Below are 46,617 nucleotides of genomic sequence, written 5' to 3' on the forward strand. Positions count from 1 at the left end.
GATTTGTGGTGCCAAGCCATGGACGCACTTGAAAACGTTTTGATTTCACGTGGCATCGTCAAACGCGGCCGTGATGAAAGCTTTCATCATGACGAGGGTGTTGTCGAACTGGGTGGGGATTTGTCGCCATGCGGGATGTAACAAACCTGATCACACCGGGCGAAACCGCCGGGGAAACCGTATCGGAGGCCGCCGATCCGTGGATGGACCACTGGACCAACCAGTCCTCAACGGGGCGCGAGGTTTCGGTGCTCGTAGTGTTTGCCGATGCACCGGAAAAGCGTCTGTTGCGGGTTCTCAAGCCAGGCTTTCGCCATTGCTTCGTGCTGGTGTCCGGGGTGCGGGCCGGGGAATGGATCTGCCTTGATCCGCAAAGCCATCGGGTGCGCTGTGAAAGCTGGTGCTATTCGCCGATCTTTGATCCGGCGGCCTATTATCGCGGCCTTGGATATCACTGTATCTGGGCGCGCTATCCGGCCTCAATTCCCCGCAAGGCCCGCTTTGGCCCGATGAGCTGTGTCGAGTTGGTAAAACGATTGCTGGGTATTTCGGTGATCTGGATCTTCACCCCCTGGCAGCTTTATCGCCATCTGCAGAAGGGATTGGAGCGTGATCAAATCGGGGATGTGTTTTTTTCTGAAAAATGTTCTTGATTTGTTCTTTTTAATGTGACATAAGAGACAAATCAACGCCACAGATGCGCCCGCAGGTTTTTACCCCTTGCGGGCGTTTTTGCGTTTGGGGTGGGCTTGGTTCAGGCCACAACATCCTCGCGGTCAAGATAGTCGCGCAAGGCGTCGGTTACGACGTTATTAAGCTTCACCCCGCGCCGTGTTGCCAAAAGGATAGCGCGCCGGTGTAGCTCATGACCGGGACGGATATTGAAGCTGCCTTTAAGTGGCGTGTCGGGGACGCGGCCTTCTTCGGTGCAAAGTTCAAGATAATCGTCAACCGCCTCGTTAAAGGCTGCTTTCAGGCTTTTGGCATCCGTACCCTCATAGGTCACAAGGTCGCGGATGAATTCCAATTTGCCATGGAACACTTCGTCCGCCTCGCTGAAATCGACCGAACCGAGGTATCCTTTGTATTCTAGCATCTTGCTCATATCAGTTTCTCTTCGATCAGCGTTTCAAGCACGTAATCAATCACGTAGGATTTCACGATGTTACCGGGATGGGGTTTGTGCAGGGCAATGGTCGGTGCGCTGTCATGGACGAACTTGCGTCGTGAGCCGCCGCTTTTTCCAGTCTTGATCTCGCGATATCCAAGCGCGGTCAAAAGTCGGACCAGCTCATCCCAGCTAAAATCCTTGGGCCTGCTTTTGAAGCGGGCAATCAGTTTGTCGACCCGTCCCATTTTCGCCCCGGCTTCTGATGCTGATCCCAGTATAGGCGCTGCGCTGAAATCTGCAACTGTTTTTAGTTGCTGTATGTCGGGATCGGCCCCCGCACCGCAAGCTCAAACCACACATTGATCGTCACAAACCGGAGGCCCCGATGGGAAGTCTGTTTTCCACGCCGAAACCGGCACGTGTTGCGCCGCCGGTCCAAACGACAACCACTACAAAAACCGAAGATGACACCAGTGCCGAAGATGCTGCACGCACGGCCCGGACCGAGGCGCTTGAACGCCGCCGCTATGGCCGCGCCAGCCTGATTGGCACCAGCCATCGCGGGCTTTTGAGTGATCGCATCGCCAGGGCGGGTGGCGGCAAGAACCTGTTGGGGGAATAGGCATGGCGAAATCGCAAAAGGCAGTACCTGAGGACACGGCAACAGATGGGGCAGATATCGCTCATCTGCGCGCCCGCTTTCAAAAGGCGATGGAACGTCGGCGCAATTGGCTTTCGCATTGGCAGGATTGCTATGAATTTGCCCTGCCACAGCGCAATGCGGCAGCAAGTCACCAGACAAACGGGGGCAAGCGGCTGGATCGGGTGTTTGATGCGACTGCATCCGATGCGGTCGAACAGCTTGCCGCCAGCCTGATGGCCGAAATCACCCCGCCCGGTGGCGGCTGGTTTGAGTTGGAGTCGGGTGGCAATGTCGCCAATGCGGATCGGCAGGTTTTGACCGAGCAACTTGGCCGGGCCGTTCGGATTTTGCAGGGGCATTTTGATCGCTCCAACTTTGCGGTCGAAATGCATCAGGCGTTTCTGGATCTGGTGACGGCCGGGACTGCGTGCTTGCGCCTTGAAAAGGCCGATCTGCACAGCCCGTCTGCTTTGCGCTTTACCGCCGTGCCCTTGCGCGATCTGGCGTTTGAAGAACGGTCCGATGGCAAGATGGATGCAGTGTTTCGCAAGCTTGCCCTTACCCGTGATGAAATCACGCAAACCTGGCCGGGTGCCAAGGGCGTTCGCGATGATCAGGATGACAAGGACGCGCCCAAACGCATCACGGTGATTGAGGCCGTCCTGCCCGCAACCGATGGCAAAACCGGCTATGAGCTGTGTGTTTTTCGCGAAGACGGCGAAGCCAATACGGGTGATCTGATCTATCGCGACCGCTTTGATGTGTCGCCCTATATCGCCTTTCGCTGGATGAAGGCCCCGGGCGAGATTTATGGCCGGTCGCCGGTGATGAAGGCGCTGCCCGATATCAAGACCGCCAACAAGGTGGTTGAGTTGGTTTTGAAAAATGCCTCCATCGCCGTCACCGGTATCTGGCAGGCCGATGATGACGGGGTGCTGAACCCTGCCACCATCCGGCTGGTACCGGGCAGTATCATCCCCAAGGCAGTGGGATCAGCCGGGCTGAAACCGCTTGAGGCACCGGGGCGCTTTGATGTGTCGGATCTTGTGCTGTCTGATTTGCGCGATCGCATCCGGCGCTGCTTGCTGGCCGATCGGTTGGGCCAGACCGATCAACCGGGCATGACTGCGACCGAGGTGCTGGAACGCGCGTCCGAAAACGCAAGGCTTTTGGGTGCAACCTATGGCCGGTTGCAGGCGGAATTGCTGTATCCGCTGATCCGGCGTGCACTTTATATCCTGACCCAAACGGGCGAGCTTCCCGACATCCCGCTTGATGGCGATGTTGTCGTGCTGCGTCATGCGGCGCCCTTGGCGCAATTGCCAAAACGGGTACAGGCAGGCCAGGCGCTTGATTGGCTGTCGCGCATTGCCGCGCTTGGGCCGGAGGCATTGGTCGAGGTCGATCTGCCCGTCATGGTTCGCTGGCTTGCCGATCAGTTTGGCGTGCCCGACCATCTGTTGCGGCCAAGCCTACCGCCTGAAATCGCGGAGGCGGTGTGATGAGCGATAACGGATGGGACTGGTTTGAAGCCGAGAACGAGACGCTATCAGAAAACGGCAGCGATCACTGGCAAACCTGTTTTAACAGTGATGCCGGATCACAGGTTCTGGCCGATCTCGAGCGCCATTTCCTGCACACCGCCCTTGGCCAGGAGGCCAGCAATGCGGCGCTCTGGATGCGCGAAGGGCAACGGGCGCTGGTGCTTCAGATCAAGCGGTTGGCGCAGGGCTTAAAAGAGGTGTGAGCTTGCTGCTCGAGGTCCCCGCTTTCGCGGGGATGACGTTTGTTCTTTGCACCTGTTCTGTCTACCGTCATCCCCGCGAAGGCGGGGATCCCGAGCCACATGTCCCAAACAAAGCTTGATCCACTTAGCGGAGTGTTCGCATGACCACCGAACCCGACCTTCTTTCGCCGGAAGTCGCGGCATCTGATGTGCCGGAAACACCGGAAACATCCGAAACGCAAGAGGCAGACGATACCGGCAACGAGACGCCTGAAACCATGCTTGATCCGACAGCCCTGGCTGAGCTGGTGCCCGAAACGCCGGATGCCTACGCAATCACCTTGGCAGATGGCATGGGGGAGATTGACGCCGATCTGAACGAGCGCCTGCATGATGCTGGGTTCAGCAACGCCCAGGCGCAGCTGGTCTATGATCTGGCGGGAGAGGTACTGTCACCGATTCTGGGTGATCTCGATCAGGCGGCCCGGCGCGCAACGGACCGGGCTGCTCTGGCGGCCGAGTTTGGCGGGGCGGAAAGCTGGAAGAAGCTCGCGCCGAAAATTGAAAGCTGGGGCAAGGCCAATCTGCCGGAAGCCGCCTTTGAAACGCTGTGTCAAAGTGCCGATGGCGTGCGGGCCATGCATCGCATGATGGCGCAAAACAATGAGGCCGTGCTTGGCAAAACTGACGGCGGGGCGGGGGAGACAAATCTGCGTGCGGAAATCCGGCGCAAGATGAATGATCCGCGCTATTGGCGTGATCGGTATCCGACACTGGTAGCCGAGGTGCAGGCGGATTTTGCCCGCCTGTCCGGGGAATAGCCTGACCTAAAACAGCTGATCCGCACGGTCCATGACCGCGTGGACATAATCGGGGATCGGGGTCATCGGCAAAAGGAAATACCCCGCAACTCCCAGCCCGATCAGGCTGACAACAAGCAAAACCGACTTCTTCACGGCAGACACTCTTTTTCTTATTTGTAACGCACAGGCAAGCCCTTCGGGTGCAACAGGTCGGGGCAAATCCGGTGCGTGTCCCAACGTGAGACGGCTTCCTTAAAACATCAAACCATGACCGGAAAATGACCGGGTTTGGGGCAATTGTGGCAAATGCTGCAATTGAACCTCGGCGGCTGCCTGTATGCAGGAAAATTCATATCTGAAACAAGGGGATAAAAGGCGATGACAACCACGATTGATCAAAGCTTCATCGACCATTTTCAGGCCGATGTGCATCAGGCCTATCAACGCATGGGATCAAAACTGCGCAACACGGTGCGGGTGAAAAATGCGATCAAGGGCGCGACCACGGTGTTCCAGAAGGTCGGCAAGGGCACAGCGACCACCAAGGCCCGCCACGGCAAGGTGCCGGTGATGAATGTCGATCACGAGGCGGTGCGTTGTGACTTGCGCGATTACTATGCCGGCGACTGGGTAGATGCGCTTGATGAGCTCAAGATCAACCATGATGAAAAGATGGTTCTGGCCAATGCCGGGGCCTATGCGCTCGGCCGCAAGACTGACGAGCTGATTATTAATGCCCTGGTCGGCGCCGATGATGTCGTGCCCGATAATACCGAGGGCATGACCCTTGATAAGGTCATGATGGCGTTCGAAAGCCTTGGCGACCGCGATGTACCCGATGACGGTCAGCGTTATGCGATTGTCGGCTGGAAACAATGGTCGGAGCTGCTTCTGATCGATGAATTTTCACGATCTGATTATATCGGTGACGAGGATCTGCCGTGGAAGGGCACACAGGCCAAACGCTGGCTCGGTACCCTTTGGATGCCCCATTCGGGCCTGCCGGTGGCAAGCGGCATTCGGTCTTGCTTCTGGTATCACCGCACCGCAATTGGCCATGCCATCGGTTCCGAGGTGCAGTCCGACATTACCTGGCACGGCGATCACGCGGCACACTTTGTCAATAATTCCATGAGCCAGGGCGCAACGCTGATTGATGGCGATGGTGTGGTGTGTTTGCAAGCGCAGGAATAACCCGCTGATCCGACTTTTCCCGAACCAAGGAGACCCAAATGGCAGAAGGTTTCAAAGCCAGAAACCTCAGTGTTCTGGCCTACGCCAACGGCTTCACGCTGTGGCACTACATCACCCCGGACGTCGCCGCCGACGTCGATACCGCCGACTATTTTGCTGATGCGCGTGACATGCTGCGCGTCGGCGATTTCATCGTCGCCAACACCAACCGCGATGCGACCCTGTCCGGCGGCCTGTTCGTCGTCGCAAGCTCCGGTTCAAATGGCGTCGATGTGCGCGACATGACGGCGGTCGGCACCTCAAACACCGACTGATCGGGGCCGATCCGATCCAACCCTTTTTATCCTCCCTCAACCTCGCCCCGGTGACAGATGTTGCCGGGGTTTCTTTTCTCCGAAACAAGGAACGCTTTATGGATCAAACGGTTAAATTTTGTTCGGACGTCAATATTGCCCAGTTCGCAGCTTTCGCGGGTTACTTTGCAATCAACGGACAAATTTCGGCAGCGAGCGCCAACACGCTGAACATTCCCGAATGTCTGGTCAATATTGGTGGGAATGGTCACGGTTATTTTCTGGATACCCAGTCCGATTGGTCGATTGTTGATCCGTCCCATCATGATGGTTCGCTCAACACCTTGGCGCTCGGCGATGATATCAATCTGTTTGCGGTTGATGCAGATGACGGAACGTCAGAAGCCAAATTGATTGCCAGTAAGAATGTCGCTTTCCCTGATGGGTATGACGCCACCAACAGCCGCAAAATCGGCGGGTTCCACTACGGCCGCGTGCGCCCGGTCGCCAATCGATATGATTTGTCATACATGCCGACGGTGCAGATCGTCCCCAACAGTGTCTGGGATTTGAAACATCGCCCAACTTGTGATCCGACAGGCATGGTCGAAATCGTCCCCGGCGGGTTCTGGGCCGATATCTACCTGAACTCCGAGGGCACCGGCACTTGGCCGGAAAATGTACCCGTCAGTCGCTATGGTGTAACCCCGATCAAGGATGATGTGTACGCCCGTACCGACTTCCACCTGCTTGTGCGCAATGCGGGCAAGCGCCTTCCGACAGTTGAAGAATTCCTCACTTATGCAGAGGGTGCGCCAGCTGGCCAGGATGGCAACAATACCTATGCTTGGTCGGCGACCTCCAATACCGGGCCGACAACCACTGGTGATGTCGAGAAATCGGTATCCATGTTCAATGTCGTTGATCCGGTAGGTAATCTTTGGGAATGGCTGGATAATCATCTCGACCTTGGTGGTAATTTTAGCCATGGCACCTCTGTTGTAAATGTGGGCAAGGACTCCAGTACGCCGCGTGGTCTTGGTTATCTTGGTGATTGGCGCTGCTTCTTCGGTGGTTGGACGTATGACAGTGGTGCAAGCTGCGGTTCTCGTGGCATCAGCTCTGCCGCAGTTCCGCCCCTTGCGGAGGGCGTTGTCGGACTACGCGGCATCTGCGACGCCCTTTAGAAATCAAAACATCTGATAAAGACCTGAAAGGTTTTTCTCCCCGGTGACATTCGCTGCCGGGGTTTCTTTTACTAAACAATGGAGAGTGCTTATGCAGGGTTCTACACCAGTGGAATGTGAAGTTCTGAACGTTATCCAGAGTGCGGGCATCTGGCCCGACTGCGATGACAAGACCCAGTTGCTTCAAGCCATCGAGACGCTGATTGCTGGCGGTGGCTCTGGCGGCGGTGGTGTTATCGCTGGCAGTGAAATCGGTTCGGTTTCGGCGTTCGCCATGCCAACCCCGCCGACCGGCTGGCTGGTTTGTGATGGTTCGGCTATCTCGCGCACCGAGTATGCCGATCTGTTTGCCGCCATCGGGACGCTTTGGGGGCATGGTGATCAAGTATCCACCTTCAACCTTCCGGACCTTCGCGGCGAGTTCGTGCGTGGTTTTGATGATGGGCGTGGTGTGGATACCGGTCGTTTGTTTGCATCTGCACAGATGGGAAATGTCGGGGAACACAAACACCAAACAAATATCCAATGGACCGGTGGTTACCCGAATTATCTCTATTGGGATCACCCAAACACAGAATTTGGCTTAGGTGATTCCCATATCGGTTCGATTGACAACTGGGTGGCAAGTGATACCCAATCGACGGTCTCTACCCAGTACACTTTGACTGATAACCCATACAGTGGGACAGAAAATGGTAACACCCGTCCACGCAACGTCGCGATGACCTACGCAATTAAGGCGTTCTATCCGACGTCTGCATAAGTCGTTCTATCAAATCCGCTACCCCCGGCAGGGCTTCCTTGCCGGGGTTCATTTTTACCCGAATTGGAGAATTCATATGCAGTGTTTGAACCCGGTTGAAAGTGAAGTTCTCAATGTCGTTCTCGCAGCCGACATCGCCCCGGATCGCATGGATGACACCCAGCTGTTGCAGGCGCTTGAAACCCTGTTTGGCGGTGGCAGTTCTGCGGGTGGCTCAGTTCCGGTTGCGACCATCCTGCCGTTTGCCGGTTCGGTGGCACCGGAAGGCTTTATGATCTGTGATGGTGCGGAGCTTCTGGCGGCGGACTATGCTGACCTGTTTACCGCGATTGGCACGATCTATGGTGTCGGGCAGGCTGCGGGCAGTTTCAAGCTGCCGGACCTGCGGGGTCGGGCACCGATTGGTGCCGGGCAGGGTGATGGCCTTTCGGATCGTGTGATTGGTGCGGCTGATGGTGAAGAAACCCATCAGCTTACGATTGATGAGATGCCGTCTCATGATCACAAATATGGATCAATGCATCAGAATTACTATGGCATGAATGCTTACACTTACGTTGGGGTTAAGCCCAACGCACAGGTTCAATACAGCGTTTCGCCAACCGGCGGCGATCAGCCGCACAACAATATGCAGCCGTATCTGGTGGTGAATTACATCATCAAGGTCTGATTAGCTGCGAGCGACAACCTTGCGGAGCCCGGTTTTCCGGGCTCCGTTTTTGTTGGGGGGAATGATGGCGTTAAGTGATGTGGCGCTGTGTGCACGCGCATTGGTGATGGTTGGGGCGGCGCCGATTTCGTCTTTTGAGGAAGACGTCGCCGAGGCCGAGATTGCCCGCATGCTGTATCCGAGCGTGCGGGACGGGGTGCTGGCGGGCTATCCGTGGCGGTTTGCCGGGCGGGGGGCCTGGTTGTCACGTCTGGCGGACGGGGATGAGGCAAGTTCCCCGAAGGATGGCAGCAAGCTGTTTGCCTTGCCGCGCGACTTTATCCGATTGCTGTCGCTGGAAAATGAGGGGGGCAAGATCGCGTCTTTCGAGCTGCGCGATCAGGCGATCAAGGTTGCGGGCGATAGTGCCTATCTTGCCTATGTCGCGCGCTTGCCCGAGGGCAGTTTTCCGGCCTGGTTTGATCTGGCGCTGATGGCGCGGCTGGCGGCCGAGTTCTGCCTGCCGCTGACCGAAAGCAGCACGCGGGCGGAGTATTTGTTCAAGCGGGCCGAGGATCAGTTGCGCGAAGCACGGCTTGCCGATGCGCAGCAATCCACCCCGCAGGCGATTGATGATTTTTCCCTGATTTCTGCAAGGAACTGAGCCCATGGCACGCCGTGTTCTGGAGAAAAATACCTTTTCGACCGGCGAACTGGCGCCTGAATTGTGGGGGCGGTCGGATCTGAGCGCCTATGCCAACGGGGCGGCCCGCCTGCGCAATGTGTTTATCGAGCCTTCGGGCGGGGTGCGCCGGCGTCCCGGTATTCGATTGATCGATGAATTGCCGGGTGCTGCCCGCCTGATCCAGTTCGAATTCAATACCGAGCAGACCTATTTGCTGGCCTTTGGCGATAACCGGGCACTGGTGTTTGAAGACGGGGTTGAGACGATCTGGTTTGAAACCACGTTTGGCGCTGAACAGCTTGATCTTCTGAACTGGACGCAAAGTGCCGATACGCTTCTGGTCGTGCATCCTGATGCCCAGCCGGTCAGGATTACGCGCACAAGCGATGGCACCTGGCAAACTACCCTTTGGGTCTGGCGCGAAACCAATTTCAAAACCAGTCAGCCCTATTACAAATTCGTCGATCCGGCAGCAACCCTGACCCCGTCGGGCACCAGCGGGACGGTCCAGCTCAGTGCCAGTATGGATGTGTTTGTGCCGGGCCATGTCGGGACGCTTTGGCGGATTCAGGGGATTGAGGGCGAGATCTCCACCGTGACCGATGCCCGTACCGCGACCATCGCGCTCAAACAGAGCTTGCCCAATGCCAATGCGACGGTTGATTTTGTCGAGCAGGCCTTTTCCGATGTGCGCGGCTGGCCGCGCAGCGTGACCTTTCATCAGGACCGGCTGATCATTGGCGGATCGCGGGATTTGCCCAACCGTTTGTGGATGTCAAAATCCGGTGACCTGTTCAATTTCGAACTGGGCGAGGGGCTGGATGACGAGGCGATTGAATTTGCCCTGCTGGCCGATCAGGTCAATGCGATCACGGGTATTTTCGCCGGGCGTCATTTGCAGGTCTTTACCAGCGGGTCGGAATGGATGGTCACGGGCGATCCTTTGACACCGGCCAATGTGCAGGTCACGCGCCAGACCCGGATTGGCAGTCAGAGCGATCGCACGGTGCCACTGGTCAATGTCGACGGCGCAACGCTTTTTGCCGGGCGGAGCGGGCGCGAAATTCGTGAATTCCTGTTTACCGATGTCGAGCAGGCCTATGGCTCGGCCGATCTGGCCTTGCTGTCACGCCATTTGATCCGTGATCCGATTGATCAGGCCTTTGATCCTGATCGGCGCCTGTTGCATGTGGTGATGAAGGACGGCTCGCTTGCGACCCTGACACTGTATCGCAGTGAAGCGATCACCGCCTGGTCGGCGCAATCGGTTAAGGGATGTGCTTTTAGATCCGTTTCGGTATCCGGCGGGGATGTCTATGTCGTGCTGGAACGTGACGGGCGTTATTTCCTCGGCGTGTTTGACGCGACATGTGGCTTTGATTTGTACCGTCGTCAGACGGTGGCCGAGGGCGATCCGCCGCGCCGACAATGGGGCAATCTTGATCCGCTGGATGGGCTTGATGTCAGTGTCTGGGGCGATGGCGTTCTTGCCGAAGACGTGCCGGTTGCCGGGGGCACCATAACGGTGCCCGATCACATCGGGGCGGTGTCTGAGGTCGAGGTCGGCTTGCCCTTTACGCATGAAATTTATGCCCTGCCGCCGGCCGCATCGGATGGCAGTCGCCCGCATGGCGGCAATGCTGTGCGGCTGGTCTCGGTCACCTTGCGCTTGCAGGAAACCGGGCAGCTGCGCGTTGATACCGGACGGGGATTGCGCGATGTCGCGTTGCCGGTATCGGCGGCGCCCGGCGAAGAAGATGCGCACTATAGCGGGGAAATCACGCTGCGTGCGCTTGGCTGGCGGCGGGGCAGTGGCGGGACAGTCAAAAGCGGATTATGGCGCATCGCCGGGGCATTGCCCCGGCCTTTTTTATTGCTCGGTGCGGCCAGTGAAATGGGGGTGAATGACTGATGGGTGGATTTACATCAATCGTGCCGATGGCGGCATCGGTGCTGCAAACCGGACAACGGATCGCGGCCAATCAAAGCAACGCACAAAGCCGGATTGATCAGGGCGAAGCCGCCCGCCAGGCCGAACTGGCAGAACTTGAAGCACGCCAGCGCGAGGATGCGGCCAAACGCGAAGAAGACCTTCGGCGGCGTCAGGCAACCGCCCGTGCCCGGCAAGGCGCATCGGGCCTGATGGCCGGTGGGTCGGGGTCGGCCAGTGCGGTGCTGGCCGGGTTTGAAAAGGCGGCGCGTCAGGATGCCGATCTGGACGCGGATGCGGCCAATCGCAGACGAAGCCGCATCAATCAACAGGCCGCCTGGCGCGAAAAGTCGCTGTTGCGATCCGCCGAGGATGACACGGTCGCGCGGCTGAATGCGTGGTTTTCCAAACGCGATGGCTGGGGCTGAGGTTCCGGGGTTGAAGTTTTTAGGGGGGAGAAGCTATGGGCGCTGTTTTTGCCAATCAGATCCCGGCTGCCATCGCTTTTGTCGGCGACGGTGCGCGCGCGAGTTTTCCGTTTGATTTTGATGTGTTTGACGTGGGTGATGTCCGGGTTGCCATTGATGGCAGTGAAACCGAAACCGGCTTTCACATCGCCCTGACGCCGGCCGATCAGGGCGGGGGTGGCGTGGTGCAATTTGAAACCCCGCCGGCAAATGGCAGCACCATTACCCTTGCCCGGCAATTGCATTTGCGCCGGCTGAGTGCCTTTGACGCCATGTCGATCCCGCGTGGTGATACGCTGGAGCGTGATCTTGATTTCATGACGGCCGCCCTTGGTGATGTGGATCGTACCCTTTCCGGTACGCTGCGTTTTGGCCCGGATCAGGACACACCCGTGTCGGCGGAATTGCCGGGGGTTGAACCCGGTCGGGCCCTGATCTGGAACAGTGATGGCAGCGGGATTTCCAATGGTCCAACCGGCGATGAAATCGCGCAAGCCGGCACCAAGGCAAGTCAGGCACAGGATGCGGCCAACCGGGCGGAGGCCGCCGAAAGCCGGTCTGAAACCGCCGCAGCGTCGTTCGAACGATCAAACGCCTCGGCGATGCTCAATCTTGATTTTCGCAGTGGCGATCTGCTGGCGTGGGAGGATGAGCGCCGCATGCCGGTGATTGATGCCCCGGTTAGCCGGATCATGGATATCCGCGAAACCGGATCGCTGGTTCGGTTATCCAGCGGGGCGCAATTGACCCTGCCGGTGGCGTCACTCGCGCGCAACGGCGTGCGCTATCGTGTGTTTAACGGCGACGGCACGATGGTTGATATCACAACAGCCGCAGGGAATGTCATCCGCCCGACCCATGGCGGGGCGGAAGTCACAGTCTATGGGCTTCCGACACGCGGCGACATGGTCGATCTGATCTGTGATGGCACGCGCTGGTTCGCGGCCCCTATCCATGAGAGCGGCCCGGTGATCAAGCTTTCGCGCGTGGCCAGCCAATCCATCCCGGCCGGCGGCGCGTTTCTGATCGAATGGGATCAGGTAATCGAAGATAGCCACGGTCATTATGATAGCGGCGTGCACGGTGTGACGGGGCTTCCACCCGGTTTTTATCATGTTGATATAGCCGTACGTTTTCCCATTACCGACCAGTCGGTCTCTACGACATTGTCACTCGAACGCTTTGATGGCACGGATTGGTCCAGCCATTTGCAAAGCAATGACATCACGGCGATGGGCAGTGGCGCGTCGCACAGTTTGCGGCTGAATGGTATCGCCCGGATCGGCACCACGCCGGGGACGGGATTGCGCCTGCGCCTTTGGCATAGCGACAGCGAAACGCGCGAAATCGGCGACCATGATCTTTCGACCTGGTGTCACATCCATCGCATTGGCGGCTAGCGCGCCACCACCCACCAACAGCCAATTAAATGGAGATGCATCCAATGGGATTGCGTTATCAGCCGCTTGCGGCCGGCATGAGCTTTGCACGCGCCAGTACCAAACTCGTGCGTGGCCCAAACGGCCTGCTTGAAACCCGTACGATGGATGAGCCGGCCTATGATCATGACAGGCTTGGTCGGCGCCTGGGCCTTCTGATCGAAGGGGCGGCGACCAATTTGCTGCGCTACTCCAACGCCTTTGACAATGCGCTTTGGGAAAAGAACAGCGGGGTAACGGTCGCCAGCAGCGCCATTGCCGCCCCGGATGGCAGCCTGAGCGCAATGCAGCTTGACCTGCCTGGCAGTGCCGCCGGTGCAGACGGGCTTTATCAGAATGTCGGCGGGCTTGTCGCAAGCGAAACCTATAGCTTCGCCATCTGGATGCGGGCGGTTTCCGGCACGGTCGATATCACGCTGGGCGGCATTGACGGGCCGTCCGCACATGGCTTCACGGTGGATGAAACCTGGCAGCGGGTCTGGATCGCGGAACCGGCATCAGGCAGCACGCGCTACCCGAAAATCAGCACGGCCATCAGCGCCCTTCCGGCCTCCGTCCTGATCTGGAATGCGCAGCTTGAAGCGGGCCCTGCTCCGACGAGCGATATCATCAGCAACGGCATCCCGGCTGCACGCGCCTGTGATGATGTAAGGCTTGATGCTGGCGACTGGTTTGCCCAAGGGCGCGGCACATTGGTGTTTGATCTGCACACCGCGCGCGATTGGGCGGGCATCTGGCGGATCGTGCAGCTTTACGCGTTAAGCCTCAATGACGATCATCTTGATCTTGGCTATGACAGTGCTGCCGATCAGCTGCGCATTTCACTGCGCAAGGATGGCGTGCCGATCGTCACCCAGTCGCTTTATGGCACCCTTGCCAAGGATACCCGCCATCGCATTGCGCTGGCGTGGGATGATGATGTGATTTCGTTGGGGCTCGATGGTGTGGTGCTGTCCTCGCCCGATGGCTTTGCCATACCGCGCAATTTTTCCAACATTGTGCTGGGATCATTTGGGGGGGCGGAAAAGGCGATGAATGGGCATTTGCGCAATCTTTCTTATTGGCCGGAAAAGCTTTCCAATGCGCGGCTGTCTGAACTTTCAACGGTTTGATCCCATGAGCGCGCAGAAATCAACAGACCCGATCACGGCGCTGCAAACCCGGCTTCTGGGTGAGCTGCCCGACGACATCGCCATGGCGCGCGATGCCTATCACCGCTTGGCCCGCGAGGCCGCCGGGATCATGGATGCCAAGGAATTCTCCGCCCATCAGGCGGCCTGCAAGGCGGCCCTTGGTCATCTTGAAAGCCTGATCAAGCTGCTGCGCTGGGCGTGTGAGGGGGCAGTGGACGCGGGCGGCGACGGACGTGACAAAAACAACGTCGAGCAGCTCATCGCCGAGGCGAGAAGTACATTGAAACGGTAGGGATCGTGTTCGAGGTTCCTACCTTCGCGGGAACGACGGGGCATATTTCGTCATCCCCGCGTAGGCGGGGATCTATCTTGCCGCTATGTGCAAGCGTGTGCGGATGCCCGCCCGTGCGGGCATGACGAAAAGGGGGCTGCTGGGAAAAGGACTGCTCAGCTATTCAGTTGATCGAAAAGATCGCGCCAATCTGGGTTGTGTTCTTCAATAAGATGGATTTTCCACGCGCGCCGCCATTTCTTCATGCGTTTTTCGCGCAGAATGGCATCCGGCATGGTGCTATGCGGCTCAAAGTGAACGAGACGTTTGATGTCGTATCGCTTGGTGAAGCCGGGAACATCGCCCATTCGATGCTGGTGGATGCGTTGACGCAAATCGCTGGTAACGCCGATATAAAGCGTGCCATTCGGGCGACTTGCAAGGATGTAAACGAAGGGCTGTTTCATAGGGAGAGCTTAGCACAGCTTTTGGTTGTGCGGGATGTTGGTTGTGGAGTGTGTTGCACGAGATCCCAGCCTTCGCGGGGATGACGGTTGGGGAAAAGTTCCTTTAGTCGTTTCGTCATGCCCGCGCAGGCGGGCATCCATGGCGCGGCTGGTTCTGTGGAACTTGCTGTTCGGGGTTCCCGTACCTGCCGTCGCGGGCACAGGCTCCGCGCGGGAATGAAGGTGGTGACATGTTGGAGTGGGGAATTCCGATGTCTCAATTTGCCCGCTTCGCCGAATTCGTCTGGATCTGGGATCAGATGTTGGGGCTTTCGCTGCCTATCCATCATCGCAAGATGGCCGATTGGCTGGAGGAGTGCTGGGAAAACGGCAAGCGGGAAATGCTTTTGATGGCGTTTCGCAATTCCGGCAAATCAACTCTGGTCGGGCTGTTTTGTGCCTGGTTGCTCTATCGAAATGCCGATTTGCGCATTCTCGTTCTGGCCGCCGATCTGGATCTGGCGAAAAAGATGGTGCGTAACGTCAAGCGTGTGATTGAGCGTCATCCGTTGATGAGTTCGCTCTTGCCCGAAAAGCTTATCGATTGGGGGAGCGAGCGGTTTACGGTCACGCGGACGGCGGTATTGCGTGATCCGTCGATGCAGGCGGTGGGGATTGGCGGCAATATTACCGGATCGCGGGCCGATATCGTGATTTGCGATGATGTCGAGGTGCCCAAAAACAGCGACACCGCCCGTAAAAGATCCGAGCTGAGCGAAAAGCTCTCCGAGATCGCCTATGTGCTGGGGCCGACAGGGGCACAGCTTTATGTTGGCACGCCGCACAGCTATTACTCGATCTATGCCAAGGAGGCCCGGGCCGAGGTCGGCGAGGCAGCACCCTTCCTGGCCGGTTCTTCACGCTTTGAGCTGCCCATCGTCAATAAGGACGGGACATCAAACTGGCCAGAACGGTTTGACGCCGCCGCGATCAAGGCCATGCGCGCCCGCACGCCGGAGCGCAAGTTTCAAAGCCAGATGATGCTTGAAATGATGGCCCCGGTGGCAGGCATCCTCGACCCCGCCAAACTGCGGTTCTATGACGGCGCGGCCGAGATCACCCATGGCAATGGCCGCATGACGCTTCGCATTGGCGGGCGCACCATGGTCGCAAGCGCCTGTCATTTCGATCCGAGTTTCGGGTCGCTCCGCGGTGACGGGGCGGTGGTGGCGTGTGTTTATATCTGTGATCAGGGCGAATACTGGCTGCAGGATATGGCCTGGCTGCGGGCATCTGATCCGAGTGTCCAGACTGATCCGGCGACAAACGGCGATATGCCATGGCGCGATGAGGCCAGCCAGCTTTGCGCGCAGGTCGCAGACTTCATGGCGCGCCATCACCTGCCATCCGTCCGGGTTGAGACCAATGGCATTGGCCGGTTCCTGCCTAATATCTTGCGTCGGGAACTGAAATCAATCGGATGGGCGGCCAGCGTCGTAGAACATTATGAGAGCACCAATAAAGCCACCCGGATCGAGGATGCCTTTGGCGCGGTGATGGGGGCGGGGTTGTTGCATGTGCATGAAGGTGTTCGCCAGACACCGTTTCTGCGCCAGATGCGTGATTGGCATCCCGATGGCAATGGCCCGGATGACGGGCTGGATGCGGTGGCGGGCTGCATTTTGCATGATCCGGTGCGCTTGCCACGGGTCGATATGCCGATCAGACGGACCGACTGGCGGGGCAAAAGCGGGATGTTCCGGGCCGAGAGCCACTTCAACCCGTGAGAACGGGCTTTCAATCTGCAGAGCCTGAATGGAAGCTCCGGCACGGTTTGATTTGAATAATTTTGCTCAATATCAAGGCTTTACTCGCGGGAAATGCCGGTGGCCTTTTCGAGAGGAAAGTCGAAGCATAGTGGGGAAAATTATTCAAACCCTTTGGGCGTCTTGATTTTGAGCGATTTTGTCGTTGAAAACGTCACACAGGGAGCGGCCCTTGTGAGACGTATTCGCCTAAAAATCACTACAAAATCAAGACGTCAAAACATGCCGGAGCTTCTATTCAGGCTCTTGGGGAAGAAAAAACTTTCCCACAATGCCAAATGGTTAGCAGGGCCCTGTATCACATTTGTGAAATGTTCATGGAAAATTCAGCTTTGGTCCCTACGTTTATTATATGAAAGAATAGTAAGGAATTTTTCTTCCTATACCAAAGTGAGTATTTAAGCCAGATATGCAAGGTCGCCGGCGTATCGAAACCGGCACAAGGAAACGGCCAAAGATCATTTGTTGATCCATTTCGCAGTACAGGAAAACAAGACGTCCATGTGGGCGCACCTGACTGTCAGGAGGCCTGACCATGTTGAAAACACTGAGCTTGATTGCTGTGGTGGCAGGTGCCGTTGCAGTTACCATTCCCCAAGCCTCGGCATCCCCGGTCTGCGGGGATCGATCCAAGGTGATCGATAGCCTGAGCGCGAAATATTCCGAAGAACCGGTCGCAGTTGGCGTCACGTCCAATGGTGGCGTGATTGAGGTGCTCAAAGCGCCCGATGGCCAGACCTGGACCATCCTGTTTACATATCCGTCCGGCCCAAGCTGCCTTGTCGCCTCTGGCGAGGCCTGGCAGGACCTTGAAGAAAAGCTGAAAGGCCCGGCAGCCTAGATTTGATGCCGGTCGCCTCCTGAATGCTTTGACCGCTTCTCCAGCCCGTGGGGTGTCGCCCCGGGTGGAGGTGCGGTCGACCTGACCCGCAAGCCATCGGTTTGCGGGTTTTTCTTTGTCCGAAAATCGAGGCCCCCATGACCCTGCCTGCGACCCAGACGGTCGATGTGATCTGGTGGATCACGGCTGTTGAAATCCCTGCTGTTGCGAGCCTGTTCTGGCTCCATTGGCGCATGCGATCCGAACTTCTCGGTCGTGTCGAACAACTGCGCACGCGCGCGGAAACCGATGCCAGCGATCTGCGCGATGCCTTGGCGGCCTTCAAGCTTGATGTCGCGCGCAACTATGTCTCCATCCCCTATCTCAAGGATGTCGAAAAACGTCTGACCGGCCATTTGCTCCGGATCGAGGCCAAGCTCGACATGCCCCCAATCCCCGGCAAAAAGGATCTGAGCCTATGACCGAACCCCAAACCCTGACAGCACAGCCACTCACCGATCCCGATGCGCTGCCCGAGGTCGAGGTGCTTGCCCGAACGCTTTATGGCGAAGCCCGCGGCGAAGAACTCGCCGGGATCGAGGCGGTGGCCGCCGTCATCCTCAACCGGGTGGCGTTTGCCAAACGACGCGGGCGTTATTGGTGGGGCAATGACGTGAAGTCGGTGTGCCTGAAACCGGCACAGTTTTCCTGCTGGAACGAAGCCGATCCCAACCGCAAAAAACTTCTCGCACTCAGCCCGCGCGACCCGGCCTACCGGTTGTGCAAACGCATCGCCAAGCGCGCGGTGGCGGGAGAGCATCCCGATCCGACCGATGGTGCCACCCACTATCACACCCGCGCGGTCGACCCGTTCTGGGCGCGCGGCCATGTGCCGGTGGCCGAGATTGGGGGGCACCTGTTTTACAAAAACATAGGTTAGGGAGGTTCACATGATCCCGGCATTGCTCGCCCAGATCGGCCTGCCGCTTTTGATGAAGGCGGTGGGTGCAGGGCTTGATCATATCGACAACCCGATTGCCAAGACGGCGGTCGAGGGCCTCAAGCAGGTCGAAAAAGCGGTCACCAAGGGCGACGTTATGCCCGAACAAATCCATGCTGCCAACCGTCACACCGAACGCATGGCCGAAATCGAACTGGCCCGCGATACCGAGACGCTCAAATCGGTCAACCGCACCATCCGCGCCGAGGTCGCCAGCGAAGACGCCTTTGTCCGCCGTTGGCGCCCCAGCTTCGGCTATGCCGTCGCGCTGACCTGGATCATGACCATGGGCGCAATTGCCGCCGCCATCATCCTGACACCACTCCAAGCACCCGCCATCATCGCAGCGCTCGTCAATACCAGCCCAATCTGGGGCATTGCGCTGGGCGTTTTGGGCGTGAGTGTGGTGAAACGGAGTGCGGATAAGCGTTTAGGGGGCTCTAATACGCCGAATTAGGGCGTATTGAAGTTCCTGATTAATTTGAAAGTGATGTTGCGGTTTGTTGCATCAAGTATCTCAAGCTCCGAGCCTTTGTAGCCAATGATTTGTGACTCACTTAGGTCATACTCGACATCATTGTTAAATGCAGGTCTTGCGTAGCTGTTTGAAAATTCGCGGTAACCAATGTTGATCTTGGTGCCAACTTTGCCGCTATAGATCAAAGTTTGCTGGAAACCATCGGCTTCCAAACTTGGGCGCTTTGTGCGTGTAAAGGGCTGGTTGCTGTCGCAAACCTTTCCGCCATAGATGGAGACCCCGCAAATGATGTTGTCGTTTTTCATCACTTGAATTGCTTCGAATGGGTCGGTTAGAGCTCCGCTAGTAACTCTACCGCCTTCCGGAGTTTGCTCGGGAAGAAAAAACTCGCTCGTTTTGTCTTCGCCCACTTTCACGTAATACCCAGGAGCGAGCGTGTAGCTGCCCAATCCGCCGACTGTGATGCTCTGGGAAACCTGAATAGCATCGCGTTCTACATATTTACCTTGGCGCAGCATCGTGTCACCTACACCAACCGTCGTAGTGCTGCCAACTTCAGGTAAAGATATCTCTGTGGAGACCGGGACATAATTGTACTGAGGTGAAGCACATGCTGCCAAAATAAGTGGTAGCAAAGCGGCTAGAAGGTGTATTTTAGAACGCATGTTAGGCACCGTTGAAGGTCAGAGAGTATCAGGTCTGTCTAATTTTTATTTTCAAAGTAAACCGTAAACTTCATAAATGCTCAAGGTTGTCATTAGTTGATCTCTCAACTTTTGCTGGCGCTTGCGGCTCGCATGCCAATTGTGTGTCGGATGAAAGCCTCAATTTCCTCATTGGAATATCCAAGTAGCGCTCCCATCCGCGCGGAATCCGCGTCGTGATCCTTAACGGTTCCGGCACACAGGTTGCGGCATAGGGGCAACGCTTCATCAACCCGCCATTCCTCGCCGGGTAGAGCGTAGAACAGGTAACGCATTGGGTAAGGGTCTTTGGGGATGATTTCTTCAACCCGGATGATCCGGCCCGCTTTGACATGCGGGGCGAAATCGGCGTCGGGGAAATAGTCGCTGACATGGACGGCGTCCGAGAACATTGCCATCGGTTTTGTTCCGGCCAGCATCAATTCCAGTTCACGGTCATTATGCGGGCCGATGCCCGGCGGGAGTTCAAAATCATCATCCATGCTTCAAGTTTGCCACGAAAGTCATCTGAAGCACAGGGACGACGTTTCTGCGGGCGTCAGGTTTGGCTTGCCTGCAGAAACGTTTGTTTTGGGTGCTGATTACAGCGCAATCTCAAGGTTCTTCATCACCTTGCCCTGACCACCTGCGAGAAGGCCGGTGATGCGGTCGTTTTTGAGGTCCAGCGTCACCTTGATCTGGCTCGGCGATGGTTCGGCCATGAATTCGCCCTGGGCGATCAGGAACGTGTCCTTTTTCATGTCCAGCAGGTCATGGAGCACGCAGGCCAGTGGGCCGGCGGCCATGCCGGTGGCGGCTTCCTCGGCAATGCCGTAGCGCGGGGCGAACATGCGGGTGGTGGCGTCGATGTTTGCGTCGTCAGCGCCACCGGTTTCGGTGGTGAAAATGTAATAGCCGATAAGATCAAGCTTCTCGCTAATCGCGTTGATGGCGTCCTGATCGGGCGTGATGTTGGCCAGCGTCTTCTGATCTTTGACCGCGATGACGATGAAGTTGTTGCCCGTGTTGACCAGCACCGGGCGGGCGCGGTCATCGAGATCATCGGATGTGATCGCGAGCGATTTCAGGACATCACAGAGCGTGACGCCGTGATCAGGCCAGCTGCTGGCCGGAGTGTAGGTCGGGGCGAGTTGCTCCATATAGGCCATGCCGTGATCAAGGATGATCTTGCGCGGGCCATCGACGGTTTCCTTGGATGTTTCGCCATCGCCAAAGCGTGCCAGTTCGGCGAGGTAGGAGAAGGTCGCGATGGTCGCATGGCCGCAATGGGCGATGCGTTTGGTCGGGGTAAAGAAATCAAGCTTGATGCCGCAACTCTCGGATTTCGAGACAAAGGCGGTTTCCGACAGGCCGACTTTCTGCGCGATCAAAAGCTTTTGCGCGTCGCTATATTGATCGGCATTGAGCACGACACCGGCCGGGTTGCCGCCCGTTCCGTTTTTCACAAAGGCATTGACGATTTGGACCGGGACGGTGTGGGTGTTTTCTTGAGATGTACTCATGGCTCTATTCCTGCTAAAATCTGTGTTGAAGCTGTTTTAATTGTTTTGGCAGGGATTCTGGACTCATATATAGATGAAGAAATCTCATGAAAGTTCTCGCGAGTATCTGATTGCGCGGGCGAGCCATCTGGCCCCGGTGTTGGCCGCCATCGCCAGCGAAAACAGTTTCAGCAAGGCAGCCGAAAAGCTTGGCGTGCATCAATCCGCCGTCAGTCACCGGATTACCCAGCTGGAAGAGGCGCTTGGCTTTGCGCTGTTTGAGCGCACCACGCGCCAGATCACGCCGACCGAATATGGCCGGGTGCTGTGTGCGGCCGCCCTTGAGTCCGTCGATGTCTGGGATCAGGCGTTTGAGCGGCTGGAGAAATTCAGAACGGCGGGCACAGTGCGCCTGTCGGTTGCATCGGCCCTTGCGATGAAATGGGTGCTGCCCAATCTGGCGAGCGCACAGGACGCCGGGCTTGAGATTGCTTTGGATGTCAATGACAGGCCGGTGGATTTCAGCAATGGCACGATTGATGCCGCCATCCGCTTTGGCGCCGGGCCGTATCCGGGTCTGCATTCGACATTGTTGAAAAAAGCCGAGATCGTGCCGGTCGCAAGTCCTGGCTATTGCGCCGGGGATCGGACGTTTGCGGATGTGGTTGGCGCGCCCGAGATCACTTTGCTCAAGGATGCGGTGGGTGAGCGCGATGGCACGGATTTCAGTTGGGGTTATTATGCCGGGCAGGCGGGGTTGGGCATCAACGAGGATGCCAACGCACTGGCCTTTGATCGCGCCGATCTGGTGTTGCAGGCCGCAATTAACGGCATGGGCATCGGGCTTGGTCGCACGCTTCTGATTGAAGGCGATATTGACCAAGGGTTTCTTAAGCCCGTCGGCAAGCCGGTACCGATGAAATCGGCCTATTGGCTGGTTTGCAGTCCAGAATTTGCCAAGACGGAGCGCCATGCGAAGCTTTTGGCGTGGCTGAAGGGTCAGATGAAATTGCTTGTTTGAGTTTAGCCTGAACGCAGTGGCTTCATATAGCTGATTTTAATGGATATCTTCGATTCGAGGTGTTGGCGATCTCGAAAGAGGCCCTTGAATGCTTGTTGTTGGTGCGCGTGTCGATCTGGTGTATGTGCAAGAAAATCTTATGTAGTTATTCTTAGTTGTTGAAAAAACTACCTAAGATTGTTTGAATTGAACAATCCAAGATTAGACAGTTCATGCTTGAGCAAGAAATCTATCCTCTAGCCTACACACGGCTCTTGCATTCGTGACACCTAGCAACTAAGTTGCGGGGTGAGTTAACTTAAAGGTTAATTTTGCAACACAAAAAAGGAAGCCAGTCGTCGTTACCTGTGGGACTAGGCCTGATTAAAGCTAAAGATGGCCGACAGATAGTGGGGATGGACAGGGTAGTGAAGATTTATGAGGATTGGCGGGCTAAAAAGCCTGCTGATTTTGCAAAGTTGGACACAGCCTTTGATCGCTGGCTGAATTTCTATGACCTGACCAAGAGCCAGTTTAATGAAGAAGGTCGCCATCATGTGGGTGACAAAGGCATTAGGCTTGCAGCTTTCAAAGGGGGTGGGCTCCGCTTTTATGGTGTGACAACCAATATAAACGGAACCGAAACTTTTTTGGTCTCTCTAGTTGATAAAAACAAGCAGTCGAAGAAGGCTAGGATGCCAAGCCTTCAGCTGGCTGCAGAGAGAGCGTCAAAGTTTCTATAATTATCGTTGGTGTGAGGAATGAAATGAAAAATTATGATCCTATGGGCGATATTCTTGCTGAACTCGATGCGCTTGAGGAGGTGGATTCCAAAAAAGCAGCATTCATCATTGCTGAAGAGAAGTTCCAAGAAAACGTGCGTGCGGATATCGATTGGCTGCTTAAAGTGAAAGGAGTAAGCCGAAAAGCGCTGGCCGAAGAGCTCGGGGTCTCTGCTGCCGCCGTCTCTAAGATGCTTGGAAAACCCAATCTTACTCTGAAAACGATTGCTAGGATTTTCAAGGCAGTTGGGGAAGAGTGTGAGTTAAGTTCCCCGACGCTCAAGGATTTGAAGGTGAAGGCATCTTTCAAGCATTGGTTTCCGCTCACTGCTAGAGATGAAGGTGAGATGAGAAGCGTTTCCGAGAGTAAGCCTGGGTGTGGGAAAACTGTTGTTCCTGCATTCCATCTGAATCTTGATTCGGAGAAACGTGAAGGTTCAGCATGGAAGGTAAAGACTACTAATGACAATGTAAGGCTTGCTGAGCTTGCCGAGGCAATTGTAAATGGCTGAAAAAACAAAAAAAACAAAAAGAAATAGATCTAAAGAAAAATCTCCGCTTTCACTGAAAGACCTTAATGGCGATCAGGTAAAGGTTTTTCAGGAGATATCAAAGAGTGCCGACTTGCTTCAGGTTTTGCTTCTTGAAAGTCATTTCCAGTGCAATCATGCGGAATTTAGGTCTGGTCAACAAAACAGCAATCTAAATTTTACGTATGGCTATACTGTGAAGGAGAAGCGGTACATCTCAGAAAGTGGTGATGGTTGGATTATTTTTGACTGGGAAGTTGTTGCCACCAGGGTGGATGAAGATGAAGAGTGTAAGGCGGCTGAAATGACCAGTTCGTATGCTGTTCATTACACGGTTCCTGTTGATAGTGACGATGAGATTGTGGACCTCTTTTTAGTTCATGTGGGCAAGGTGGCTTGCTATCCATATTTCAGGAACCAAGTGTCGCAGAAATCTTGGGAGTCAGGTTTGGAACTCCCAATTCTGCCTGTTATTAGTGCATGACAAATATAACAGATAACATCATCTACCGCGTTCTTGGCGCGGATGAATGGGCGGAAGCGTTAAGTACGGGTCAGTATGACGGTGCGCCGCATGATATTGCCGATGGCTTTATCCATTTCTCAACCCGCGATACGGTGGCCGCGACCCTTGCCCTGCATTATGCCGGGCGGGATCATTTGAAATTGCTGCATGTCCCGGTTGATCCGATCAAGGCCAAGCTGAAATGGGAGCCCGCGCGCGGTGGCACGCTGTTTCCGCATTTGTATGATGTGCTGTCGGTTGAGCATGTCACGCGCGTTGATGACGTCCGCCTTGATGAAGACGGTGTTCACATCCTGCCCGAAGATTTGCGTTAAACATCCGTGCGCGCGGTTTACATGCCGCGCGGCTTCCAAAGATATAACCGCCCGCCGCTTTTCTTGGAGCCGGTATCAATCACGCCGGGGATCTTCCCGGCGCGCACGGCATTGAGGAACGCGTGGCCGAGTTTGACCTTGTCACCAATATAAAGCCCGTCCCAGTCGTCCCAAAAGATTTCATGGAAATGAAAAGGGCCGGGGCTTTTCGCGGCAAGGGTTTCTTTCAGTTTATCGATATCAAGTTGTGTCACGATGAGTACGCTTATCGAGACTTATTCTCTCTGCCCGGAAACCCACCAGTCATGCATGGCGAGAAACATGACTTTGAGTTCACAGGCTCGTTTCGTGGCGCTGTATTCAACCTTTGGCGGGATTTCGGCATAAACCTTTCGTTTGACCAGCCCATCCTTTTCCAAAGCACGCAATTGGTTGGTCAGCATGGTTTGTGTGATGCCATCTATCATTTTGCGAAGCTCATTGAACCGTTTCGTTCCTTTGAAAATCAGAATTTGCAAAATAATCAGCTTCCACTTTCCGCCGATCAATTTTGCAATATCGGGCATGGGGCATAGATCAAGATCTTGATTTTCATATTTTTTTGGTGGCATTTGTCGGCCTGATATTCAGTCTAAAAAAGATACTAACTGTTTTATATCATACAATATCAGAAAATTCTGCCTACTTGTGAAATCAGATATGAGTTCACAAGCTGTCAATGTTCCATATTTTTGAAAAGGGTTGAGATATGACAGAGCAGAATTACCAGCGTGACATTACGGTCAGAGCCTCTGCGTCGGAAGTGTATCGGGCTCTTACCAGCGGATATGACAAATGGTGGACATCTCCCGATCATAATTTTGTCAAGCCGGGTGATCAGGCAACATTCACTTTCCCACCGGGCAAAACGTTCTGGACTTTCGAGGCGGAGGAGCTTGACCCTTATCGCAAGGTCGTCTTGCGTTGTGTAGATGCATGCCATCTTCACGAGGGAATGCCATCAGCAATCGAAAAAGAATGGATCGGGTCCAGCCTGCAGTTCCGGATTGATGAAGCTGACGGGGAATGCATCATTCATTTTACGCATTTCGGTCTTGTTCCCGGCCTTCATTGCTATGACGTTTGCGAGGAAGGATGGGATCATTTCTTTGTTGGCAGTTTGCAGGCATACCTGAATTCAGGACAGGGATACGCCCACGGTGCCGCAGAGTAACGCGTCTGTAAGATATCGGGAAAATGGCTCAGGAAATGATGGCTCCGGCCCCCAAATTCAAACAGCCCGCCGGGGAAAGGGCGGGCTGTTTTTGCGTGGCACAACAGGGGGGGGGGGGATGGTGCAGCGGACCTACACCAGTTCTGCCAACGCAGAGGCGTTGAAATCTTCAAGCTGATCAAAGGCGCCGTTTTTGACCTTGCTCGGCCACTGGGCATCGGTGATCAGCGCACGGCCAACCGCGATCAGATCAAACTCGTTCTTTTCCATGCGCGCGATCAAATCATCGAGGCTAGATTTCTCGGAGGCTTCGCCGGAAAACGCACCGATGAAGTCCGATGACAGACCGACAGAGCCGACCGAAATCGTCGGTGCCCCGGTCAGTTTCTTCGCCCAACCAGCAAAGTTCAGGCCCTTTTCGCCGTCAATCTCGGGGAATTCCGGTTCCCAGAAACGGCGTTGCGACGCGTGGATGATATCAACACCAGCTTCGACCAACGGGGCCAGCCAATCGGTCATTTCATCGGGGGTGTAGGCAAGGCGGGCGGTGAAGTCCTGCTGCTTCCATTGGCTGACGCGCAGGATGATCGGGAAGTCCGGGCCGACGGCCGCGCGCATGGCCGCAACCACTTCGCGGGCAAAGGTTGAACGTTCCTTGATCGTCTTTCCGCCAAAGCGATCGGTGCGCAGATTTGTGCCGGACCAGAAGAACTGGTCAATCAGATAGCCGTGCGCCCCATGAATTTCAAAGGTATCGAAGCCAGCATTCTTGGCATCCAGGGCGGCCTTGGCGAAGGCTGCGATGGTATCCGCAATATCGGCATCACTCATGGTGTTGCCGCGCGGATCATCCGGGCCGACCAGCCCCGACGGGCTTTCAACCGGCGCATCCGGTTCCCACTCATCCGGGGTCCGGGTGGAGCCGGTATGCCAGATCTGCGGGCCCATTTTACCACCGGCCGCATGCACGGCATCGGCAACCGATTTCCATCCGGCCATGGCGGCATCCCCATGGAACAGCGGAATGTGCGGCGGGTTGCGCGATGCCGGGCGATCAACCACAGTGCCCTCGGACAGGATCAGGCCAGCACCGCCTTCGGCGCGTTTGCGATAATATTCCGCATTGGCCGGGCCCGGAATGCCGTCCGGCGCCTTGTTACGGGTCATGGGCGCCATCACGATGCGGTTGGGCAGTTCCAGTGTTTTCAGCTTGAAAGGCTGAAACAGAATATCTGTTTTCGTCATCACGGAATTCTCCGGTTCATGAAAGTCTATGATGGCAACTAGATATATGTTATATACTTGGTGTCAATCAGGCACCTTGAGGTAACCAGGTATACTCGAGGAAACTGCACATCTCTGGTTGAGGCTGTCGGAAGGCGATTGGAAAGTGATTGGAAGACGCGCTGATGAAAGAATGTTCGATCGAAAAATTTCATGCCACATGCCCGTCGCGTGAACTGTTTGATCAGATCGCCGACAAATGGTCGATGATGATTTTGGCGGTTCTGGCCGACGGGCCGCTGCGCTTTAACGCGATCAAGCGCGGGCTTGAGGGCATCACGCAAAAGGCCCTGACACAGACGCTGCGCAAGCTGGAGCGCAATGGCATTGTCGCGCGTAATGTGATTGCGACATCCCCCGTGGCCGTCGAATATGAAATCACCCCGCTTGGCCGCAGCCTGATCGAGCCGTTCAAGGCGCTCTATTACTGGACGCGTGAAAAAATGCCCGAAGTCGAAGCCGCACGCGAAGCATTTGACAAGCGCATGGAAGAGAAAGTCTGAGCCACCTTTGCCTGCATTGATCCTTGCTCAAAACCCGCCAGCCGCGTAAGACAAGGACATGTCTTTACAAGCACGGAGTGTGACGCGTGGGGTGGTATAAGTCACTGGTTTTGCCGATTGTCCGCTGGATCGATGCCGAGACCGCCCATGGTCTGGCCATCTGGGCGTTGAAAAACAATCTGGTGCCGCGCGATGATGACGCGACGGACGCGACCCCGATCCTCGAGACCGAGGTTTTCGGCCGCAAATTCGCCAATCCCGTCGGGCTTGCTGCCGGGTTTGATAAAAACGGCGAAGTGCCCAACCAGATGCTGTCGCACGGCTTTGGTTTTGTTGAAATCGGCTCTGTGACGCCATTGCCGCAACCGGGCAACCCGAAACCCCGTCTTTTCCGGCTGTATTCCGACCGGGCGGTGATCAACCGCATGGGGTTCAATAATGAGGGTGCTGAGGCCGTTGCCAATCGCCTGCGCAAACGTGCACGCCGCGGCATCCTTGGTGCGAACCTTGGCAAAAACAAATATTCCGAAGATGCCGCTGATGATTACGCCAAGGGGGTCGAGGCGCTTGGTCCCTATGCCGATTATCTGGTGGTCAATGTTTCCTCGCCCAATACACCGGGCCTGCGCGCTTTGCAGGGCCGTGCCCCGCTTGAAAAGCTGCTTAAGGCCGTGATCAAGGCGCGCAATAGCTTTGCCAAGGGTGTGCCGGTGTTGCTCAAGGTCGCACCGGACCTGACCGAAGAAGACAAATCCGACATTGCCGCCGTGGTGACCAAGGTCAAGCTTGATGGCATGATCGTTTCCAACACCACGATTGATCGGCCCGTCGGGCTTAATTCCTATGATCAGGATGAAAAGGGCGGTCTGTCCGGCCCGCCTTTGATGGCACCTTCGACCAAGGTTCTGGCCGATTTCTATCGCCTGACAGAGGGCAAGGTACCGCTGATCGGTGTTGGCGGCATTGCATCGGGCAAGGATGCCTATGAAAAGATCCTCAATGGCGCATCGCTGGTGCAGCTTTATTCCTCGCTGGTCTATCACGGAGTTGAGCTGGTCGCGGACATCAAGGAAGACCTGTCACGGCGTCTGCGCAAGGATGGCTTTGCCAATGTCGCGGATGCGGTGGGGGCGGCCTTCCCGGAAATTTCGGGCAAGAATATTCCGGTCGATGAAGCCCGTGCCGCGCGTGAGGCCGAGGCCGCCAAGAAAAATTGAGCCTGTGGTTCGTGGTTTCGCCCATGCCGATATCCCCCAAGGCAATTTTTATCTTTAAACAGGAACACCCGAATGCAAACCGCCTCCTATGAAATGATCAATGGTCTGTCCGAGGTGATTGGCAAATATGATGCCGTGATCCTTGATCTGTGGGGCGTGGTGCATGACGGGGTGACACCCTATCCAAGCTCGATCGCCGCGATGACGGCGCTTAAGGAAGCCGGCATTCCGGTTGCCCTTCTCTCCAACGCCCCACGCCGGTCCTCGGTCGTGATCAAGCGTATGGAAGATATGGGCATTTCGCGTGATCTGTATGGTCCGGCAGTCGCATCGGGCGAGGTCGCCTATGCCCAGCTGGTCGCGCGCTCTGATCCCTGGTACGCCAAACTGGGGCGCAAGGTGCTGATGGTCGGGCCGGTACGTGACATGTCGATGTTTGAAAAGCAGGATGTCGAAATCGTCACCGAGGTCGCAGATGCGGACTGGGTTCTGGTCACCGGTCCGAACGAGGATCATGATCCGGTTTCGAAATACGAGGACCTTCTGCATGCGCTTAAGGCCCGTGACCTGCCGGTGCTGTGTCCGAACCCGGACCGCGAAGTGATCCGCGGTGGCAACCGTATCATCTGTGCCGGAGCCATTGCCGGGCGCTATGAAGAACTGGGCGGTAATGTCCGCTGGGAAGGCAAGCCATTGGCAAGTGCCTATGATTTCTGCCTGCAGGCGTTTGACAAGGGCCCGGATGCCAAATTGTTGGTCGTGGGTGACAGCATTTCGACCGATATTGCCGGCTCCAACAATGCCGGTCTTGACGTTGCCCTCGTCACCGGCGGTATCCATGCCGATGAGCTCGACGCCCCGCGCGGCACCCTGCCGGAACGCGAAAAGCTTGATGCGCTTCTGGCCGCCACGGGTCGTCACATCACCTATGCGATGGGGGATTTCTGCTGGTGAGCGCACTACCTTCGGTTTAACTATCGAGGGTAGGGGGCTTGGTTTGACTTTGTAATCTTTATTTCAAGGGTATCTAATTTCCTCCTGTCTAATGAAATATGGAGGAAGCAATGCCGTATTATCTTGTTAATAAAAACGCGCAGGCAGGCGGGGAGCATGAAGTTCACGAAAGTAATTGCTCGTTTGTTCCTGATTTCTTGAACCGGCAAGATATTGGACTTCATGCAACGTGTAAGGGAGCTTTGCAGGCTGCCAGGAAGTACTATGATAATGTTGATGGATGTTATTACTGTTGCAATGATTGTCATACTCGCTAACAGGCAAAGATCCCCGCTTTCGCGGGCATGACTGCGTTGCCTTTCCGGCATGCACACGCAGAATCTAGACCCGCAACGGCATTACAGGCTTCTCGATTGCCAGGTAATCAGTTCTTCGCTGCCACTTTGCTTTCACGGAAGATGACGAACAGGCCACTGGCGGTAATGATTGCGGCGCCGACAAAGGTCAGCATATCGGGCGTTTCGCCCCAGAACAGCCAGCCAAGCGCGGTGGCCCAGATCAGCGCTGTGTAGTCAAACGGTGCCACCGTGGGCGCCTCGGCAAACCGAAACGCCTGGGTGATCATGGTGATCCCGACCGAACCAAAAGCAGCAATCGCGAGGAACAGCCAAATGTCCTCGGCCCGGATGGCCGTCCAGACAAACATCACCGGAATGCTGGTCAGGATCGCGCTGGTCAGGCTGAGATACAGCAACAGCGTCCACATGGTTTCGCGCGTATCGACAAAACGTGCGCTCAACATCAACAGCGCATAGGCGAGTGCGGTGGCGATGGGCAGCAGCGACATGACTTCAAACGTTGCCGCCCCCGGCCGGACAATTACCAAAACACCCAGAAAACCGACACTGACGGCAAGCCAGCGCCGCCAGCCAACCCGGGCAATGAAAATTGCCGAAAGGGCAGTGATGAAAAGCGGGGCGACAAAGGCCAATGCCGTTGCCTCGGCGAGCCCTAGGTGATGGATGCTCGTAAAGAACATCACCGTGGCGGCAATCCAGATGACGCCACGCATGAAATGCACACCTACCCGGGTCGAACGCAACCCGCGATAGCCGCCCATCTTAAGGGCGAGCAGGAAGGCAAAGGGCAGGGCGATCATGTTGCGCAGGAAGATGATCTGGAACGGGGAATAATGATCCATCAGGCTTTTGGCCAGCGCATCATTGATACAAAGCGCTGCGACCCCGCCACACATCGTCATGATGCCGGCAAGGTTGTTCTGGCGTGAAGGCGTCTGGCTGGCCAATGGGGATTCCTGCTTTGTGGTGGTGCGCATTTCCACCTTTAGGGCAATTGCGATGATGTGACCAGAAAAGAAGCTGGGCGGTATCGGTTTAACGGCATCTGCCCACGATTTCACGCCGATGACAAACTTAATTGAGAGTACTTCGCAAAACCGATTGACATTGAAGGCGGGATCGGATTTGTAACGTTACGTTATAACATTACATTTGTGATTGAGGAGTTCACAATGACCCAATCGGTTTTGCGTAACCTGTATGTATCCGCCGGAATTCTCGTTCTGGCGATGACGACAGGATTTTCTGCGCCTGTAATGGCTGCGGCTGATGATGAAATCCTTGATATTGCCAGCCCGCTTGAAATTTCCGGGCTTGATCCGGCCAAGTCGGGATACGTTTTTAGCCGCATGCAGGCAGCTGAAACTCTGTTCACCGTTAACCGTCAGGGTCAACTGGTGCCGATGCTGGCAAGCGACACCCATGTCAGTAAAGACGGGCTGGTCTGGCATATTGAGCTGCGTGATGGTGTTGAGTTCCATGACGGTAGTGCCATGACGGCGGAGGTCGTGGCAGGTGACCTCAAGCGTGCGTTTGATCGCCCGGGTGTTCTGGGTCGTGCACCGATTACGGGGATTTCGGCGGAAGGTAATGAAGTCGTCATTACCCTGTCAGAGCCGTTTTCCATGTTGCCGGCCTTTCTGGCCCATTACAGCACCATCATTCTGGCACCGAAATCCTTTGATGAAGCTGGCGATGTTACTGCGATCATTGGGACTGGTGCCTATCGCGTGGATGACGTGATCCCGCCGTTGCGTGTCGAGATGAGTGCCTTTGAAAACTGGTGGAATGGCAAGGCAGAGATTGAAAAGGTCAGCTACCTCGCTGTTTCGCGTGGGGAAACCCGTGCGATGATGGCGCAAAGCGGAGATGCAGATCTGGTTTTGTCTTTGCTGCCGGTTGCGGTCAATCAGTTGAATAATGATCCATCGGTCAATGTCGAGATCGCGACCATTCCGCGCACCCGTCTTTTGAAATTCGATGTGTCAAAGCCGTTCTTTGATGACGTGATCGAACGTCAGGCTCTGAGCCTTGCGATCGACCGTAAGGCGATTGCTGCTGTGGTCATGCGCAATGTTGATCTTGCGGCAACCCAGATGTTCCCGCCATCGATTGTCGGCTGGAACAATCAACAGATCCCGGCTTTTGAATTTGATCCGCAAAAGGCGCGCGATCTTCTGGCCGAGGCAGGCTGGGTCGAAGGATCGGACGGTGTTCTTGAAAAGGATGGCACGCGTTTCTCAATCACGCTGCGTACCTATGCCAGCTGGCCGGACCTTCCGTTGATCGCGACCGCGCTTCAAAGCCAGTTGAAGGCGGTGGGTATCAATCTGGAAATCTCCGTTGGAAGCTATACCGAAATTCCGTCGGGTCATGCAGATGGCAGCCTTGAGATCGCGCTGATCACACGCAGTTTCTCGATGGTGCCTGATCCCTTGGCAACCGTGATGGCCGATTACGGTCCCGGTGGCGCAGATTGGGGGGCGATGAACTGGAACAATGACGAGGCCGCCGATCTTCTTGCCGCACTTGGTCGCACGACCGACAGTGCTGTCCGCGCTGATATGCAAAACCAGCTAACATCGATCCTGCAATATGAGTTGCCGACCATTCCAGTGGTCTGGAGCGAACTGGCTGTGGCGACAACGGACAAGCTTGAAAACCTGTTTGTCGACCCGTTTGAGCAGAACTACTACCTGTCTGACCTGCGGTGGGTAAAATGAAGCAACTGATAGCAACCCGTTTGTTGCAGCTGGTTGCCGTTGTCCTGATTGTCGGATCGATCAGCTTTGCGCTGATGTATTTCCTGCCGGGTGATCCGGCCTTGCGCATTGCCGCAGGTCGCTATGGTCCCGACATGATGGATAATGCGATATCGGATATGGTCCGGCTTGAGCTCGGCCTGGATCAGCCGGTGATCGTAAGGTTCCTGAGCTGGATGGGCGACCTTGTGCGTCTTGATCTTGGCCATTCGCTGGTGTCTGGTGCACCGGTTACCCATGAAATTGCCTTGCAACTTGGCTATACCCTTTGGCTGGCGGCGCTTGCCTTTGTGCTGGCGCTTGTGATCGGCCCGCTTGTCGGGGCGATTGCCGGGTTGTTCCCGGCATCAATCTTTGATCGGGTCAGTCTTCTGGTTGCGGTTGCCTTGCGCGCCGTGCCGCCCTTTGTACTGGCGATTGTTTTCATGATGGTGTTTGGCGTGACATTGCGCTGGTTCCCGACCGCCGGATTTGGCGGCTGGAGCAACATGGTCCTGCCATCCCTGACACTGGCACTTGGTCTGGCGGCGATGTCATCAAGGGTGATGCGCGACGCTATGAGCGAAGTGGCGGCAAGTCCGTATTTTGCCCATGGCCGCTATAAGGGGCTGTCAGACCGCACTGTCGTGATGCGCCACGGCATACGAAACGCGTCGTTACCAGTGGTGACCTATCTTGGTTTGCAGATGGTTTATCTGGTCGAAGGCGTGGTGGTGGTTGAATCCATCTTTGCCTTTCCGGGCATTGGTCATGCGCTGGTCCATGCCATCATTGCGCGTGATGTGCCGATGGTGCAGGGAACTGCGCTGGCGATGGGGGGCTTGTTTGTGCTCCTGAACATCATTGTCGATCTGATGTGTTTGCGTCTTGATCCCCGTCTGGGTCGGAGGGCCGCATGAAAACAGCATCTTTAACCCACTTGCCGGTCGAACTGCGCGATGGTGCCAAGCCGGCCTTCTGGCAGCCGGTGCGTATTGTCGGTGCGGCGATCCTTCTGGCCCTTTTGGCGTTTGCCTTTGTCGGGCCCTTGGTGATCGGGGCCGATCCGCTTTATCAGGATTATCTTGCCGTGCTTGTGGCGCCGGGTGATCCGGCTCACTGGTTGGGTACGGACCATTTCGGGCGATCCATGGCCGCACGCCTGGTGCACGGGGCGCAGCTTTCCTTTGTCATGGCCTTTGTTACAGCACTGAGTGCCGCTGTGCCGGGCATTGCTCTTGGCATTCTTGCTGCCAGCCGGGGTGGTTGGGTTGAGCGCGGGCTTGTTGCCCTGTCTGACATTATTCTGGCTTTGCCAGGATTGTTGTTGGTGCTTTTGTTGATGGCGTTTGCACCGGGCAAGTTCGGACCACTTTATCTTGGTCTTGCGCTTTATCTGTGGGTGGAGTTTTTCCGCGTGGCACGGATTGAAACGGCGCGTGTTCTGGCCTTGCCATGTTGCGAAGCCACCCGGTTGCTGGGCTTTGGGGCGTTTTATGTGTTTGGCCGGATCGTTTTGCCGGCACTTGCGGGGCCGATGATGACGCTGTTTGCCTTTGCCATGGGCTCGGCGATCATTGCGGTTAGTACATTAAGCGCCATTCATGTCGGGCTTCGTCCGCCGACCCCGGAACTTGGCGCGATGATTGTCGAACTGATGCCTTATTACAGCGAAGCCCCGCTTCAGGTTCTGATGCCTGCAGGCGTGATTTTCCTGCTTGTGCTATCGCTTCAGTTGCTTGCCGGGAGGAAAAGCTGATGAGTTCTGAAATCAGACTGGAAAACCTCAGCATCAAGACCCGCGATGGTACGGTTCTGGTGCGTGATGTGTCTTTTGCGTTTGGTTCGGGCAATCCAATCTGTCTGATTGGGGAAACCGGATCAGGCAAAAGCCTTGTCATGCATGCGGTGATGGGAAGCCTGCCGGATGAATTGATCTGCGAAGGGGCTATCTTGCTGGATGGTGAAAACCTGCTGGCATTGTCAGCCGCAGAACGCCGGGCATTGTGGGGGCGGAAATTCTCGCTGCTGCCGCAGGAACCGTCGCGATCGCTTGATCCGACGATGAATATCCGATCGCAAGTCGCCGAGATTTATCCGGCCTTGCATCGGGTGTCATGGAATGACGCCAAGACCCGTGCGATGAAGGATTTGCAATCGGTGGGGCTTGATCACGCGGCCAGATCATTTCCGTTCGAGCTGTCTGGCGGCATGGCGCAGCGTGCGTCAATTGCCATGGCGCATGCGGCGGGAAGCATGGTGCTTCTGGCGGATGAACCGACCAAGGGGCTTGACCGTGCCCTTTGTGACGTTGTCGCCGGGATGATCAATCATGAAGTATCGCTTGGCCGTACGGTGATGGTGATTACCCATGACCTTGAACTTGCCATGCAGACCACGGGCATGATCGGCGTCATGCGCAATGGTGTGCTCGTGGAATTGGGCAAGGCCGATAGCGTGCTTCATGCACCAAGTGACCCATACACCAAGTCGCTTGTCGCGGCCCTGCCCAGTCAGTGGGATGCGTCTTCGCAAAACACGCATGAGCCCGGAAAGCCGGTGATTGCAGCCCGCAGGCTTGGCAAGTCCTTTGGCGAGAAGGCGCTTTTCAAAGAGCTTGACCTGACATTGCGATCTGGCGAGATCACGGTTGCGCTGGGGCCAAGTGGCTGTGGGAAAAGTACGCTCGGCAATATCCTGCTAGGATTGATCAAGGCCGATTTCGGTACGGTCGAAAGACCGGGAAATCTGCCTTCCTTCAAATACCAGAAAATCTATCAGGATCCGCCAGCTGCCTTCATTCCCCATCAAACGCTTGGCGATGCCTTTGCCGACTTGCGTAAATGTCATGGCATTGATGGTGCGTCGATCAACCGGATGCTTGAGGGGCTGGGGCTTGAGCCCGGATTGCTGGCCCGTCGTCCCGATGCGATTTCCGGCGGGGAGCTGCAACGCTTTGCCATTGCGCGGGCCTTGTTGCTTGAACCTGCAATGCTATTTGCCGATGAAGCAACATCGCGCCTTGATCCGGTCAGTCAGAAACGGGTGATCGACCTTCTGGTCGCACAGGTGCGCGACCGCAATCTGGCCTTGATGCTGGTGACCCACGATCATGTCCTGGCAAACAAGATTGCCGATCACGTGATTGATCTGGGCTCTTTGCCTGTCAACGGGGATCAAAGGACTGCTGCCTAAAATAGCCCAACTTGTTAATGCATGACCAAATGCAAAAACGCCGCCCGAAAACGGGCGGCGTTTCGCAGTTTGATCGACATTGAGGAGACGATCATACGGATCATTTAACGGCAGATCAGAGCGCCATCTTGCGGTTGGCTTCGATATAGATCTCGCGCAGGCGTTTGGCGACCGGGCCCGGTACGCCTTCGCCAATCGGCTTGTCGTCGATTTCGACCACCGGGCAGACAAAGGCGGATGCCGAGGTCGAGAAGGCTTCAGCCGCGTTCTGGGCTTCCTCCACGGTGAAGTGGCGTTCTTCGACCTTGAGCTGCAGTTCTTCGGCGCATTTCAGAACCGATGCGCGGGTAATGCCATGCAGGATGTCGGTCGACAGTTCGCGGGTGACAATCGTGCCGTCCTTGGTGACGATATAGGCGTTGTTGCTCGACCCTTCGGTGATGAACCCATCCAGCACCATCCAGGCATCATCCTTGCCCTGTGCAGCGACGTCGGTTTTCAGAAGCGACGCATAAAGCAGCTGCACGGTTTTGATGTCCGAGCGGCGCCAGCGGATATCGGGGAAGGTCATGATCTTCTGACCGCGTTCAGCCAGGGGCGAGTTGATCAGGGATTTGCTTTGGGTGAACATCACGATGGTCGGCGGGGTGGTTTTCGAAATCGCGAAATCACGATCACCGGCCGAACCACGCGAAACCTGCAGATAAATCAGGCCTTCGGTGATGTCATTGACCTTCACCAGTTCGCGGTGCGCTTCAAGAAGCTGGTCGATATCGGGTTTGAAATCGAATTTCAGTTCCTTGAGCGAGCGTTCCAGGCGCTTCATATGACCCATAAAGTCAATCAGCTTGCCATCAAGGACCGAGGTCACCTCATACACGCCGTCGGCGAACAGGAAGGATCGGTCAAAAATCGAAATCTTTGCTTCGGTTTCCGGCAAAAACTCGCCGTTCACATAAACAGTGCGCATGGTAACTTTCCTGTCTGACAAGCGGATCTTTTGCGATCCGTTCTGTGTGGATAAAGCGACGTTCCCAAAGGTCAGCCTTGCGAGGGGACCCTATTTAGATCCATGGCGACCATCTGTTTTAACGTTTCAAGAGTCTCAAATATCACAGTGCGGAGCAACCTGTCGTGCAAAAGCTCTATATCGTGCGTGTAAAAGGTGAATTGTTGCTTCTATGGGTGGGGAACAAGGTAATTCGAGTATTATATGGTCCGCATTTTGCGGATTTATTCGCAGATTATTCGATTTCATCTTTGTGGTGATTTTCTTTTTGACCTTAACATAGGTTGAGGTTCTATCGTCGCGCTTCAGAGGAACAAAAACGTCTTTGAAACGGATGGAGCCCTGTGATGAACAGCCCGCAACCAATCGCCGACGAAGTGCTGGTCGCCAATGACCGCCATGGTCTTCAGGGCCGCATCAATGCCAGTTGGGCAAAGCCGATCCGCGCGCCGGAGCCCGAAGTCGATCTTGATGCCTATTTCGACCGGATCGGCTATGAGGGCCCGCGCACGGCCACCCTTGATGTGCTTCAGGCGCTGCATGCCCTGCATCCGGCCAGCATCCCGTTTGAGGCGATTGACGTGTTGCTGGGCAAACCCATCAGCCTTGCGCCAGCCGATATTGACCGCAAACTCATTCATGAAGACCGCGGCGGATACTGCTTTGAGCATAATTCCCTGTTTGGCCGGGTTCTGCGCAGTCTGGGGTTTGAGGTCGAAGCCCTGGCCGGTCGGGTTTTGTGGGGTTATGGCGCCGATGAATTGCCACGTCCGCGCTGTCATATGGTCAACCGGGTGACAATTGATGGCGAGGCCTGGCTGGCTGATGTCGGGCTGGGAGGGTGTGTGCCAACAGCGCCGCTTTTACTCGGCACCACTACGCCACAGGTCACAGCCCATGATAGCTATCGCGTGATCACGCTCGCGCATGGCTACCGCCTTGAGCTTGAACGCGATGGTGTCTGGAAACCGGTGCAGGAGATCGATTTCGCGCCGGTGGCGGATATCGATTTTGATGTCATGAACTGGTATGCCGCGCACCATCCCGAAGGCGGCTTTAAAACCGCCCTGATCGCTGCCAGATCCGCCGTATTTGCCCGCTTTACACTGCGCAACAACCATCTGTCCATTCGTCTGGTCAGTGGCGAGGAAGAACGACACACCCTGTCGGTCGACGATATTACCCAGACACTTGACGATATATTTGGCATCACGCCCAAGCCGGAATGGCAAAAGGTTTTCGCCAAATTGACATAACAGCATAGCGAAATAGCACCGGAGCCTGCGGACGATTGTGCGGTGTTCGCGGGACTGGTGTTATAAAGGCCATGACAGGGCTGCACCCCTGTCATGGCCTTTTTTTGTTGGGGTATCATAGATGACGGTCATATTTTGCAATTGATAATGACTATCGGTATTAATATAACGCGGAGTTGATGCCATCGATATCGTTCAGGACACGTATGCTGACCCAGGCCGAATTATTGACAATCTATGATGAGAACAAGGAGGACCTGACACGGTTTTCCCGTTCTATTGTCGGTGATTGGCCACTTGCCGAGGATGTCTTGCAGGAAGCGTGGATGAAGTTTTTGCGCGCAGCAAACTCCCACCATCTTGACGAGCCGGTCGCTTACCTCAGAACGATTGTGCGGAGCTTGTCACTGGATGCGTTGCGCCGTATCAAGCGCGACAACCTGGTTATGGTCGGAACCGATGCCGAGGCGTTTGATCCCGAAGACGATAAGACACCAGGGCCGGAACAAACCGCCATTGCGCGACTTGAATTTGAACGCTTGCAAACCATTATCGACGAACTTCCCATCAAAACGCGCCAGGCGCTTGTGCTGTATTGGCAGGAAGAAAAGAACCTGCGCGAGATTTCCCAAACCCTTGGTGTATCACTAGGGCAGGCGCATAGTCTGATCAAAAATGGGGTCGAACACTGCAAACTTCGAATGCGGCCAGCAGGAAAACAAAATTAGTTTGAACATTCATGCGGATAACAGCGTCAGTAAACCAGAGAGAGATTTTGCGCGGCAATGGGACAAGTCGGATCAATGATCGACATTCTTGAAGAGTTCGGAGAGCCAAGAGATGCTTCCGACTGGCTGATCGCCTTGCGCGAACAGCCAGATGATCTTGTATTGCAGCAAAAATTTGAGTCTTGGTTGCTAAGCGATCCGGAAAATGTCACTGCCTGGCAGGAAGTCAACCGGCTGGGGGCTATGCTGGGTGACGTGAAGCAAAATAGGACCCCGGACAAAGGCCTGACTTCCCATCGAAAATCAAGAATGCATGCGACAGAGCATCATTCGGGACGTATGCATCAAACTACCGCTCGGATAGGTGGTTTCGGGCGCGCTATCCGGTCACGTCGTTATGTGGTCGCCTTAAGTGGATTGGCTGCCTTATTGTTGGTGGTGATCCTTGGCGGGGTGTCAGAAACCGGTTCAGAGCATTTCTATGAGACCGGTACAGCCGAAACCCGCACAATCACGCTTCGCGACGAAACCCGTATTGATCTGGCCCCCGATAGCCAACTTGAAGTCGCTTACACTGATGATGTTCGTCAGGTGATTTTGCACACTGGCAGGGCCTTTTTTGACGTTACCCCGAACCCGGATGTGCCTTTTATCGTTGATTCGCGTAACTCGTCTGTAAGGGTTTTGGGAACGGCGTTTGAGGTCAGCACAAATGCCAATACTGATGCGGTTTCGGTCGCCGAAGGTCGGGTGGAAGTCACCGACACGAATACCACTTATCAGGCCAATCTGACAGTCGGTGATCAGGTTGTTTTGACAGCGGGGCATGAATTGCAAAAAGGCACAGTGCCGTTAGAAGCGATCTCTGCCTGGCGTCGTGGCATGATCGTTGCTCATAATGATCGCCTTGGTGATCTTGTCGCGCAAATATCGGATTACTACACCGGCTATGTCTTTGTGCATGGCGACCATTTGGCCGGTATGGAGATTTCCGGGGTGTTTGATGTGTCTAAGCCTGAACGTGCCTTGGACATCATCGGGCAATCGCACGGGGTGCAAGTTCGGCACGTCACGCCATGGGTCACGATCCTTAGCGAAAACTGAGCCTTTTCAAGGGTTCAGCATTTTTCTGAAACTTTTTTCAAAAAAGTTTGAACATTCCCGCAATTGGCGGCGTCATTGAAACAGAAGTTAATGCGACTGATTGCTATCCGCAATTAGTTTGCCTGTTTCAAATGGGGGATTATGATGATGACGAATATGACGCGCGTCCGGGGGGGAGCACGTTTTGGCGTTCCTGCGTTCAAGGCATCTGTTGCAGTTGCTGCGTTGATGGTTTTGGTTCAGCCAGCGGATGCACAGCAGGTCGAAGTCGCGCAGGTCCAGTCCGAAAAAAGCTTTGATGTTCCGCCTCAGGCCTTGTCAAACGCGATCAATCTTTTCGGTTTGCAGGCTGGTACGCAGATCTCGGTCAATCCGTCATTGCTTGACGGGCTTCAAACCGCAGGCGTTTCCGGGGCGATGTCAGTGGATGCGGCTCTTGAGATTTTGCTAAGTGGTACCGGACTTTCCTGGACCAAAAGCGAAAATGGCATCGTGATCGTTCGGGCAGCAGGTGACAACGGCACGACCTTATTGCCGTCCATCGTGATTACCGGTGAGAAGATCCAGCGTAGCTATCTGGAGACACAAGCAAGCGTCGGGGTTGCGACAGGCGAAGATATCCAGACTTATAAGCTTGATGAAGCGGCCGACGTTTACAACACTATGGCCAACGTCCGTTATTTCCACAGCGGTGGGAATAAGGGGATGCAGATCCGAGGCGTGAGTGCTGATGGTGTGTCAGAGCCGGAAAACGCTGCGCCGACTATCGCGGTAATCATTGATGGCGTTGCCCAATCGTCCGAAGCGTTGCGCCGTGGTTCACGCGGAACATGGGATATGCAGCAAATCGAGGTGTTGCGTGGTCCGCAATCAACTGTGCATGGCCCGAACGCGATGGCCGGTGCGATTGTTATGGAAAGCAACGACCCGACTTTCCATTGGGAGGGCGCTGCGCAAGGTGTTTTAGGCACGCAGGATCGTACTGACGGTGCAGCCATGATTTCCGGGCCAATTGGTGATCAGGTTGCTTTTCGACTGGCAGCAGAAGCCCGCGAGCAAGAAAAGGACATTACCCAGGCCAAAGGCGTAGACAATGTGCTGAACGATGACAAATATCGCTCTATGCGTGGTAAGCTTCTGATTGAGCCAGAAGCAATTGAAGAACTGACCATCACCCTGATGGCGAACGATGTTTATGATCAGCCAGCGGTCTCTGCTGTACTTAATCCGTTCTTTGATCGCACGTTTGATTCCGGTACCCAGTCAACCGAAGAATTGCGTAAAAACAACGTCAATAACTACAGTGCAAAAGTAGATTACGATCTGAGCGATGACCTGACCCTGACATCGGTAACCAGCAAACAGGATACCGATATGACGATCGAAACTGCGCCGGGGAATGGGTATTTCATACGAGATGACAATCGTGAAGACGACAATTTCGAACAGGATTTGCGGCTGGTTCTTGACGGGGACGAAAAACTGAGCGGCGTCTTTGGTCTGTACTATGCCCACAAGGACAATTCATCGCTTTCCAGTATTGAATTGCCGACCTTTGCTACAAATGTTGAGGCGCAAGCCCGCAACGAAGTTCAAACCAGTGCGGCTTATGCGAACCTTCGTTACAAGATTGGGAACGGATTTACCTTGATCGGCGGTGCGCGTGTTCAAAAGGACAAAGTCGCGAACTTCATTGACCGGGATGTAACCGGTGCCGTTAACACGAATGGATTTGACATCACCTTTACCAAGGATATGGATGTTGAAAACAGCTATGTCGCGTTCTTGCCGACTGCGGGCGTGGCTTATGATGTGACCGAAAACCAGACAGTCGGGTTGACCCTGTCACGTGGCTATCGTCAGGGCTTCAGCCAGGTGGTCGAGGAAACCAACACCGATGTCCGTGAAGTCAAGCCGGAATATGTCTGGACGACAGAGCTTTCCTGGCGAGACCAGTCGATTGACAATGTCAGTTGGGGCGCAAACCTGTTCTATAACCGGTATCAGAATCAGCAGATCACGATTTCTGATAATAATGTCCTGAATTCCTATAACGCAGATGGTTCTTATTCCTTTGGGGCGGAGCTTGAAGGCCGTGCTGATTTTGGCAACGGGCTGAGCGGGTATGGCGCACTTGGTTTTTTGAAGACGGAGCTTGGTCAGCTTGACGCATCATCTTGTGCAAGCAGCAGTTGTGAAGGCAATGACTTCCCCGAAGCACCGGCACTGACCGCATCCGTTGGTGTGACCTATAAACATCAGTCCGGCTTCTTTGTATCTTCTGATGCCAACTATACCGGAAGCTACTATTCCAACTCGTCTCTGACCAATGATGAGGACCAGAATGTTTCTTCGTTCTTCCTGGCGAACGCGCGGGCTGGTTACGCGTTTTCAGGCTTTAGCCTGACTGCTTATGTCGAAAACATGTTCGACAAGGACTATATCTCCAGCGTCAATTCGACAGGTACACGTGCGAGTATCGGTGATGGTCGTACCTTTGGCATTCAACTGAATGCAAGTTTCTGATTTCTCAGGTTGTTGATGATATGCCGGGGCAGGTTTCCTGTCCCGGCTTTTTGGGGTTGGGTTCATGCCTGAATGGCTCAAGGCAATTTTGCGTCCGGTCTATTTTCGTGTTCTGCATTGGCGGGGCAATCCCGGCATGGAAATGCACGGCTTCAGGATTACGGACATCGTCCATGAGTATGGCGATGTTTTTTCCTTTGTCCTGAAAGGGGATGAAAAACCCGATTTTGTCGCCGGGCAGTATGCTCATGTCATTCCGCCCAAGGCGATCCGCGATCATAATCATGTTCGGCATATGTCATTTGCCAATGCCCCGCACGAAGACCAGACAATCATCAGTATGAACGTTTCCTCGGGATCGCACTTCAAACGCAAATTTGCCAGTGCGTCACGGGGCGACCGGGTCAATCTGTTTAAGGTCAGGGGAACGTTCTGTCTTGATTCTGAGGGCGATATTGGCGGGCCGGCGCAACCGGTATTGTTTATTGCCGGCGGGATCGGGATCACGCCGATCCGCGCGTTGATCAGCGACCTTGAATATCGTGGAAAGCACAACTGGTCACTGATCTATGCCGGGCGCGGGTATCTGTATCGGGATTTTTGGGCGCAATTCAGGGACCAGGTAGCGCTGACCCGACGAGAGACCCTGTTTGATGAACTGGGCAAAGCCGTATCACGCGCGCCGCAGGGGGCGCCGATCTATCTGTGCGGTTCGGATGACTTCATTTCCAATGTTCAGGTCTGGCTTCTGAGGAACGGCGTTTTGGCCGATCAGATCCATGTCGAAAATTTTGATCATTAGAGATAACGATGACAGAGAAATTTGAACGCAAGAACCTGTTTCAGCTTTGTCTTCCACTGTTCCTGTTCGGGGTTATGGCCATTGGTGTTAGCTTTATCGATACGATGTTGTTGTCGAACAATTCTGATGACCTCGCCGCCTCGGTCAGCATGGCCAACCAAATCCTGGGCGTTGGCTATGACCTTTCGGGATTGATGTCGATCGGGGCCTTGATCCTGATATCGCAATATCTTGGTCGCAATCAGATCGAAGATGCCCGCATGATTGCTCAGATCGGCTTTATTGCCAGTATTGTATTGGGCATGATCATCGCTGCTGTGCTGTCTGGCGGGGCTGTTTTTTATGCTGACTGGATCAATACGCCGCCGGAAATTCTCGGTGACGTCCTGATCTATGTCTACAGCATTTCAATTGGCATGATTTTCTATGGGTTCATCAATACTGCCATTGCCGCTTTGCGCGGTTTTGGCCGAACCATGGAAATTCTTTGGTTCGGACTGGTCGGCAACGTTGTTTATCTGGCGTTGGAATATGCCCTGATCTATGGAGCGTGGATATTTCCTGAATTGGGGATATATGGTGCGGCCTTGGCAACGCTTGTCATCAGGACCTTGAAAGTTGCGCTTCTGATCTGGCTCTTGAAATGGAAGCTCGGCTTGTCGGTTTTCCATATTCCGCCGGGGCTTTGGCAGCAAACCAAGCGTATTTTCAAACTGTCCTATCCCAGTGTCAGCGAAGCATTGGGCTATCAGCTTTATCAGCTTTTTGTCGTCTCCCTGATTGCTGGCCTTGGTGTCGCGGCAGTGTTGACCCGTTCCTACTCCCTGACTCTGACCCAGTTGATGGCGATGATTACACTTGTCATTTCCTATGGAAATGAGGTGCTGGTTGGCTATGACAAGGGGGCCGAAGACAACCACCTTGCCTATCGCCGCGGACTAAACACCGCACTTGGAACGGCTGCGGTGATCATGGGGATTTCCGTCCTGATCTGGGTTTTTGCCAATCCATTACTCGGCCTTCTGACCCAGGATGCGGCCATTATCAGTGCATCACAGGAAATCCTGATGCTGCATATCCTGCTCGCACCGTTTCAGGTGATCAATCTGATCTTGTTCAACTCGCTCAAGGCGGTCGGTGATGTCAATCGGCCGGTGATCATAAACCTGTCGATCACCTTTGCTATTGCCATCCCGCTATCATGGCTATTTGCCAGCCATCTCGAATATGGAGTCAAGGGGCTCTGGTATGCGCTGATCCTTGAAGAACTGACCAAGGCGAGTGCGATGTTTCTTCGGTGGCGTTATCGGTCATGGCAGCGGTTGCATGTTCTGGACGAGGATGTCCTGCAATCCGAGAAGAAGTGACCCTAAAACCGCAACATTAACCCGTGTTTCTCGACAAGTTGGGCGTAGGTACCTGATGATTTGACCTCTGCCATCGCGGTGTTGAAACGTTTCAGCAATGCGTCGGTATCGGGATAGGTTTTTGATGTCATCAGATGCAGGCCCGCGCCGTCAATCAGCGGGTTCTCAAGCGTATAGAAGTTCGCAGCCTCTTCGGGCGGGAACAGTTGACGGATCTGATACCACCCCAGCGTGGTTGCCCCGGGAAATAGATCGATCCGTCCGGCTTTGAGGCGTCTTAAATTCTGTTCTTCGGAATGGGCGAAATCGACATCAAGGCCGGCTTCTTCAAACCAGCTTTCATAATAATAGCCATGAACTCCGCCAATTCGAAGACCTTGAAGGTCGGTTAGGTCTGAATAGTTATATCGCGGTTTGACACCAGCAGCGTCGTAGGCAAAGAAATGGGAGTCAGCCAGGTATATTGTGTCTGAGAAGGCGAAACTCCGTTCGCGAACATCTGTTTTAAGGTAAGGGATGGCACCCCAGGCATTATGGTTTTCGACTTCCTGTTCGCAACGGCGCCAGGGCATGATGTCAAAGCGGAATTTTACCCCCATCTTGGCCGCGATTTCCGCAAACAGTTCTGGCAGGAAGCTGTTTTCAACATCCTCGTTGATATAGGGCGGATAGATGTTGGTCGCGATCACGATCGGTTCCTGCGCCTTTGTGCTCAAAGGCAACAAAAGCAATGTCAGGGCCGCAATAATAAGCCGGTGAAACAAGGCCGTCTCCGGTGCCGAAAAAACAGGGGATATGTTTCATATGGCAAGCGGATCGGGATTGTTAAGGGGCTGAGATGCGCAAAGGTTTACTAATTGGTTTTTGCATTCGCTTCCTGCGTGAGTTTTTCCATATAGCTCAACAGATCGGCGATGGTTTCCGGGGTAAAGGAAAACTCCGGCATGGTCATGTTGTCATGCGAGACCGTAATGCCCTCGGCCAGTGCTTCTTCAAGGTTTTCGAGCGGCCAGCGTTGCCCGAAGCTGGCAAGGGCCGGTGCGGTTGTTATGTTCGGGTCGGGAAGGGGATCGCCTTCGAACTTGGTGTGGCAGCGCAAGCAGGTCTGTTCGGCAATCGATTGACCGCTGGTGACATCACCATATTCTTCGCCCTGATGCGCCATATAGTCACCAATGCCCCACATGCCCAAGGCAACAATCCCGGTCACAAGAATGACAAGGCTGGTTTTCTGCATGGTGCGCTCCCCAAAGGCGTGTTGGTCGGTTGTCAGATGATCGACCTGTATAGCAAGGCAAGGTAACGAATTTCCTAAGGCATGGTCGTTGCTTTTTGATGGCGTTATGAATAAAATAAAAAACGTCATACTATTTTGATCTGTTTCATTCAGGGGATACGGGAATGAGAAATTCACCGCTTTACGCATTTGCACTTTCGGTTCTGATCGCGACGCCTGCACTGGCACATACCGGGGCCGGGACGGTTTCCGGATTTGCATCGGGTTTTGGCCATCCGATGGGCGGTCTGGATCATTTGCTGGCCATGATTGCGGTTGGTATTCTGGCCTCTCAGCAGGGTGGCAAGGCGGTCTGGCTTCTGCCGGTTTCCTTCGTGGCAATGATGGTCGTCGGCGGAGCCTTTGGCGTTGCGGGCGTTGCCATGCCGTTTGTTGAGCTGGGCATTGTTGGCTCGGTGATTGTTCTGGGATTGGTTATCGCACTTGGAAAACATATACCGACGGGCGCTGCGATGGCTTTGGTTGGTGTGCTGGCGGTTTTCCACGGTCATGCGCACGGCACCGAAATGCCGGTTGATGCCAGTGGCATTGAATATGGCGTTGGCTTTGCGATCGCCACGGCCATTTTGCACGCAGTCGGCCTTGGGCTTGGTCTTGCGGTTAAAAAGATGGCCGAGAAAGTCGCACCTGTCGCTGTCCGCGTCGGTGGCGGCGTAATTGCGGCTGCGGGTGTTGCGCTTATGGCTTCTTAAATACCGAATTTTAAGTGTAGTGCTTCCGATCGATCTACATCGGACGCGTTTAAAAAAGGGGGTGGATGTTATGTCACCCCCTTATACATTGAGAGGCACGAACATTTGGTATGATGTTCGTGCCTCTTTTCATTTGGGAGCCTGCGTATACGCAGGCTCCCGGATCCGT

At 55.1% G+C, this 46,617-nt stretch carries 56 protein-coding genes (1 of these 56 cut by a window edge); 42 read left to right on the forward strand and 14 right to left on the reverse strand.

The features are described from left to right. Both ACXAIA_RS17320 and ACXAIA_RS17325 read left to right on the forward strand, forming a co-directional pair. A protein-coding gene (locus ACXAIA_RS17320; protein WP_475350437.1) for a hypothetical protein crosses the window boundary here: on the forward strand, positions 1-141 show its 3' portion. The gene continues 300 nt to the left of window position 1, outside the view; only the last 141 of its 441 coding nucleotides appear in the window; its start codon lies off the left edge, out of view; the stop codon is at positions 139-141. Further along, a complete protein-coding gene (locus tag ACXAIA_RS17325; protein WP_475350438.1) occupies positions 129-653 on the forward strand; it encodes a hypothetical protein in 525 nt (174 codons plus the stop codon). Before ACXAIA_RS17320 ends, ACXAIA_RS17325 begins: the two co-directional genes overlap by 13 nt. A gap of 101 nt (positions 654-754) precedes the next feature. On the opposite strand, the gene ACXAIA_RS17330 is transcribed toward ACXAIA_RS17325, so the two are convergent. Next, the gene (locus tag ACXAIA_RS17330) at positions 755-1,105 is read right to left on the reverse strand and encodes a type II toxin-antitoxin system HicB family antitoxin (protein WP_475350439.1); all 351 of its coding nucleotides are present in this window, start codon (positions 1,103-1,105) and stop codon (positions 755-757) included. After that, complete coding sequence (locus tag ACXAIA_RS17335) at positions 1,102-1,356, reverse strand: type II toxin-antitoxin system HicA family toxin (RefSeq protein WP_475350440.1); 255 nt, start codon at positions 1,354-1,356, stop codon at positions 1,102-1,104. The genes ACXAIA_RS17330 and ACXAIA_RS17335 overlap by 4 nt, the downstream gene beginning before the upstream one ends. A 140-nt stretch (positions 1,357-1,496) precedes the next feature. On the opposite strand from ACXAIA_RS17335, the gene ACXAIA_RS17340 reads away from it, so the two are divergent. From ACXAIA_RS17340 to ACXAIA_RS17355, 4 genes are all read left to right on the forward strand, one after another. Then, positions 1,497-1,733 carry a hypothetical protein gene (locus ACXAIA_RS17340; protein ID WP_475350441.1) on the forward strand — a complete coding sequence of 79 codons (237 nt, stop codon included), beginning with the start codon at positions 1,497-1,499 and terminating at the stop codon, positions 1,731-1,733. Positions 1,734-1,735: 2 nt separating this feature from the next. Then, positions 1,736-3,256 carry a portal protein gene (locus ACXAIA_RS17345; RefSeq protein WP_475350442.1) on the forward strand — a complete coding sequence of 507 codons (1,521 nt, stop codon included), beginning with the start codon at positions 1,736-1,738 and terminating at the stop codon, positions 3,254-3,256. After that, positions 3,256-3,501, forward strand: coding sequence for a Bbp19 family protein (locus ACXAIA_RS17350; protein ID WP_475350443.1), 246 nt, complete (start codon positions 3,256-3,258; stop codon positions 3,499-3,501). Before ACXAIA_RS17345 ends, ACXAIA_RS17350 begins: the two co-directional genes overlap by 1 nt. 140 nt (positions 3,502-3,641) lie before the next feature. Further along, a complete protein-coding gene (locus tag ACXAIA_RS17355; RefSeq protein ID WP_475350444.1) occupies positions 3,642-4,301 on the forward strand; it encodes a capsid assembly protein in 660 nt (219 codons plus the stop codon). Positions 4,302-4,307: 6 nt separating this feature from the next. Here ACXAIA_RS17355 and ACXAIA_RS17360 read toward each other — a convergent pair whose 3' ends face one another. Then, entirely contained in the window at positions 4,308-4,436 is a 129-nt protein-coding gene (locus ACXAIA_RS17360) for a hypothetical protein (protein WP_475350445.1), read from the reverse strand. 225 nt (positions 4,437-4,661) lie between these two features. Between ACXAIA_RS17360 and ACXAIA_RS17365 the strand changes: the two genes are divergently transcribed. The 11 genes from ACXAIA_RS17365 to ACXAIA_RS17415 all read left to right on the forward strand — a co-directional run bounded on the left by ACXAIA_RS17365 (position 4,662) and on the right by ACXAIA_RS17415 (position 14,315). Further along, positions 4,662-5,477 carry a phage capsid protein gene (locus ACXAIA_RS17365; RefSeq protein ID WP_475350446.1) on the forward strand — a complete coding sequence of 272 codons (816 nt, stop codon included), beginning with the start codon at positions 4,662-4,664 and terminating at the stop codon, positions 5,475-5,477. 38 nt (positions 5,478-5,515) lie between these two features. Next, the gene (locus ACXAIA_RS17370) at positions 5,516-5,791 is read left to right on the forward strand and encodes a hypothetical protein (RefSeq protein ID WP_475350447.1); all 276 of its coding nucleotides are present in this window, start codon (positions 5,516-5,518) and stop codon (positions 5,789-5,791) included. A gap of 98 nt (positions 5,792-5,889) precedes the next feature. Further along, a complete protein-coding gene (locus tag ACXAIA_RS17375; RefSeq protein ID WP_475350448.1) occupies positions 5,890-6,957 on the forward strand; it encodes a phage major tropism determinant in 1,068 nt (355 codons plus the stop codon). A gap of 91 nt (positions 6,958-7,048) precedes the next feature. Then, positions 7,049-7,720 carry a phage tail protein gene (locus ACXAIA_RS17380; RefSeq protein WP_475350449.1) on the forward strand — a complete coding sequence of 224 codons (672 nt, stop codon included), beginning with the start codon at positions 7,049-7,051 and terminating at the stop codon, positions 7,718-7,720. Between the two features lie 76 nt (positions 7,721-7,796). After that, entirely contained in the window at positions 7,797-8,390 is a 594-nt protein-coding gene (locus ACXAIA_RS17385; protein ID WP_475350450.1) for a phage tail protein, read from the forward strand. Positions 8,391-8,454: 64 nt separating this feature from the next. Further along, positions 8,455-9,033 (forward strand): phage connector family protein, encoded by a 579-nt coding sequence (locus ACXAIA_RS17390; protein WP_475350451.1) that lies wholly within the window; start codon positions 8,455-8,457, stop codon positions 9,031-9,033. 4 nt (positions 9,034-9,037) lie between these two features. Next, positions 9,038-10,966, forward strand: a complete 1,929-nt coding sequence (locus ACXAIA_RS17395) for a phage tail protein (RefSeq protein WP_475350452.1) — start codon at positions 9,038-9,040, stop codon at positions 10,964-10,966. Beyond that, positions 10,966-11,412 carry a hypothetical protein gene (locus ACXAIA_RS17400; protein WP_475350453.1) on the forward strand — a complete coding sequence of 149 codons (447 nt, stop codon included), beginning with the start codon at positions 10,966-10,968 and terminating at the stop codon, positions 11,410-11,412. The genes ACXAIA_RS17395 and ACXAIA_RS17400 overlap by 1 nt, the downstream gene beginning before the upstream one ends. A 35-nt stretch (positions 11,413-11,447) precedes the next feature. Next, entirely contained in the window at positions 11,448-12,851 is a 1,404-nt protein-coding gene (locus tag ACXAIA_RS17405) for a hypothetical protein (RefSeq protein WP_475350454.1), read from the forward strand. A 44-nt stretch (positions 12,852-12,895) separates the two neighbouring features. Next, on the forward strand, positions 12,896-14,002 hold the full coding sequence (locus tag ACXAIA_RS17410) for a phage head spike fiber domain-containing protein (RefSeq protein WP_475350455.1): 1,107 nt from the start codon (positions 12,896-12,898) through the stop codon (positions 14,000-14,002). A gap of 4 nt (positions 14,003-14,006) precedes the next feature. After that, entirely contained in the window at positions 14,007-14,315 is a 309-nt protein-coding gene (locus tag ACXAIA_RS17415; protein WP_475350456.1) for a hypothetical protein, read from the forward strand. Between the two features lie 155 nt (positions 14,316-14,470). Here the strand turns inward: ACXAIA_RS17415 and ACXAIA_RS17420 are convergent, their stop codons facing one another. Next, entirely contained in the window at positions 14,471-14,761 is a 291-nt protein-coding gene (locus tag ACXAIA_RS17420; protein WP_475350457.1) for a GIY-YIG nuclease family protein, read from the reverse strand. Between the two features lie 251 nt (positions 14,762-15,012). Between ACXAIA_RS17420 and terL the strand changes: the two genes are divergently transcribed. The 5 genes from terL to ACXAIA_RS17445 all read left to right on the forward strand — a co-directional run bounded on the left by terL (position 15,013) and on the right by ACXAIA_RS17445 (position 18,843). Next, on the forward strand, positions 15,013-16,527 hold the full coding sequence (gene terL, locus ACXAIA_RS17425; protein ID WP_475350458.1) for a phage terminase large subunit: 1,515 nt from the start codon (positions 15,013-15,015) through the stop codon (positions 16,525-16,527). Positions 16,528-17,101: 574 nt separating this feature from the next. Next, positions 17,102-17,407: a hypothetical protein gene (locus ACXAIA_RS17430; RefSeq protein WP_044829400.1), complete on the forward strand. Its 306-nt coding sequence runs from the start codon at positions 17,102-17,104 to the stop codon at positions 17,405-17,407. Positions 17,408-17,544: 137 nt separating this feature from the next. Then, a complete protein-coding gene (locus tag ACXAIA_RS17435; RefSeq protein WP_475350459.1) occupies positions 17,545-17,868 on the forward strand; it encodes a hypothetical protein in 324 nt (107 codons plus the stop codon). After that, on the forward strand, positions 17,865-18,326 hold the full coding sequence (locus ACXAIA_RS17440; RefSeq protein WP_475350460.1) for a cell wall hydrolase: 462 nt from the start codon (positions 17,865-17,867) through the stop codon (positions 18,324-18,326). Before ACXAIA_RS17435 ends, ACXAIA_RS17440 begins: the two co-directional genes overlap by 4 nt. 10 nt (positions 18,327-18,336) lie before the next feature. Further along, the gene (locus ACXAIA_RS17445; RefSeq protein ID WP_475350461.1) at positions 18,337-18,843 is read left to right on the forward strand and encodes a 3TM-type holin; all 507 of its coding nucleotides are present in this window, start codon (positions 18,337-18,339) and stop codon (positions 18,841-18,843) included. Here the strand turns inward: ACXAIA_RS17445 and ACXAIA_RS17450 are convergent. The 3 genes from ACXAIA_RS17450 to ACXAIA_RS17460 form a co-directional block, all read right to left on the reverse strand. Continuing rightward, the gene (locus ACXAIA_RS17450; RefSeq protein ID WP_475350462.1) at positions 18,840-19,529 is read right to left on the reverse strand and encodes a hypothetical protein; all 690 of its coding nucleotides are present in this window, start codon (positions 19,527-19,529) and stop codon (positions 18,840-18,842) included. The two genes, ACXAIA_RS17445 and ACXAIA_RS17450, sit on opposite strands and share 4 nt — an antisense overlap. 104 nt (positions 19,530-19,633) lie before the next feature. Beyond that, positions 19,634-20,050 (reverse strand): hypothetical protein, encoded by a 417-nt coding sequence (locus ACXAIA_RS17455; RefSeq protein ID WP_475350463.1) that lies wholly within the window; start codon positions 20,048-20,050, stop codon positions 19,634-19,636. Positions 20,051-20,149: 99 nt separating this feature from the next. Beyond that, positions 20,150-21,070, reverse strand: coding sequence for a PhzF family phenazine biosynthesis protein (locus ACXAIA_RS17460; RefSeq protein WP_475350464.1), 921 nt, complete (start codon positions 21,068-21,070; stop codon positions 20,150-20,152). A 73-nt stretch (positions 21,071-21,143) separates the two neighbouring features. Here ACXAIA_RS17460 and ACXAIA_RS17465 point away from each other — a divergent pair, with 73 nt between their 5' ends. The 5 genes from ACXAIA_RS17465 (at position 21,144) to ACXAIA_RS17485 (ending at position 24,201) form a co-directional block, all read left to right on the forward strand. Then, positions 21,144-22,070, forward strand: a complete 927-nt coding sequence (locus tag ACXAIA_RS17465) for a LysR family transcriptional regulator (protein ID WP_475350465.1) — start codon at positions 21,144-21,146, stop codon at positions 22,068-22,070. Between the two features lie 407 nt (positions 22,071-22,477). Further along, positions 22,478-22,792, forward strand: a complete 315-nt coding sequence (locus tag ACXAIA_RS17470) for a hypothetical protein (RefSeq protein WP_475350466.1) — start codon at positions 22,478-22,480, stop codon at positions 22,790-22,792. Between the two features lie 23 nt (positions 22,793-22,815). After that, positions 22,816-23,343 carry a hypothetical protein gene (locus ACXAIA_RS17475; RefSeq protein ID WP_475350467.1) on the forward strand — a complete coding sequence of 176 codons (528 nt, stop codon included), beginning with the start codon at positions 22,816-22,818 and terminating at the stop codon, positions 23,341-23,343. Beyond that, positions 23,336-23,845, forward strand: a complete 510-nt coding sequence (locus tag ACXAIA_RS17480) for a hypothetical protein (RefSeq protein WP_475350468.1) — start codon at positions 23,336-23,338, stop codon at positions 23,843-23,845. The genes ACXAIA_RS17475 and ACXAIA_RS17480 overlap by 8 nt, the downstream gene beginning before the upstream one ends. Further along, a complete protein-coding gene (locus ACXAIA_RS17485) occupies positions 23,842-24,201 on the forward strand; it encodes a DUF952 domain-containing protein (protein ID WP_475350469.1) in 360 nt (119 codons plus the stop codon). Before ACXAIA_RS17480 ends, ACXAIA_RS17485 begins: the two co-directional genes overlap by 4 nt. A 17-nt stretch (positions 24,202-24,218) precedes the next feature. On the opposite strand, the gene ACXAIA_RS17490 is transcribed toward ACXAIA_RS17485, so the two are convergent. After that, the gene (locus tag ACXAIA_RS17490) at positions 24,219-24,455 is read right to left on the reverse strand and encodes a DUF1413 domain-containing protein (protein ID WP_475350470.1); all 237 of its coding nucleotides are present in this window, start codon (positions 24,453-24,455) and stop codon (positions 24,219-24,221) included. Positions 24,456-24,476: 21 nt separating this feature from the next. Continuing rightward, complete coding sequence (locus ACXAIA_RS17495) at positions 24,477-24,767, reverse strand: winged helix-turn-helix transcriptional regulator (protein ID WP_475350471.1); 291 nt, start codon at positions 24,765-24,767, stop codon at positions 24,477-24,479. Positions 24,768-24,949: 182 nt separating this feature from the next. Here ACXAIA_RS17495 and ACXAIA_RS17500 point away from each other — a divergent pair, with 182 nt between their 5' ends. Beyond that, positions 24,950-25,414: an SRPBCC family protein gene (locus ACXAIA_RS17500; RefSeq protein ID WP_475350472.1), complete on the forward strand. Its 465-nt coding sequence runs from the start codon at positions 24,950-24,952 to the stop codon at positions 25,412-25,414. 132 nt (positions 25,415-25,546) lie between these two features. Here the strand turns inward: ACXAIA_RS17500 and ACXAIA_RS17505 are convergent, their stop codons facing one another. Next, complete coding sequence (locus tag ACXAIA_RS17505; RefSeq protein WP_475350473.1) at positions 25,547-26,659, reverse strand: NADH:flavin oxidoreductase; 1,113 nt, start codon at positions 26,657-26,659, stop codon at positions 25,547-25,549. A 164-nt stretch (positions 26,660-26,823) separates the two neighbouring features. Here ACXAIA_RS17505 and ACXAIA_RS17510 point away from each other — a divergent pair, with 164 nt between their 5' ends. The 3 genes from ACXAIA_RS17510 to ACXAIA_RS17520 all read left to right on the forward strand — a co-directional run bounded on the left by ACXAIA_RS17510 (position 26,824) and on the right by ACXAIA_RS17520 (position 29,372). Continuing rightward, complete coding sequence (locus ACXAIA_RS17510; RefSeq protein ID WP_475350474.1) at positions 26,824-27,201, forward strand: winged helix-turn-helix transcriptional regulator; 378 nt, start codon at positions 26,824-26,826, stop codon at positions 27,199-27,201. 86 nt (positions 27,202-27,287) lie between these two features. Next, the gene (locus ACXAIA_RS17515; protein WP_475350475.1) at positions 27,288-28,418 is read left to right on the forward strand and encodes a quinone-dependent dihydroorotate dehydrogenase; all 1,131 of its coding nucleotides are present in this window, start codon (positions 27,288-27,290) and stop codon (positions 28,416-28,418) included. Positions 28,419-28,490: 72 nt separating this feature from the next. Continuing rightward, the gene (locus ACXAIA_RS17520; protein ID WP_475350476.1) at positions 28,491-29,372 is read left to right on the forward strand and encodes a TIGR01459 family HAD-type hydrolase; all 882 of its coding nucleotides are present in this window, start codon (positions 28,491-28,493) and stop codon (positions 29,370-29,372) included. A gap of 424 nt (positions 29,373-29,796) precedes the next feature. Here ACXAIA_RS17520 and ACXAIA_RS17525 read toward each other — a convergent pair whose 3' ends face one another. Beyond that, entirely contained in the window at positions 29,797-30,708 is a 912-nt protein-coding gene (locus ACXAIA_RS17525; protein ID WP_475350478.1) for a DMT family transporter, read from the reverse strand. A 195-nt stretch (positions 30,709-30,903) separates the two neighbouring features. Here ACXAIA_RS17525 and ACXAIA_RS17530 point away from each other — a divergent pair, with 195 nt between their 5' ends. From ACXAIA_RS17530 to ACXAIA_RS17545, 4 genes are read left to right on the forward strand one after another with little or no spacing between them, the layout of a single operon-like run. Beyond that, entirely contained in the window at positions 30,904-32,454 is a 1,551-nt protein-coding gene (locus ACXAIA_RS17530; RefSeq protein ID WP_475350479.1) for an ABC transporter substrate-binding protein, read from the forward strand. Next, entirely contained in the window at positions 32,451-33,392 is a 942-nt protein-coding gene (locus ACXAIA_RS17535; RefSeq protein WP_475350480.1) for an ABC transporter permease, read from the forward strand. Before ACXAIA_RS17530 ends, ACXAIA_RS17535 begins: the two co-directional genes overlap by 4 nt. Then, entirely contained in the window at positions 33,389-34,231 is an 843-nt protein-coding gene (locus ACXAIA_RS17540) for an ABC transporter permease (RefSeq protein WP_475350481.1), read from the forward strand. The genes ACXAIA_RS17535 and ACXAIA_RS17540 overlap by 4 nt, the downstream gene beginning before the upstream one ends. Then, positions 34,231-35,667 (forward strand): ABC transporter ATP-binding protein, encoded by a 1,437-nt coding sequence (locus ACXAIA_RS17545; RefSeq protein WP_475350482.1) that lies wholly within the window; start codon positions 34,231-34,233, stop codon positions 35,665-35,667. Before ACXAIA_RS17540 ends, ACXAIA_RS17545 begins: the two co-directional genes overlap by 1 nt. 115 nt (positions 35,668-35,782) lie before the next feature. Here the strand turns inward: ACXAIA_RS17545 and ACXAIA_RS17550 are convergent, their stop codons facing one another. After that, on the reverse strand, positions 35,783-36,637 hold the full coding sequence (locus ACXAIA_RS17550) for a D-amino-acid transaminase (RefSeq protein WP_475350483.1): 855 nt from the start codon (positions 36,635-36,637) through the stop codon (positions 35,783-35,785). 386 nt (positions 36,638-37,023) lie between these two features. Between ACXAIA_RS17550 and ACXAIA_RS17555 the strand changes: the two genes are divergently transcribed. The 6 genes from ACXAIA_RS17555 (at position 37,024) to ACXAIA_RS17580 (ending at position 44,459) form a co-directional block, all read left to right on the forward strand. Next, positions 37,024-37,932 (forward strand): arylamine N-acetyltransferase family protein, encoded by a 909-nt coding sequence (locus tag ACXAIA_RS17555; RefSeq protein ID WP_475350484.1) that lies wholly within the window; start codon positions 37,024-37,026, stop codon positions 37,930-37,932. 206 nt (positions 37,933-38,138) lie between these two features. Continuing rightward, positions 38,139-38,660: an RNA polymerase sigma factor gene (locus tag ACXAIA_RS17560; RefSeq protein WP_475350485.1), complete on the forward strand. Its 522-nt coding sequence runs from the start codon at positions 38,139-38,141 to the stop codon at positions 38,658-38,660. Between the two features lie 75 nt (positions 38,661-38,735). After that, a complete protein-coding gene (locus ACXAIA_RS17565; RefSeq protein WP_475350486.1) occupies positions 38,736-39,764 on the forward strand; it encodes a FecR family protein in 1,029 nt (342 codons plus the stop codon). A 156-nt stretch (positions 39,765-39,920) separates the two neighbouring features. Next, complete coding sequence (locus ACXAIA_RS17570) at positions 39,921-42,290, forward strand: TonB-dependent receptor (protein ID WP_475350487.1); 2,370 nt, start codon at positions 39,921-39,923, stop codon at positions 42,288-42,290. A 64-nt stretch (positions 42,291-42,354) separates the two neighbouring features. Next, positions 42,355-43,092: a ferredoxin--NADP reductase gene (locus ACXAIA_RS17575; protein WP_475350488.1), complete on the forward strand. Its 738-nt coding sequence runs from the start codon at positions 42,355-42,357 to the stop codon at positions 43,090-43,092. Between the two features lie 8 nt (positions 43,093-43,100). Continuing rightward, on the forward strand, positions 43,101-44,459 hold the full coding sequence (locus ACXAIA_RS17580) for an MATE family efflux transporter (protein ID WP_475350489.1): 1,359 nt from the start codon (positions 43,101-43,103) through the stop codon (positions 44,457-44,459). Positions 44,460-44,461: 2 nt separating this feature from the next. Here ACXAIA_RS17580 and ACXAIA_RS17585 read toward each other — a convergent pair whose 3' ends face one another. Beyond that, on the reverse strand, positions 44,462-45,223 hold the full coding sequence (locus ACXAIA_RS17585; protein WP_475350490.1) for a substrate-binding periplasmic protein: 762 nt from the start codon (positions 45,221-45,223) through the stop codon (positions 44,462-44,464). A gap of 89 nt (positions 45,224-45,312) precedes the next feature. Further along, positions 45,313-45,696 (reverse strand): c-type cytochrome, encoded by a 384-nt coding sequence (locus tag ACXAIA_RS17590; RefSeq protein WP_475350491.1) that lies wholly within the window; start codon positions 45,694-45,696, stop codon positions 45,313-45,315. Between the two features lie 164 nt (positions 45,697-45,860). Between ACXAIA_RS17590 and ACXAIA_RS17595 the strand changes: the two genes are divergently transcribed. Next, complete coding sequence (locus ACXAIA_RS17595; RefSeq protein ID WP_475350492.1) at positions 45,861-46,448, forward strand: HupE/UreJ family protein; 588 nt, start codon at positions 45,861-45,863, stop codon at positions 46,446-46,448. Positions 46,449-46,617: the final 169 nt, after the last annotated feature.

This window comes from Thalassospira sp. ABL2_045 (genome assembly GCF_056161285.1).

Excerpts from the sequence above, each read along its gene's own strand:
- terL (WP_475350458.1), top strand. The coding sequence starts at position 15,013 with ATGTCTCAATTTGCCCGCTTCGCCGAATTCGTCTGGATCTGGGATCAG.
- ACXAIA_RS17530 (WP_475350479.1), top strand. The coding sequence starts at position 30,904 with ATGACCCAATCGGTTTTGCGTAACCTGTATGTATCCGCCGGAATTCTC.
- ACXAIA_RS17525 (WP_475350478.1), bottom strand. The coding sequence starts at position 30,708 with ATGCGCACCACCACAAAGCAGGAATCCCCATTGGCCAGCCAGACGCCT.
- ACXAIA_RS17375 (WP_475350448.1), top strand. The coding sequence starts at position 5,890 with ATGGATCAAACGGTTAAATTTTGTTCGGACGTCAATATTGCCCAGTTC.
- ACXAIA_RS17420 (WP_475350457.1), bottom strand. The coding sequence starts at position 14,761 with ATGAAACAGCCCTTCGTTTACATCCTTGCAAGTCGCCCGAATGGCACG.
- ACXAIA_RS17445 (WP_475350461.1), top strand. The coding sequence starts at position 18,337 with ATGATCCCGGCATTGCTCGCCCAGATCGGCCTGCCGCTTTTGATGAAG.
- ACXAIA_RS17410 (WP_475350455.1), top strand. The coding sequence starts at position 12,896 with ATGGGATTGCGTTATCAGCCGCTTGCGGCCGGCATGAGCTTTGCACGC.
- ACXAIA_RS17350 (WP_475350443.1), top strand. The coding sequence starts at position 3,256 with ATGAGCGATAACGGATGGGACTGGTTTGAAGCCGAGAACGAGACGCTA.
- ACXAIA_RS17455 (WP_475350463.1), bottom strand. The coding sequence starts at position 20,050 with ATGGATGATGATTTTGAACTCCCGCCGGGCATCGGCCCGCATAATGAC.
- ACXAIA_RS17345 (WP_475350442.1), top strand. The coding sequence starts at position 1,736 with ATGGCGAAATCGCAAAAGGCAGTACCTGAGGACACGGCAACAGATGGG.
- ACXAIA_RS17330 (WP_475350439.1), bottom strand. The coding sequence starts at position 1,105 with ATGAGCAAGATGCTAGAATACAAAGGATACCTCGGTTCGGTCGATTTC.
- ACXAIA_RS17370 (WP_475350447.1), top strand. The coding sequence starts at position 5,516 with ATGGCAGAAGGTTTCAAAGCCAGAAACCTCAGTGTTCTGGCCTACGCC.
- ACXAIA_RS17460 (WP_475350464.1), bottom strand. The coding sequence starts at position 21,070 with ATGAGTACATCTCAAGAAAACACCCACACCGTCCCGGTCCAAATCGTC.
- ACXAIA_RS17485 (WP_475350469.1), top strand. The coding sequence starts at position 23,842 with ATGACAAATATAACAGATAACATCATCTACCGCGTTCTTGGCGCGGAT.
- ACXAIA_RS17475 (WP_475350467.1), top strand. The coding sequence starts at position 22,816 with ATGAAAAATTATGATCCTATGGGCGATATTCTTGCTGAACTCGATGCG.
- ACXAIA_RS17450 (WP_475350462.1), bottom strand. The coding sequence starts at position 19,529 with ATGCGTTCTAAAATACACCTTCTAGCCGCTTTGCTACCACTTATTTTG.
- ACXAIA_RS17565 (WP_475350486.1), top strand. The coding sequence starts at position 38,736 with ATGATCGACATTCTTGAAGAGTTCGGAGAGCCAAGAGATGCTTCCGAC.
- ACXAIA_RS17555 (WP_475350484.1), top strand. The coding sequence starts at position 37,024 with ATGAACAGCCCGCAACCAATCGCCGACGAAGTGCTGGTCGCCAATGAC.
- ACXAIA_RS17465 (WP_475350465.1), top strand. The coding sequence starts at position 21,144 with ATGAAGAAATCTCATGAAAGTTCTCGCGAGTATCTGATTGCGCGGGCG.
- ACXAIA_RS17495 (WP_475350471.1), bottom strand. The coding sequence starts at position 24,767 with ATGCCCGATATTGCAAAATTGATCGGCGGAAAGTGGAAGCTGATTATT.
- ACXAIA_RS17405 (WP_475350454.1), top strand. The coding sequence starts at position 11,448 with ATGGGCGCTGTTTTTGCCAATCAGATCCCGGCTGCCATCGCTTTTGTC.
- ACXAIA_RS17365 (WP_475350446.1), top strand. The coding sequence starts at position 4,662 with ATGACAACCACGATTGATCAAAGCTTCATCGACCATTTTCAGGCCGAT.
- ACXAIA_RS17570 (WP_475350487.1), top strand. The coding sequence starts at position 39,921 with ATGACGCGCGTCCGGGGGGGAGCACGTTTTGGCGTTCCTGCGTTCAAG.
- ACXAIA_RS17435 (WP_475350459.1), top strand. The coding sequence starts at position 17,545 with ATGACCCTGCCTGCGACCCAGACGGTCGATGTGATCTGGTGGATCACG.
- ACXAIA_RS17595 (WP_475350492.1), top strand. The coding sequence starts at position 45,861 with ATGAGAAATTCACCGCTTTACGCATTTGCACTTTCGGTTCTGATCGCG.
- ACXAIA_RS17400 (WP_475350453.1), top strand. The coding sequence starts at position 10,966 with ATGGGTGGATTTACATCAATCGTGCCGATGGCGGCATCGGTGCTGCAA.
- ACXAIA_RS17340 (WP_475350441.1), top strand. The coding sequence starts at position 1,497 with ATGGGAAGTCTGTTTTCCACGCCGAAACCGGCACGTGTTGCGCCGCCG.
- ACXAIA_RS17590 (WP_475350491.1), bottom strand. The coding sequence starts at position 45,696 with ATGCAGAAAACCAGCCTTGTCATTCTTGTGACCGGGATTGTTGCCTTG.
- ACXAIA_RS17480 (WP_475350468.1), top strand. The coding sequence starts at position 23,336 with ATGGCTGAAAAAACAAAAAAAACAAAAAGAAATAGATCTAAAGAAAAA.
- ACXAIA_RS17335 (WP_475350440.1), bottom strand. The coding sequence starts at position 1,356 with ATGGGACGGGTCGACAAACTGATTGCCCGCTTCAAAAGCAGGCCCAAG.
- ACXAIA_RS17355 (WP_475350444.1), top strand. The coding sequence starts at position 3,642 with ATGACCACCGAACCCGACCTTCTTTCGCCGGAAGTCGCGGCATCTGAT.
- ACXAIA_RS17535 (WP_475350480.1), top strand. The coding sequence starts at position 32,451 with ATGAAGCAACTGATAGCAACCCGTTTGTTGCAGCTGGTTGCCGTTGTC.
- ACXAIA_RS17325 (WP_475350438.1), top strand. The coding sequence starts at position 129 with ATGCGGGATGTAACAAACCTGATCACACCGGGCGAAACCGCCGGGGAA.
- ACXAIA_RS17440 (WP_475350460.1), top strand. The coding sequence starts at position 17,865 with ATGACCGAACCCCAAACCCTGACAGCACAGCCACTCACCGATCCCGAT.
- ACXAIA_RS17510 (WP_475350474.1), top strand. The coding sequence starts at position 26,824 with ATGAAAGAATGTTCGATCGAAAAATTTCATGCCACATGCCCGTCGCGT.
- ACXAIA_RS17550 (WP_475350483.1), bottom strand. The coding sequence starts at position 36,637 with ATGCGCACTGTTTATGTGAACGGCGAGTTTTTGCCGGAAACCGAAGCA.
- ACXAIA_RS17505 (WP_475350473.1), bottom strand. The coding sequence starts at position 26,659 with ATGACGAAAACAGATATTCTGTTTCAGCCTTTCAAGCTGAAAACACTG.
- ACXAIA_RS17395 (WP_475350452.1), top strand. The coding sequence starts at position 9,038 with ATGGCACGCCGTGTTCTGGAGAAAAATACCTTTTCGACCGGCGAACTG.
- ACXAIA_RS17380 (WP_475350449.1), top strand. The coding sequence starts at position 7,049 with ATGCAGGGTTCTACACCAGTGGAATGTGAAGTTCTGAACGTTATCCAG.
- ACXAIA_RS17545 (WP_475350482.1), top strand. The coding sequence starts at position 34,231 with ATGAGTTCTGAAATCAGACTGGAAAACCTCAGCATCAAGACCCGCGAT.
- ACXAIA_RS17540 (WP_475350481.1), top strand. The coding sequence starts at position 33,389 with ATGAAAACAGCATCTTTAACCCACTTGCCGGTCGAACTGCGCGATGGT.
- ACXAIA_RS17415 (WP_475350456.1), top strand. The coding sequence starts at position 14,007 with ATGAGCGCGCAGAAATCAACAGACCCGATCACGGCGCTGCAAACCCGG.
- ACXAIA_RS17520 (WP_475350476.1), top strand. The coding sequence starts at position 28,491 with ATGCAAACCGCCTCCTATGAAATGATCAATGGTCTGTCCGAGGTGATT.
- ACXAIA_RS17390 (WP_475350451.1), top strand. The coding sequence starts at position 8,455 with ATGGCGTTAAGTGATGTGGCGCTGTGTGCACGCGCATTGGTGATGGTT.
- ACXAIA_RS17575 (WP_475350488.1), top strand. The coding sequence starts at position 42,355 with ATGCCTGAATGGCTCAAGGCAATTTTGCGTCCGGTCTATTTTCGTGTT.
- ACXAIA_RS17430 (WP_044829400.1), top strand. The coding sequence starts at position 17,102 with ATGTTGAAAACACTGAGCTTGATTGCTGTGGTGGCAGGTGCCGTTGCA.
- ACXAIA_RS17560 (WP_475350485.1), top strand. The coding sequence starts at position 38,139 with ATGCTGACCCAGGCCGAATTATTGACAATCTATGATGAGAACAAGGAG.
- ACXAIA_RS17385 (WP_475350450.1), top strand. The coding sequence starts at position 7,797 with ATGCAGTGTTTGAACCCGGTTGAAAGTGAAGTTCTCAATGTCGTTCTC.
- ACXAIA_RS17500 (WP_475350472.1), top strand. The coding sequence starts at position 24,950 with ATGACAGAGCAGAATTACCAGCGTGACATTACGGTCAGAGCCTCTGCG.
- ACXAIA_RS17580 (WP_475350489.1), top strand. The coding sequence starts at position 43,101 with ATGACAGAGAAATTTGAACGCAAGAACCTGTTTCAGCTTTGTCTTCCA.